The 57,671-nt window shown below is 39.3% G+C and carries 52 protein-coding genes and 1 pseudogene (2 of these 53 only partly in view); 39 read left to right on the top strand and 14 right to left on the bottom strand.

The annotated features are described in order from the left end of the window. Positions 1 to 158, bottom strand: partial view of a hypothetical protein gene (locus S4054249_RS12860; RefSeq protein ID WP_046357058.1) — the start only. The gene continues 358 nt to the left of window position 1, outside the view; 158 of the gene's 516 nt are visible here — the first part of the coding sequence; the start codon lies at positions 156 to 158; its stop codon lies off the left edge, out of view. Positions 159 to 384: 226 nt separating this feature from the next. Between S4054249_RS12860 and S4054249_RS12855 the strand changes: the two genes are divergently transcribed. The 5 genes from S4054249_RS12855 (at position 385) to S4054249_RS12835 (ending at position 5,205) form a co-directional block, all read left to right on the top strand. Continuing rightward, positions 385 to 1,383, top strand: coding sequence for a glycosyltransferase family 2 protein (locus S4054249_RS12855; protein ID WP_046357059.1), 999 nt, complete (start codon positions 385 to 387; stop codon positions 1,381 to 1,383). Continuing rightward, the gene (locus S4054249_RS12850; protein ID WP_046357060.1) at positions 1,376 to 2,809 is read left to right on the top strand and encodes an ArnT family glycosyltransferase; all 1,434 of its coding nucleotides are present in this window, start codon (positions 1,376 to 1,378) and stop codon (positions 2,807 to 2,809) included. The genes S4054249_RS12855 and S4054249_RS12850 overlap by 8 nt, the downstream gene beginning before the upstream one ends. Positions 2,810 to 2,818: 9 nt before the next feature. Beyond that, entirely contained in the window at positions 2,819 to 3,487 is a 669-nt protein-coding gene (locus S4054249_RS12845; RefSeq protein ID WP_046357061.1) for a response regulator transcription factor, read from the top strand. Next, the gene (locus tag S4054249_RS12840) at positions 3,484 to 4,719 is read left to right on the top strand and encodes a sensor histidine kinase (protein ID WP_046357062.1); all 1,236 of its coding nucleotides are present in this window, start codon (positions 3,484 to 3,486) and stop codon (positions 4,717 to 4,719) included. Before S4054249_RS12845 ends, S4054249_RS12840 begins: the two co-directional genes overlap by 4 nt. Before the next feature lie 90 nt (positions 4,720 to 4,809). Then, positions 4,810 to 5,205: a GtrA family protein gene (locus tag S4054249_RS12835; protein ID WP_052961037.1), complete on the top strand. Its 396-nt coding sequence runs from the start codon at positions 4,810 to 4,812 to the stop codon at positions 5,203 to 5,205. A 342-nt stretch (positions 5,206 to 5,547) separates the two neighbouring features. On the opposite strand, the gene S4054249_RS12830 is transcribed toward S4054249_RS12835, so the two are convergent. Continuing rightward, positions 5,548 to 6,759, bottom strand: coding sequence for a serine hydrolase domain-containing protein (locus S4054249_RS12830; RefSeq protein ID WP_046357063.1), 1,212 nt, complete (start codon positions 6,757 to 6,759; stop codon positions 5,548 to 5,550). Between the two features lie 286 nt (positions 6,760 to 7,045). On the opposite strand from S4054249_RS12830, the gene S4054249_RS12825 reads away from it, so the two are divergent. Then, a complete protein-coding gene (locus tag S4054249_RS12825; protein ID WP_046357064.1) occupies positions 7,046 to 7,450 on the top strand; it encodes a DUF1801 domain-containing protein in 405 nt (134 codons plus the stop codon). A gap of 199 nt (positions 7,451 to 7,649) precedes the next feature. On the opposite strand, the gene S4054249_RS12820 is transcribed toward S4054249_RS12825, so the two are convergent. Next, positions 7,650 to 8,378, bottom strand: a complete 729-nt coding sequence (locus S4054249_RS12820; protein WP_046357065.1) for a hypothetical protein — start codon at positions 8,376 to 8,378, stop codon at positions 7,650 to 7,652. Positions 8,379 to 8,771: 393 nt separating this feature from the next. Between S4054249_RS12820 and S4054249_RS12815 the strand changes: the two genes are divergently transcribed. From S4054249_RS12815 to S4054249_RS12795, 5 genes are all read left to right on the top strand, one after another. After that, a complete protein-coding gene (locus S4054249_RS12815; protein ID WP_046357066.1) occupies positions 8,772 to 9,248 on the top strand; it encodes an NUDIX hydrolase in 477 nt (158 codons plus the stop codon). 510 nt (positions 9,249 to 9,758) lie between these two features. Continuing rightward, on the top strand, positions 9,759 to 10,145 hold the full coding sequence (locus S4054249_RS12810) for a hypothetical protein (protein ID WP_046357067.1): 387 nt from the start codon (positions 9,759 to 9,761) through the stop codon (positions 10,143 to 10,145). 194 nt (positions 10,146 to 10,339) lie between these two features. Then, positions 10,340 to 10,804 (top strand): NADAR family protein, encoded by a 465-nt coding sequence (locus S4054249_RS12805; RefSeq protein ID WP_196764536.1) that lies wholly within the window; start codon positions 10,340 to 10,342, stop codon positions 10,802 to 10,804. A 109-nt stretch (positions 10,805 to 10,913) separates the two neighbouring features. Continuing rightward, on the top strand, positions 10,914 to 11,354 hold the full coding sequence (locus S4054249_RS12800) for a hypothetical protein (RefSeq protein WP_046357069.1): 441 nt from the start codon (positions 10,914 to 10,916) through the stop codon (positions 11,352 to 11,354). A gap of 79 nt (positions 11,355 to 11,433) precedes the next feature. Further along, the gene (locus S4054249_RS12795; protein ID WP_046357070.1) at positions 11,434 to 13,446 is read left to right on the top strand and encodes a serine hydrolase domain-containing protein; all 2,013 of its coding nucleotides are present in this window, start codon (positions 11,434 to 11,436) and stop codon (positions 13,444 to 13,446) included. A 136-nt stretch (positions 13,447 to 13,582) separates the two neighbouring features. Here S4054249_RS12795 and S4054249_RS12790 read toward each other — a convergent pair whose 3' ends face one another. Continuing rightward, positions 13,583 to 15,127, bottom strand: coding sequence for a serine hydrolase (locus S4054249_RS12790; protein WP_052961038.1), 1,545 nt, complete (start codon positions 15,125 to 15,127; stop codon positions 13,583 to 13,585). 75 nt (positions 15,128 to 15,202) lie between these two features. Here S4054249_RS12790 and S4054249_RS12785 point away from each other — a divergent pair, with 75 nt between their 5' ends. Then, on the top strand, positions 15,203 to 16,792 hold the full coding sequence (locus S4054249_RS12785) for a LytR/AlgR family response regulator transcription factor (protein WP_052961039.1): 1,590 nt from the start codon (positions 15,203 to 15,205) through the stop codon (positions 16,790 to 16,792). A gap of 188 nt (positions 16,793 to 16,980) precedes the next feature. Continuing rightward, positions 16,981 to 17,529 carry a hypothetical protein gene (locus S4054249_RS12780; RefSeq protein WP_046357071.1) on the top strand — a complete coding sequence of 183 codons (549 nt, stop codon included), beginning with the start codon at positions 16,981 to 16,983 and terminating at the stop codon, positions 17,527 to 17,529. A 109-nt stretch (positions 17,530 to 17,638) separates the two neighbouring features. On the opposite strand, the gene S4054249_RS12775 is transcribed toward S4054249_RS12780, so the two are convergent. Continuing rightward, a complete protein-coding gene (locus S4054249_RS12775; RefSeq protein WP_052961040.1) occupies positions 17,639 to 18,790 on the bottom strand; it encodes a tetratricopeptide repeat protein in 1,152 nt (383 codons plus the stop codon). Between the two features lie 383 nt (positions 18,791 to 19,173). Here S4054249_RS12775 and S4054249_RS12770 point away from each other — a divergent pair, with 383 nt between their 5' ends. Next, positions 19,174 to 19,671, top strand: a complete 498-nt coding sequence (locus S4054249_RS12770) for a GNAT family N-acetyltransferase (protein WP_080928398.1) — start codon at positions 19,174 to 19,176, stop codon at positions 19,669 to 19,671. Between the two features lie 303 nt (positions 19,672 to 19,974). Next, entirely contained in the window at positions 19,975 to 20,757 is a 783-nt protein-coding gene (locus S4054249_RS12765; protein ID WP_046357128.1) for an ion transporter, read from the top strand. 69 nt (positions 20,758 to 20,826) lie between these two features. Here S4054249_RS12765 and S4054249_RS12760 read toward each other — a convergent pair whose 3' ends face one another. Continuing rightward, positions 20,827 to 22,128 (bottom strand): amidohydrolase, encoded by a 1,302-nt coding sequence (locus S4054249_RS12760; RefSeq protein ID WP_419555203.1) that lies wholly within the window; start codon positions 22,126 to 22,128, stop codon positions 20,827 to 20,829. A gap of 948 nt (positions 22,129 to 23,076) precedes the next feature. Between S4054249_RS12760 and S4054249_RS12755 the strand changes: the two genes are divergently transcribed. From S4054249_RS12755 to S4054249_RS12735, 5 genes are all read left to right on the top strand, one after another. After that, a complete protein-coding gene (locus S4054249_RS12755; protein ID WP_046357073.1) occupies positions 23,077 to 23,934 on the top strand; it encodes a PD40 domain-containing protein in 858 nt (285 codons plus the stop codon). A 341-nt stretch (positions 23,935 to 24,275) separates the two neighbouring features. Continuing rightward, complete coding sequence (locus tag S4054249_RS12750) at positions 24,276 to 25,028, top strand: ribonuclease H family protein (RefSeq protein WP_046357074.1); 753 nt, start codon at positions 24,276 to 24,278, stop codon at positions 25,026 to 25,028. Between the two features lie 135 nt (positions 25,029 to 25,163). Continuing rightward, positions 25,164 to 25,817, top strand: a complete 654-nt coding sequence (locus S4054249_RS12745) for an AAA family ATPase (RefSeq protein ID WP_052961041.1) — start codon at positions 25,164 to 25,166, stop codon at positions 25,815 to 25,817. A gap of 431 nt (positions 25,818 to 26,248) precedes the next feature. Then, entirely contained in the window at positions 26,249 to 27,175 is a 927-nt protein-coding gene (locus S4054249_RS12740; RefSeq protein ID WP_046357075.1) for a PD40 domain-containing protein, read from the top strand. Positions 27,176 to 27,486: 311 nt separating this feature from the next. Continuing rightward, positions 27,487 to 28,698, top strand: coding sequence for an alpha/beta hydrolase-fold protein (locus tag S4054249_RS12735; RefSeq protein WP_167354841.1), 1,212 nt, complete (start codon positions 27,487 to 27,489; stop codon positions 28,696 to 28,698). 94 nt (positions 28,699 to 28,792) lie between these two features. Here S4054249_RS12735 and S4054249_RS12730 read toward each other — a convergent pair whose 3' ends face one another. Then, positions 28,793 to 29,269 carry a hypothetical protein gene (locus tag S4054249_RS12730; RefSeq protein ID WP_046357076.1) on the bottom strand — a complete coding sequence of 159 codons (477 nt, stop codon included), beginning with the start codon at positions 29,267 to 29,269 and terminating at the stop codon, positions 28,793 to 28,795. Positions 29,270 to 29,840: 571 nt separating this feature from the next. Between S4054249_RS12730 and S4054249_RS12725 the strand changes: the two genes are divergently transcribed. From S4054249_RS12725 to S4054249_RS27305, 9 genes and pseudogenes are all read left to right on the top strand, one after another. Beyond that, the gene (locus tag S4054249_RS12725) at positions 29,841 to 30,206 is read left to right on the top strand and encodes a hypothetical protein (RefSeq protein WP_046357077.1); all 366 of its coding nucleotides are present in this window, start codon (positions 29,841 to 29,843) and stop codon (positions 30,204 to 30,206) included. Positions 30,207 to 30,657: 451 nt separating this feature from the next. Further along, positions 30,658 to 30,828, top strand: a complete 171-nt coding sequence (locus S4054249_RS27240) for a hypothetical protein (protein ID WP_331245598.1) — start codon at positions 30,658 to 30,660, stop codon at positions 30,826 to 30,828. A gap of 162 nt (positions 30,829 to 30,990) precedes the next feature. After that, positions 30,991 to 31,443: a hypothetical protein gene (locus tag S4054249_RS27235; RefSeq protein ID WP_331245599.1), complete on the top strand. Its 453-nt coding sequence runs from the start codon at positions 30,991 to 30,993 to the stop codon at positions 31,441 to 31,443. A 68-nt stretch (positions 31,444 to 31,511) separates the two neighbouring features. Then, positions 31,512 to 31,922, top strand: a complete 411-nt coding sequence (locus S4054249_RS12715; RefSeq protein ID WP_046357078.1) for a DUF2809 domain-containing protein — start codon at positions 31,512 to 31,514, stop codon at positions 31,920 to 31,922. Positions 31,923 to 32,134: 212 nt separating this feature from the next. After that, on the top strand, positions 32,135 to 32,311 hold the full coding sequence (locus S4054249_RS26585; RefSeq protein ID WP_155401394.1) for a hypothetical protein: 177 nt from the start codon (positions 32,135 to 32,137) through the stop codon (positions 32,309 to 32,311). Between the two features lie 166 nt (positions 32,312 to 32,477). Then, a complete protein-coding gene (locus S4054249_RS12710; RefSeq protein ID WP_052961043.1) occupies positions 32,478 to 33,305 on the top strand; it encodes a MerR family transcriptional regulator in 828 nt (275 codons plus the stop codon). 262 nt (positions 33,306 to 33,567) lie between these two features. Then, positions 33,568 to 35,460, top strand: coding sequence for a S9 family peptidase (locus tag S4054249_RS12705; protein ID WP_046357079.1), 1,893 nt, complete (start codon positions 33,568 to 33,570; stop codon positions 35,458 to 35,460). A 101-nt stretch (positions 35,461 to 35,561) separates the two neighbouring features. Next, a complete protein-coding gene (locus S4054249_RS12700) occupies positions 35,562 to 36,023 on the top strand; it encodes a nuclear transport factor 2 family protein (protein WP_046357080.1) in 462 nt (153 codons plus the stop codon). Between the two features lie 413 nt (positions 36,024 to 36,436). Next, positions 36,437 to 37,020, top strand: a pseudogene (locus S4054249_RS27305) (alpha-amylase family glycosyl hydrolase); the annotation flags it as partial. 294 nt (positions 37,021 to 37,314) lie between these two features. On the opposite strand, the gene S4054249_RS12690 reads toward S4054249_RS27305, so the two are convergent. The 4 genes from S4054249_RS12690 to S4054249_RS12675 all read right to left on the bottom strand — a co-directional run bounded on the left by S4054249_RS12690 (position 37,315) and on the right by S4054249_RS12675 (position 42,053). After that, positions 37,315 to 37,845 carry a hypothetical protein gene (locus S4054249_RS12690; protein ID WP_052961045.1) on the bottom strand — a complete coding sequence of 177 codons (531 nt, stop codon included), beginning with the start codon at positions 37,843 to 37,845 and terminating at the stop codon, positions 37,315 to 37,317. Between the two features lie 92 nt (positions 37,846 to 37,937). Further along, the gene (locus tag S4054249_RS12685) at positions 37,938 to 38,117 is read right to left on the bottom strand and encodes a hypothetical protein (RefSeq protein WP_046357081.1); all 180 of its coding nucleotides are present in this window, start codon (positions 38,115 to 38,117) and stop codon (positions 37,938 to 37,940) included. Positions 38,118 to 38,133: 16 nt separating this feature from the next. Next, the gene (locus S4054249_RS12680; protein ID WP_046357082.1) at positions 38,134 to 39,234 is read right to left on the bottom strand and encodes a hypothetical protein; all 1,101 of its coding nucleotides are present in this window, start codon (positions 39,232 to 39,234) and stop codon (positions 38,134 to 38,136) included. A 722-nt stretch (positions 39,235 to 39,956) separates the two neighbouring features. Further along, a complete protein-coding gene (locus S4054249_RS12675; RefSeq protein ID WP_046357083.1) occupies positions 39,957 to 42,053 on the bottom strand; it encodes a winged helix-turn-helix domain-containing protein in 2,097 nt (698 codons plus the stop codon). A gap of 199 nt (positions 42,054 to 42,252) precedes the next feature. Here S4054249_RS12675 and S4054249_RS12670 point away from each other — a divergent pair, with 199 nt between their 5' ends. Continuing rightward, a complete protein-coding gene (locus S4054249_RS12670) occupies positions 42,253 to 43,818 on the top strand; it encodes a hypothetical protein (protein WP_046357084.1) in 1,566 nt (521 codons plus the stop codon). A gap of 349 nt (positions 43,819 to 44,167) precedes the next feature. Then, on the top strand, positions 44,168 to 44,659 hold the full coding sequence (gene merB / locus S4054249_RS12665) for an organomercurial lyase (RefSeq protein ID WP_196764538.1): 492 nt from the start codon (positions 44,168 to 44,170) through the stop codon (positions 44,657 to 44,659). A gap of 218 nt (positions 44,660 to 44,877) precedes the next feature. Here merB and S4054249_RS12660 read toward each other — a convergent pair whose 3' ends face one another. Further along, positions 44,878 to 46,080: an endonuclease/exonuclease/phosphatase family protein gene (locus S4054249_RS12660; RefSeq protein WP_052961046.1), complete on the bottom strand. Its 1,203-nt coding sequence runs from the start codon at positions 46,078 to 46,080 to the stop codon at positions 44,878 to 44,880. A 285-nt stretch (positions 46,081 to 46,365) separates the two neighbouring features. Here S4054249_RS12660 and S4054249_RS12655 point away from each other — a divergent pair, with 285 nt between their 5' ends. The 6 genes from S4054249_RS12655 (at position 46,366) to S4054249_RS12630 (ending at position 53,165) form a co-directional block, all read left to right on the top strand. Then, entirely contained in the window at positions 46,366 to 46,926 is a 561-nt protein-coding gene (locus tag S4054249_RS12655; protein WP_046357085.1) for a GNAT family N-acetyltransferase, read from the top strand. A 220-nt stretch (positions 46,927 to 47,146) separates the two neighbouring features. Further along, a complete protein-coding gene (locus S4054249_RS12650) occupies positions 47,147 to 47,551 on the top strand; it encodes a VOC family protein (protein ID WP_046357086.1) in 405 nt (134 codons plus the stop codon). A gap of 316 nt (positions 47,552 to 47,867) precedes the next feature. Further along, positions 47,868 to 49,835 (top strand): pyridoxal phosphate-dependent decarboxylase family protein, encoded by a 1,968-nt coding sequence (locus S4054249_RS12645; RefSeq protein ID WP_046357087.1) that lies wholly within the window; start codon positions 47,868 to 47,870, stop codon positions 49,833 to 49,835. A gap of 190 nt (positions 49,836 to 50,025) precedes the next feature. Beyond that, positions 50,026 to 51,294, top strand: a complete 1,269-nt coding sequence (locus tag S4054249_RS12640; RefSeq protein ID WP_046357088.1) for a hypothetical protein — start codon at positions 50,026 to 50,028, stop codon at positions 51,292 to 51,294. Positions 51,295 to 51,459: 165 nt separating this feature from the next. Next, a complete protein-coding gene (locus S4054249_RS12635) occupies positions 51,460 to 52,425 on the top strand; it encodes a hypothetical protein (protein WP_046357089.1) in 966 nt (321 codons plus the stop codon). A gap of 266 nt (positions 52,426 to 52,691) precedes the next feature. Next, on the top strand, positions 52,692 to 53,165 hold the full coding sequence (locus tag S4054249_RS12630) for a GNAT family N-acetyltransferase (protein ID WP_052961047.1): 474 nt from the start codon (positions 52,692 to 52,694) through the stop codon (positions 53,163 to 53,165). Positions 53,166 to 53,301: 136 nt separating this feature from the next. Here S4054249_RS12630 and S4054249_RS12625 read toward each other — a convergent pair whose 3' ends face one another. Continuing rightward, complete coding sequence (locus tag S4054249_RS12625) at positions 53,302 to 54,576, bottom strand: FG-GAP repeat protein (RefSeq protein WP_046357090.1); 1,275 nt, start codon at positions 54,574 to 54,576, stop codon at positions 53,302 to 53,304. Between the two features lie 287 nt (positions 54,577 to 54,863). Here S4054249_RS12625 and S4054249_RS12620 point away from each other — a divergent pair, with 287 nt between their 5' ends. Then, complete coding sequence (locus tag S4054249_RS12620) at positions 54,864 to 55,385, top strand: hypothetical protein (RefSeq protein ID WP_046357091.1); 522 nt, start codon at positions 54,864 to 54,866, stop codon at positions 55,383 to 55,385. A gap of 71 nt (positions 55,386 to 55,456) precedes the next feature. Here the strand turns inward: S4054249_RS12620 and S4054249_RS12615 are convergent, their stop codons facing one another. After that, positions 55,457 to 56,896 (bottom strand): M12 family metallo-peptidase, encoded by a 1,440-nt coding sequence (locus S4054249_RS12615; protein WP_080928401.1) that lies wholly within the window; start codon positions 56,894 to 56,896, stop codon positions 55,457 to 55,459. 537 nt (positions 56,897 to 57,433) lie between these two features. On the opposite strand from S4054249_RS12615, the gene S4054249_RS12610 reads away from it, so the two are divergent. After that, positions 57,434 to 57,671, top strand: partial view of a leucyl aminopeptidase gene (locus S4054249_RS12610; RefSeq protein WP_046357093.1) — the 5' end (the start) only. It continues 1,295 nt past the right edge of the window; only the first 238 of its 1,533 coding nucleotides appear in the window; the start codon lies at positions 57,434 to 57,436; its stop codon lies beyond the right edge, outside the window.

Raw genomic sequence — 57,671 nt, 5'->3', positions numbered from 1 at the left:
TTTTCCTCGTTGGCGGCGTGGATATATTTTAAGTAGTGCGCTCGGTTATCGATTTCAGGTGTGGGGCCGTGTTGCTGTGTTGAAGATCTCGGTGTTTGGTGTGCATGCAATGGCGCTTTGTTTACATTATTTATTCTAGTATCAGAATCTACATTCATAACAGCTTCCTTTTCTGTCGTGGTCGGCAGCCTTTTGCCACCTAATTACGTTGTTTATTTGATCAACATGTATCGCCTGTTTGGTTTTTAAATTAGAAGCAACTAATGAACCAAGTATATAATTAATGCCACACTTTGTGTTTGTTATATGCTCTGAATATTGAGGACATTTAATAGACATTAGCAGGTGTAACCTCACTGTAACTGATTACAGAAGGGTTAAAAAATGCAGCTCGTTTCAGACAAATTGTCCCAGCCGAAAGATATTTTATTGAGTGTAATAGTACCTGTTTATAACGAAGAGCAAGTCTTACCCATTTTTCATCACCGCCTTGATCAAGTATTAAGTGCTTTACCTAATGAAAGGCTTGAAGTTATTTATGTAAATGATGGCAGCTCCGATGATAGTTGGGAGGTGATGTTATCGCTTTCATCGTGCTGTGCCGCTCTTGAGTGTATTAATTTGAGCCGAAATTTTGGTAAAGAAGCTGCAATGACAGCAGGAATTGACCATTGTAAGGGCCAAGCTGTCATGTTACTTGACGCCGATCTTCAAGACCCTCCTGAATTGATCCCAGACATGCTTGCTGCATGGCAACAAGGGTTTGACGTGGTTAACATGAAGCGCACAGCTAGGCATGGAGAGTCTTGGTTTAAAAAGTGCTCTGCGGGCATTTATTATAAGCTGCTGGATCATCTGGCAGATGTTCCTGTGCAAAAGAATGTGGGGGATTTTCGTCTAATAAGCCGCCGAGTTATCGACGAAATTAAACAATTGTCAGAAAAGAATAGGTATATGAAGGGAATTTTGTCATGGCCTGGTTATAAACAAACAACGATAGAGTTCGACAGGCCTGCTCGAGAAGCAGGAAAAACCAAGTGGTCTTTTCCCCAGCTTGTTGGGCTTGCATTGTCTGGTATCACAGCATTTAGCGTCAAGCCGTTGAGGCTATCAGTTTGGGCTGGTGTGATTATTTCGCTTGCTGCATTCCTTCTTGCTTTTTGGGTGCTCATTAAAACAGCTTTGCTAGGTGAAGTGGTTCAGGGCTACCCGTCATTAATGTTGGTGCAATTGTTATTAGGAGGCGTGCAGTTAATCGCGATTGGTGTTTGTGGTGAGTACATTGGGCGCATTTATACCGAAGTCAAAGGTCGACCGTGTTATTTAGTTATGGAAATTGAGCACAAAGTGCGCATTGTGAAGGAGCAGAAAAAACATGCATAACTTGTTTAGGCAATACTTCAACTATACGCCAGATGTTACAAAGGTCTTATGCTTAGTGCTCATATCTCTATTTTCATTGAGGTTAGTGTCGTTGGGTATGTATCCGTTGTTTGATACCACAGAAGCGAGATACGGAGAAATTGCGCGGCTCATGTTAGAAACTCAAAACTGGGTGACACCGCAGTTCGACTATGGGGTGCCATTTTGGGGTAAGCCACCATTTCACACTTGGCTAAGTGCTGCAAGCTTCGCTACTTTCGGTGTAAGTGAGTTTTTTGCTAGGCTACCGCATTTATTAATAGGCCTGCTAACCACGTTTGTAATTTATCGTTTTGTCTCCAAAGTGGCAGAAGTTGGGCAAGCTATTGTTTCAGTATTTGTCTTGGCATCCACACTAGGCTTTATCTTAGCGATAGGCATGGTTATGACAGATAGTTCATTACTTTTGGCATATACGCTAGCGATGGTGAGCTTTTGGTTGAATTACAATGATGAGACATCATCATTGTACGGGTATTACTTTTTTGCCGCATTGGCATTAGGGATGTTGGTTAAGGGGCCTGTTGCGGTTGTGCTGGTGGTGATTGCGCTATTTATTTGGAGTCTGTGGAAAAAACAATTCGTAAAAGCTTTATTTTCATTGCCTTGGAAATCAGGATTTCCCCTCTTTTGGCTGTTGGCCGCACCTTGGTACGTATTGGCTGAAATGAGAACCCCAGGGTTTCTTGAGTATTTTATCATTGGCGAACACATTCAACGTTTTTTGGTCTCTGGATGGGAAGGTGATTTGTACGGAAGTGCACATGATAGAGCTCGAGGTATGATTTGGGTCTATTGGATAGTATGCGCATTCCCTTGGTCTTTTTTTATCATAAAAGCACTTTTTAGTAATTTAAAACAGCCTTATACCACCACTAAAGCTGACGTAAAAATTCAACCTTATCTACTTGCATGGATGTTTGCGCCCCTTGTGCTGTTTACCTTTGCAGGTAATATTTTACCGATTTATGTGATGCCAGGGTTTGGGGCGATGGCTGTATATGTGGCCATTGCGTTTTCATTATCTAAGCGACTAGTGTTGGCTGGGACTTTAACGCTGTGTGTACTCAGCGTATTAATTGGGTTGTTAACATTAGGGAAAGTCACTTTGCCAACAGCGCAAACACTGTTAGAGACTAAGAAAATAGATACCAAAAAAACACAGCTTTACTATTGGCATAAACGCCCGTTTAGTGCACAGTTTTATTCACAAGGTGATGCTAAATTGCTCAAAAGTAAAGTATTACTAAAATCACTATTGGATGAACGGGTAACTTTTTATCTAGTCATGAATGTCGCTCAATTGCGTTATGTGGGTGATACTATGAAAAGTCATTGTGAGGTAATTAATGTCGTTGACGAAAACTCATTGTATCAATGTAATTAGGATCCTTTCGTGCAAGTACTCTTAGTTGAAGACTCAAAAAATATCGCAGAAGTTATTTTTGATTACTTTGAAGGTTCAGAGATAATTTTAGATCATGCCGCAACAGGCATATTGGGTTTGGCCTTGGCTAAGTCCAATAACTATGACTGTATTGTATTAGATTTAATGCTTCCAGGGATAAATGGGCTGGATATATGCAGGTCATTGAGAGAAGCAGGTGTTAACACTCCCATTATCATGTTGACGGCGAGAGATACGGATAAGGACATGCTGCTTGGTTTTAAGCACGGTGCTGATGATTACCTAGTGAAACCGTTTAATATAGAGTTATTGGAAGCGAGGATATGTAGCCTTACAAGGCGTTACTCTGGGACTGGGTTTAAAACTGAGATCATTCAAGGCGCGCTTAAGCTAAATATTGCCACTCATCAAGTATGGCGCGACAGTGATGAAATAAAACTCTCCCCAGTAGGTTTTAAAATTTTAGTGCTATTAGCTGAGCGAAGCCCTGATGTTGTGACCCGCGAAGAAATTGAGCGGCGGCTTTGGGGGGATGATTTACCTGAGCAAGATATTCTACGAAAGCACATATATCAATTACGTAAAAAAATAGACAGTGTGTATGACACAGATCTGATAGAAACCATTCCCAAAATAGGCTACAAGCTGAATAAATGAAACTCGATAACTCTACTTCAGGTATTTTGATTCGAACGTATTTGTTCGGGGCAACGCTAATTGTTATTTTTTATGCAGTCATTTTTTATTTCGGCACGTCTTTAACCGAAGATAACAACAGTGTTAAACGGCTCGCGATCATTGGTGACTACTACCTTGAAAAGCATAAAGACATTGAGCTGAAGTCGATAAAAATAAACCCTTTGTTATACATTTACGCTGACTATTCAGCGCTGCCTGAGCCACTTCAAAACCATATATCAAGAGATTGGGTTGGCAGCGCGACTTTTCATTTAGAACAGTTAGATGTTGAGTTTAATGTGTTGGCAAAGGAGGTTAATAACGACAAAGGGAAACGTGTGATGTATGCAGTAGAGAACATTGATGCGATTGAGTTAAAGGAGGAAGAAGTTGTGATTCTGACGGTGACGGTTTTTGGTGGGGGGGTGTTACTGCTTATTTTGGCGTCTGCATATATCATTAACAGTGCTCGACGGATCAGCAAACCTATCTCAGAACTGGCAGAAAAATTAAGGGATAACGAAGATTTTGGGTTCATTAAAGTTGAGGGGAACCTGTCAGATGAAATGGTACAAATGGAAGAGGCTATGAATATATATCGGGCAAAAGTTGCAGCGGCATTTGACAGAGAAAAGTCATTCACCCGATATGCTAGCCATGAGCTACGTACGCCAATGATGGTGATTAAAGGCAGTACAAGCATACTCAACAAATCGACAGATAAAAAAGTATTGAAGCAGGTCGGTCTGCTGCGAGAGTCGATGGAAGACATGGAATCACTAGTGCAAACTTTTCTATTTTTGGCACGAGATCAAGTTGAGTCTGATACCGTTCTAGTCGATATCAAATTATTGGAAGGCATGGTTTATAAGCTAAATACGTTAAAAGAGAGCAATGCTGTAGAAGTTAATATAACTCTATTGGCACCATTTGAGCTCATTGCATCTCATCAACTGTTCACAGTCGCGCTTGGGAATTTAATAAAAAATGCAATAAATTGCACTGTCGGTGGAACTGTCAATATTTTCGTCTCAAACAAAGAAATTAAAGTGATAGATAATGGAGTTGGGTTAAGCGCAGACCCTAGGAGTAACGAAGGGTTTGGAGTAGGGCTTAAAATTGTTCATGACATCTGTAAAAAGTACCACTGGCAGTTTTCTTTGGTGAATAATGTTAACAAAGGCTGTACAGCTTCAATCCTATTTCGTTAACCGTGTACTCTAGATTTACATGAGACAATTTATAGACATTATGGGTGATATTGTCTCTGAGAGAAAAGATTGTAAATGTAAAGGTAGGAAGTGCAGTTTATTCGTTTTTGTTTTGTAGGCGGTTGTGTCTTTTGCATCGACTTTGTGTTGTTTAATTGGTTAGTTGAATCTTCTGTTAGTCCTTTTTTAGCTAGATGGAGTAGTTTTTGTGTCGCAATTTATTTTAGTTGGCTAGGAAATTCATACTTTACTTTCAAGCAAAAAAAGCAAGTTAATGAAGGTAAAATTTATAGTCTTTGTATGTTTTTTATCATGAGTCACAGCACCGGTATATTTAATTTAGCGGTGTATTCATATGCTGTGTATTTAGGCGTACCGCTTAATGTTAGCTTCCTTCTGGGTGTTAAGGCATCACTGTTTTTAAATTATTTCTTTTCAAGAAAAGTTATTTTTAGTGACGATATTTTAAAATACAAACGGCGGTAACTTGTACTGCAAGTAATCATGAATTTTGCTACCTATTTAGGTGTGTAAAGTATAGCTACTTAAGCCAGATTCAACAGTGGCACTAGGGTGTCCTTTTGAATATGTCAGGTGGTTTCGCATTGGATTATTCAGGATGTTGTACATTTAGGTTTAAAGATACTTTCCATGAGAGTTGGTATTTTGTTTCTGGCTGGGATGAAATATGTAACTTAGCTAAGTTCAGAACTGAGTTCGCATATTAACTAGGACACTTAACCAAAACAGTGAAGTTTGGGTTAAGTGAGAGCCCTATTTTTTGCTGAACGGTACTAAGCGATTTCTGTATTTTCTTAGTGCTGCCTTTTAGGTAAAGGCTGGCAGAATTTTCTCAGCAATGACTTGTTTGAAAGGAATGTTATTATCATTCGCAGTGTGCACAATTAATAGATCAAGTTCTTCAATGATCATGATGATTTGGCCATTACCACCTTGGGCTGAAGTACCTAAATAATGCTTATCTCCAACTTTCAAATCGACGCCCCACCATAAATACCCATAACCTTGATTAGATACATCTTGGCCACCCCAGTGCACCTCATCATCGCCGGTGATCACAAGTCTGCTAGTCCCATCGGCGATAAATTTCTCTGGGATAAGCTGCTCGCCTCGCCATTTTCCTTTGTTCATAGTAAGCATACCCCATTTTATCATATCTCTGGATGTCATACTGGTACGCCAGCCAGCCTCTGGTAAACCGGATGCTCCATTTGTTCTCCACTGGTAATTCTGGATCCCCATCTTGTCGAGTAATTCTTTTTTGATAAAGTTTTTTGCTGATCCTGGCACTACAGCCTCGAGTACGTGCATGACTAAAAGCGGACCATAACCGTATTTGAATGTTTGAGTCTCTGCTGTGACTGGAGGGCTGTGCTCGAGTATAGTTTTTATTTCTTTTTGTCCCATTAATTGATTTGGTAGTTTGTCAATTTTTGCTCTTTGCTCACTATTAGTTCGGATACCAGAAGTCATGGTCAATGCGTGACGTAAGGTGACTTTATCAGCACTTTGTTTTACCGATTCATCAAAATTTAACTCTTTAAGGAAGCTCGATATAGGCTTATCTAGGTCATCCATTGAAAGGTGACCTAGCTGAATTGCTCTACCTAGTGCTAAGCCTGTGTAGGTTTTTGTGACTGATGCTTGGTAGTGGGGTAAATTGACGCGACCTTTAGCATAATAGGATTCAAAAACGAGCTTGCCCTGATGCGCGATCAGCAAGCTGTCATAATGGCCATGTTTATAACTGCTAAGTTCTTTTGCAAATTGGGTGATCATATGTGTATTTCCACCATAGTGACCTAACTTCCCTACAGGGATCCCATCTTTTCTGTCTTTAGGGGACGTATCTATAAAAGCGGTTGTAAGATAAGGCACTTCGGTATAGGTGATATGAGCATCGGCTTTTGACACTTCTGGGGCGTGATGCGCTTTGGCGTTTGCCACCGCAGTTGCTGTGTTATAGCTTAAGAGAACTGCTATCGTGAGTACGCTTTTTACTGTGTATTTGAGAGTCATAGTTACTCCTATTATTTGTTTATAAAAATTATATAAATTGGAGATTGGCGAGAGGTGATTCAATGCTACTTTGTTGGGCTCCAACTCACCGGTTGCCTATTACAGTAAACAGATAAAAATAGGGTGCTTGAGCTTCTTCTGATTTTTTGGTTACAGTTTTATGATTTTAAAATATATTTAATTTTATCAATGGGTTATATTTTTTAGGGGTGTAATCTCTGGTTTAGCTTCTGATTGATGTTAAGCACTGTCATTTAGACACAGACTATGAATATAGAGAGGGAATATGGATGAGGTGTGCAAAGTTTGTTGGGGTGATTATCCGGAACTCGTCAGAGCTCGTCTTGAAGCATTACGAGGTTTAATCTTTGAGGTGGCGAGAGAGCTTGATTTGGGAGTTGTTGAAGAGTCTATCAAATGGGGTGAGCCAAGTTATAAAGTGAAACTTGGTAGTCCGATAAGAATAGATTGGAAACCCGCTACACCAAAAAAATATTGTATGTTTTTTCACTGCCAAACAAAGTTAGTTGATACTTATAAAGCGCTTTATGGTGAAGTCTTACAGTTTCAGGGGAATAGGGCTATTGTTTTGTCTTTATCGGAACCTTTGCCGAAAGTTATTATAAAGCATTGCTTAGAGCTAGCGCTCACCTATCAACAAAGAAAGCACTTACCACTTTTGGGCGCTTAAGTGTGTTTTTAGGCTTCTCTACGATATTGTTTTTAAGTGGGAGGTGCTTGCATCGGTTATTCAAAAAGTAAGTACCTCAAGTGGTAAGTAACCTAACCCTGCTAATTTTCAGTATTTACAGTGTGTAACCAAAGTTACTTATTGCCCACACCTTAACGGGGTTGCTTTATTTTAATGTAATTACAAGCCGGTTTTATGGCTATTCATTATGTGTATGCAATGAGGTATTTAACGGCAATAAAGCTGAATTTTTGACTTCAAATGCATAAAATTTTGGCGACTTACCTTTTTGAGAGATTAACACCTTATTATCGCTGATTAAACTAAAGTTGCCGACATCCTGCAATACAAGACTTAAGTCTTTGCCATCAAAAGTTGATGTAAATAGCTTGACTGAATCGTCTTGGTCCAGATAGCCGTTTTGATTGGTATCTTCATTGATAATCAGATAAAGATTCCTATCAAGTAAATAGCCAGCCTCGTTTGTTGCGAACTTTGCTTTTGAGATATCTAGTATCAATCCGTCTTTTTTCAATAACATGTGGCGTTCGCCATTTTCTCTCACAAACATCAAATTGACTGCGTTTTTGGATAAGTATGGCACGGTATATAAGTCGAGCGACACTTCTGATTTGGCGAACATTTCAACGATTTCGCCATCGTGGGTTTGACTAATATCAATCTCTTTGGAACTTAGTTCAAAAATGTATACGTCTTTTAATTTGTCGAAATACTCTATGGTGTACTGTGTTTTTTTGACCTGAGTTTGTTCGCCTTTGTTATCGACAAGTGCAATTTTGGGGGGCTCATATTTGTTGTCGAAAAAGTCAGTAATAAAGTCGATAGACACTACGATGATAAATAGTGTAACCGCGATAAAGAACAATACTTGGTTAGATTTTTTTATAAAGCTTAGCGTTTTACTCATATTGATTCTCAAAAGTGATGGTCATATTTGATTATACTGGGAACATTATTTTTTCAATGACCGAAAAATAGTCTAAGTACTTTATCAGTTTATAAATTAAATGTAAGTATATTTGAAAAGTGGCTTTCCCTTTGCTTTATCTTTTCGGTGGCTTAAGTCTAAATTTTGACGTTATACAATAAAAAATATCAGGCTAAAGCTAAACATAGCGTTATGCTTTGCGGCTAAGTCATGTTTTTAGTCACAATTTTAGTACTAGCTTTTTATGTTTGTGTATTTCAGTAAAATTACCTAAAAAGTGTAAAAGGGAGGCATATACGATTTTTGTCTCATTGAGCTTTGGACTAAATAATTAATTTACTCAACCTAATAGAAAGCGAAGAGGGGGAGAAGGTGCTGAAATTTGATAATGCAGATTCATGTTTTAATTTTCGCAGTGTCGCTGTGATTATTCATAATGGTCATATATTACTTCATCGAAATATTGAAGAGTCCTTTTGGGCTTTACCGGGCGGTAGAGTCGAATTTTTCGAAAATTCAGATGCGACAATAAGTAGAGAGTTACTCGAAGAATTAGATATAGATACGGTAGTAAAACGTCATATATGGTACGTTGAAAATTTCTTCGTATATGCAGGGAAAAAATATCATGAAATCTCAAATTACTTCTTAACAGAGTTAGTGGCACCAGAGAGGTTGCCAATAGGTAAAACGTTTCGAGGGATTGAATCTGATATAGAGCTTGAATTTAAATGGTATCCAATAGGCGACTTGTCTAATTTAAATTTGAAACCAGCGTTTTTGAAGAGTGAGTTGCAGGCGATACCAGAAGAAACTAAGTGTATAAAAGTAAACGATATCTCTAGCTAAGAGGTATATTTGTACTCTCGGTTGTTGGCCGCAAAAATTGGCAAAGCAGCGAGTATCATTACCGCAATGTATGGCTAAATTGCAGTTACAGATAAAGCATAGTGTGAGTTAATGACAATAGTCAGAAGTACTGAGTGACTTACTTTAGGCTGGTATCTAGTGGGCGGTTACACTTCATTGATTACTTATTGCAGAGTAAATGTGCTCTATATACTTTTTTTGTAAAAACAGAATATTGTGTATTTTAAATAGTCCCGATTGAAAGTAAAATGTACGTTGCGATGGCTGCCTTTGATTTCAGTCATTAGCATTAAAAATAGACGTTTATGATATATGAGCTTCAATTAAATCAAGTGCCTATCCAATACTAAGCCATTCGAATCTTAAAAAGTTATTTAGAGAACTCTAGTGAACAAAATTTTTATTTGTTTAGTTTTTGTCGTTTACAGTATGTCGGTGTTTGCTGAGTGCCCAACAACCTCCACTCGACACGTAAAAGGAGTCGAGCCGTTGGCTTCAGTATTATATGAAGCAGCAAAAAATGCTGAAATGGGGTCATGGCAGGATGGAACCTTTAACTGGGAAGTTTTTTCTTATTTAGGGAATTTGACTGACGAAAAGGGCCGAAAACTGCATGTCACGTACCTTGAAACAATATGGGGCGCTTCATCATGCAGAGGAAGCTATCGACTCATTCTTTTCGATGAAAAAATGGAGCAAGTTGGTCAATATAACAGCATCGAAAAACCAAAATTCATAGGGGCCAATAAGTTAGCATTTCCCTATGAAGATGAGCCCATTACAGAGTGGGAGTTTAAGGGTAAACTACCATCATGTTTGGAAGTTTCAGGTGATTGTTTTGAACTCAAAAACGGGAAAAGTGCGTTCGGGTATTGAAAAGCAGTCTTATGATTACAGAGTGAGTAAACGCACCGATTGAGTTAGCGACATGGGTGTTGATTGGTTTGAGTTATGCGCAAGGCGGCATGGAAATAAAATTAGAACAAGAGAAGAATTAGTCGAGCATTTAAAAGCGGGTAATCCAGTTAAACACCTCTTTTTTTTGGGGTCACCAAGAACGAAGTGGGCATGTGACAAAAAGTTGCTTCAGTCAGTGGTACGAAGCAAAGTTCGAAGAAAATGGGTACTTATTTGCCACAGCTGAGCATTACATGATGTACCACAAAGCAAAACTTTTCGATGATAACGAAGCATGCAAAAGGGTACTCAGTGCTAAAACGCCAGGGGCTGCAAAGGCAATAGGTCGCGAAGTACGTGGGTTTGAACAGAAAGTATGGGAAAGCAAGCGCTTCGGCATTGTTGTAAATGCTAATCTTGCAAAGTTTTCTCAAAACCCAGCACTTAGAGCATTTTTAATAAATACCAGAGATAGGATATTGGTTGAAGCAAGTCCTGTAGATAAAATATGGGGAGTAGGATTAGCACAAGATGACCCATGCATTGAAGATGTGTATAGCTGGCAGGGCCTCAATCTGCTTGGATTTGCGTTGATGGAAGTACGTGAACAACTGATAAGTGACATTGACGAAGAATAATGTGCTTAGGGGAGTTATTTGGACATACTATTAGGTCTGGCTCTGTTCCTGACGCTTAAGCCATTTTAGCGTAGCGACTGATTTAAACTTATATTGCTCGTGGGTAATTATGATTATAAAAATTAGTGCCTTTTTGTACATACTTTTACAGGCCAGTCTTGTAATGGCAGCGGACTACACAGTGCGGGGTGTAGTTGCGTCTATGACACTACCATCTCATCACACGTGTACTAAAAAGCATACGTTGATTGCCAATGAGTATACAACCAACCAAGCGACCAGTGATTTCTTAATTATTTCCGGTATTCACGGTAACCATGAGTTTTTCTTAAAAATGGTAGAAAATAGCTATGAGACAAGTTCGTTTAAGTACGCTAAAAGTATTGGTGCAAATTTTGTTGTAAGCCAACCTGTGACGATAAAAGCGAATGATGAAGTACCGGATGAATACAAGCATTTACTTTTTTCATTCGGCAGCAGTGATAGCATAATCCTTTTGCCTCCTATCTTTTTCGTATGTGATAAAGATGGCACCAAAAGCCCTCAATGAGCGAGCTTATATTTTGGGGCTATTGGTTTTTACTCCAGTTATATCGACATTTTTACAATAAGAAAAATAAGGTCGTGTTATGAAAGCAACAACAGGATTACGTTCAGCTATTGTGGCAGCTCTGTTTGTATTTTTGGTCGCTGGCCTTTTTATTTCCAAAAGTGTACATGCCAGCGCCATAGCTGAGCTAAATAGGGAAAACATGGCAGTACATGAATCAGCTTCACATGCTGAACTAAAAGGGCTAGAGCAGTATGTTGACTCATTGATTGAACGTGGGATGGCGCAACATACGATACCTGGCGTCACCATTTCTATTGTTAAAAATGATGAAATAGCGTTGCTTAAAGGGTATGGTTTAAGTGATGTGAGTAGCCAAAAAAAGGTGAATCCTCATGCTACTTTGTTTCGAATTGGCTCAATTACGAAAACAATGACAGCGATTGCTGTTATGCAGTTAGTAGAGCAGGGAAAACTTGCATTAGATGTTGATGTAAATGACTACCTTAGCGAATTTAAAATCCCCAATACCTTCGAAGGCCCAATCACTATTGCCGCTTTATTGAGCCACCGTTCAGGGTTTGAAGAAGCTGATGCTGGTAATTTATTAAGTGGCCAACCTGAAGAAGTGTTGAGTACATCGCAGTATTTGGCGACCTACATGCCTAGTAGAATTTGGCCCGTTGGTTACAATATGTCTTACTCAAATTATGGGTTTGGTTTATTGGGCTACTTGGTAGAGTTAAAGTCTGGATTGGATTTAGCCACATATATGGAGCAAAACATTTTTTCTCCGTTAGGTATGCAAAATACAACACTGCGAGAGCCGCTAGGGTCTGAGTTGACATCTATGCAGAGCGCTTTACAGGCACACTTAGCGACGGGGTATTTTAAAGGCGCGGCTGGACGAAACTTGGCGAAACCTTTTGAATTTATAGGGCATATTGGCGGTGCGGGCGCTGTGTCAGCCACTGCAGAGAACATGGCATTGTATATGCGCTCGTTAATGCGAGGTAGAAGCGGACTAATCTCATCGCATACCGACAGTAAAATGAAACAGAGACTGTATGACGATAGGGCGCTTGCTACAGGTGTTGTACATGGTATGTTTGAAGGCAGTATTAGGGGATATAAGTACTACCATCATTCGGGGGCAACGCTGACTTTCTCTGCTAACATGGTCATTTTTCCTGAAATACAGCTCGGTATTTTTATTGCTAGCAATATGGTTGGAGGAGCTGCTCAGTTAGCGGACTTCTTACCAAAAGCGATTCTTCATAAGTACTATAAAGACTTGCCCATGCAGTTAAACGAGCCGCCTCAATTAGGCGCATATAATCAATTTATGACTGTGCCTGTTGTAAAACGTAAACTAGAAGAGTACACAGGATCTTGGCTGAGTACACGTCGCTCATATACCCAATTGGAAAAAGTGTCTGCTTTGGATAGTTCAGTGATCATTTCACTTGATACACAAGGCAGATTAATTATGCGTCGTTTGGGCAGTAATGCTAAGTTTGCGCTTAAACGGCTCAAAGAAAACGTATTTCAAGCACAGTCAGATCAGGGCTCTATATTTTATTTCTACCCTGATAGCAAAGGACAGATAGCCAGGTTTTCTGCAAGTATGTGGTCTGGAGACTATGAGAAAGTTAGCTTGCCGCAAAGCCCTTTTTTCTTCTACTTTGTTTTGGTGTTAGCTTCGTTACTGTCATTGTCTACCTTGTTGCTAGCTAGTATTCGAAGAAGTCGTGTGAAATCTCACAATCTATTCGAAAAGGTGACATCCATTGTTGCCGGTATGTTATTGCTCGCTGTGACCGGCTTTATTTTCATGAATTCAGGCCTTGTTTTAGATGAGTACAACTTTTTGCTTAATTTCCCTACACTGGAAGTGAAACTGTTACTTTGCTTTGTGCTGGTTATTGCACTTATAACTTTGATTAAAGTGGTGGGTTTAGCATTTATTTGGCGTCAGAAAGAATTGGGGATGCTATACAAGTGCCACTATTCGATTTTTACTTTGAGTTGCTTGAGCTTCTTGTATGTATTTTGGGTGTGGAATGCAATAGGTTTTAACTATGTGAGTTAGAGCTATACTTTGCGTTCATATTGAAGGTGGCTGTAATTTCGACAAATTTACGTTTGTATACCCACTTAAGCAATACGATCCGCAAAGAGTAAGTGGGTATTTTTTATATGACTACGAAGGCAACAAAGTTACCTTGTTATTCGCTGACCTTTTTTAGGTTTAAATCATGAAAGTTATATGAAAAATCAGTACTACGACTTATCGCTTTCATTTTGAATCCCGTGATATTCCCTTCGAAATCAACGTCAAAGTTGACATAGGCATCGGCATTGAGTGTTCTGTCAGTCCATTTGGCGGCAAATCGATTACCTTGAAGATGAAGTAAAGTACCGTTCAGCGCTTTACTTCGAGAAAATTTAATGTGTAACTTTGCGTTTGAGATAGTGACTTTAACAGTACCATACCAGTCATCTCGGTAAGTGCCAGCGTATTGACTCAGCGCTAAAGGCGGCTTGGTTGAGCTAACTTCGAGTGGCTGCTCTGTCTTCTTTTGTTGTTTTAGGTACTCTTTGTAACGTTTATTTCCTTCTATATAGACATCAATGTAATCCGTTGGCTCTTGCTCAATATAGTGTTCTAGTATGGTTGCAGTAAGACCCTGCGCCGCGCGCGACCATTGATTAGTTAGGGCAATCACGGCGATGCCTTTTTCAGGTAGAAAAGCGATGTGGGAAGTCATGCCTTGCACCGCACCGCCATGCGATACATGTAAATGGCCATGAAAGTCTTTTAGTCGCCACCCCAGACCATATGCTTGAAAGTGAGTTTGTGCGTACTTTTGGTCAATGTAGGAGACTTTTTGCAATGTAACGGGTTTCCACATTTCTTGTTGTTGCTCCTCTGTGATTAACACCTGCCCATCAGGCAATTTACCTTTGGAGAGGAACATTTTCGCCCACTTGGCCATACCTGCAACGTCGCAATTGATGTGTTCATCGTCTTTGAAAAAGGTGGTTTTCAACTGCCCATTGACTTCCATATGAGGCATCGCGCGTTTATCTTTTTGCATGATTCGTTTAGGGCTGGCAACACAGCCATTCATCTTTAAAGGTGAAATCAACGCCTTCTCCACATATTGATCCCACGGCATTTTACTGACTACGCGAATGACTTCTTCCGCAACGGTATACATTAAGTTGTTATAGGAATACTCGGTTCTAAATGAGCTTGTTGGCTTTAGATACTTTAATGCTGCAATAACTTCGTCTGGTGTAGCATGTGCATCTGGCCATTGCAGCAGATCTCCTGCTCCAAGTGGTAAACCAGAGCGGTGAGTTAATAAGTCCCTAATGGTAAATTCTCGCGTGACCCAAGGGTCATACATTTGAAAGTGAGGAAGGTGGTCAATGACTTTGTCATCCCAGCTGAGTTTACCCTCGTCGACTAATAGCGCAAGTGCAGCGGTTCTAAATGATTTAGAAATAGAGGCAACTTGAAATAAAGTGTCTGTATCTACAGGTGTGTTTGTTTCAATTGACTGAACCCCATGTCCTTTGGCGTACAGGACCTTATTACTACTAACCACAGCTAAAGCCACGCCTGGAATATTGAGTTTATCCATTGCTTTTTCGACCAATGCATCAATTTGCTTGTGTTCTAGCGCTGAGCCAAAACAAAGTGGTGTAAAAAGTAATTGTGAAAAGATAATACCTGTAAAAATTGAGTTTTTGATATAGTTCATTAATATTCGCCCATAAAAGCAGTTTATTCATTAGTAAGGACATTAACAATTACTTCTTATTTTTCTAGTACTTATATGCAAGCGGTAGGGTATTTTCTGCAAGTGGCAGTGAGGTATTATAGATTTTTCTCAATCAGTGCAAAGCAGTGGTGGTTTTCAAACAATACGCTGAAAACAGTGCTATTTTTTGTCCTTGCTTTGCTTTTTATTTCTCATAAAGTCAATGCTGATAACTTTAATAAGTATTTTATTCAAAAGGTTACGGTTTGTTATGACGATATTGGCGAACTGACAGTTGCGAATTTTTTTGAGCAAAAGTGTGATCAAGTATCGCTAGATAAAGTCGAGCCTAGCAATAAACTCATTTGGATAGGTGCATCTTTTGAACTGGAATTACCAGAGCTTATCGACACACCGTTAGGGCTGTTTTTTTCTGCCAAAGCATCTGGGGAGTTTTATTTAAATGGGCAGTTAATCGGCCGTAATGGGCGTCCTGCAATTTCAAAAGAAGATGAAGTGCAAGGTGTGATGGATACAGTAGTCTACGTACCGAAAGAGCTGATTAAACCACGACAAAATGAGCTGGTGATCAAGCTTTCGGCACATAACAGCAGGTCTCAATTAAGCGACTTTATATCGTTTGCGATTATCACGCATTATGAGTCTCCTCAAGATATTGTGTTACGTAACTATTTGCCGTCCTTCATTCCTTTGGGGGTATTGGTGATTGGTTTTGCTTTTTCTTGCGCATTGGCAGTACTTCAATCTAAGGGGATGCGCAACGTTTTATTACCTATGTTTGCTTTGGTTGTTGCACTCCAATTGCTGATTGAAGTATCTAGAGGGCTGATATCTTACGAATATTCATATCAAGATATGAGGTTGTTGGCGATCTTATTGCTAAGCATGCTTAGTGGGCAGTGTTTATTGCTTTATACAATACGTAGTTTTGTGAAAAATAATCAATGGGTATGGTTTGCTATTTCAATGTCGATAACGCTGGCTATTGTTTATTTTGGTACGGCAATAGAAGATAAGACGGTACTGGCTTTTCAACTACCTGCAGCGATATGTTTATTAATTACGGTGTATGAAGCATATCAAAGACACCCATTTGCAATGAAGCATGCCATTGCTTTGTTTATTTTCTCTGCTGCCATTGTTGTAAAGCCAAATGCCTTTTTAGACATATATTATTATTACTTTGTGGCTGCGCTGATGGTGTTTTTCTTTATTCAACATGCTGTTGCTTATAAAACAGAGAAATCACTGAAGCTACAAGCACAGTCTAACGCACAGCGATTGCAGCATGCATTAGATGAATATAAAGAGCAGCAACAACCTTCAAAAATTAAATTAAATCTATCAGGCAAGATTGAGTGGGTATCCAGTGACGGTATATGCTTTGTAAAGGGGGCGCGAGATTATGTGGAGGTCATGCTTTCTGATGGGAGGTGTCTTCTTCACAATGAAGGGCTTGCGACAATGGAAAATAAACTATCGGCTACATTTTTGAGGGTTCATCGCTCATATATTGTTAATAAACGCTTTATTCAGTCACTAGAAAAGTTGCCGTCAGGTGGCGGTAACCTCATATTAACTACTGGTGACGCTTTACCTGTGAGCAGGCGAATTATGCCAAAGGTAAAGGAGCAGCTTAATTGAGTTATCAAACAAATGCTTTATATACCAAAGTATAAGAAACGGACTTTTTCAAAATAGAGTGACATCATCATATAAATATAACTCCATTATTTTAATTTGATTTAGCCCAAATGATTAATGTAGGATCCGTGCGCTCAAAATTTGGATTAAATTTTGGTTGTAGAACGGTGTTAATGTTGGAGTAGTATATGAAAATTAAAGTGTTATTTTTGCTTGCAAGCTTGTTTTTAACTGGATGTGTATCTGGCCCGAGTGAACTGGAGATTGAGCAAGCGGTAAATAATTTTGAATTGAAGCCAGTTTCTGAGGGGAAAGCGCGAGTCTATATATACTATAGAATGTCAGGTCTTCAGCTTGGGGACGTTGCTTTTAGCCTTTCAATGGATGGGGACTTAGTCGGTAAAGTTTTTTACGATGAACACACAACATTTGAAGTACCAGCAGGTGAAAACACCATTTATTATAGAGGTTTTGGCAAGTCTAATAAGGGCGTTCACCTTGACTCGGAAAAGTTTACCTTTGATGAAGGTAAGACTTATATTTTAAACGTAGTACATGGCACTATTTTTAATCAATATGCAGATGATGGCCAGAGCTTGATCAGTTCCTTAAACTTAAGAAAAAATCAAAATGCAGCAATCTACTACTTGGCCAAAACAAAAGAAGCATCAAGCAGTGAGACATGTTTAAGCGAGAAAAGTGTTAGTCTGTTTAAAGTTGTTTTTTGTGATGACTAAACTGAGTAATTTGACTTAATTTAATAGAAGTGTGCACGGTGGTTTTTAGTCCGTTGTGCACATTTGATGATGTTTGCCTCGTCAAAGCTTTCTAGATTATTTTTGGCTGTTATCTTTGGGTGATTGAATCTCTTTTGGCTTGGAACAAAGTGCGTTTTTCAGGGTCGGATGACTTTTCAGCCGCCTTAGCTAGAAACTGAACAGTTTTGTCTCTATCACCTTGTGTGTGGTAAAGCTTTGCTAATTCAAAGTAGGGCTCAGGGATATAGGGCGTTTCAGAAATGACCTCTTCTAACTGTTTGATTGCTTTTTTATATTGGCCTTTATCAACAGCTCTTCGCGCTAATTGAATTTTATCAAACGGTGTTGATACGTTGCTATCTAGCAGGCTTTCTAAGTGGCTTATTAGTGAAGTATCAGACTGATCTCTTGCGATTACTAGATAGTTTGATAGCAAGTTTTGGCTTGTAAGTTGATTTTCTAACGCATATTGATAAATAGCATTAGCTTGCTTGATTTGCCCATTTCTGCGATGCAATATAGCCGCAATATTAATGAGTTCAGGGTGATAAGGCCTATATTGTAAGGCTTTTTTAAGTAAGCTATAGCTTTGATTAAACTGCTGGCTAAGTAGAGCATCAACTGCTTTGTTCGCATAATATTTTGAAACTAGGTCTTGATAAGTAGCGTTATTTATAAAAAAGCTATCTTGGGCAGGGAAATAATCAACGACGGTGCCAGCTCGTAGGATGACAAATGCGTCTGGTTCTAAGGTCTTCTTTGGTGCTAATAGCTTGGTACGAAAGTGGTTGGAAATTAAGATAGTGTCTTGGTTTTTACGAAATACTGGCATAGTGCCCACTTCAATAAAGGTCGTGTCTACCTTAGCTAAGGAGGCATAGGCTTGCGTGAGTATTGCCAACGAAATGCAGTTGCCTTCATTTCTTTCTAAGGACTCTTGCGCTGTCAAAGTCTCACCATCAAAAGTAAAGTTATCTAAACGATTTTCAAGATATCTAAAGATGGCTTTGTCCGGTCTCACGCCTTGTTCTAACTCCTTATTGTAAAAAGCTAAGAATTTGTCTCTTTCGTATTGCGGTAGGTCAAAGATTTTCTGCTCTGTTATTGTAGGTAACTCTTCAAAAGCGTGACTGCTCATAAGTTCGGTGACGGGGGAGATTTTGGCAACAGGTGAAGTGTTAGTACTTGAGCAGGCCGTTAGCGATAATACTGAGATTAATAAAAGTATACGATTAATCACGACAACTCCTTTAAGATGAATCTAATTTTTAATATATGCCATGAACGAAATTTTTTATCAACTTATTATATCTAAATAAAATATATTCTGTCTTAAGTATAACCAGGTGTTAAATAAAGGTGTTTTTATATTTTTTATGTAAATAAAATATAATGGTCTTTATATTTGCAATGTGTAATTATGGGTTGATTGCATGTAAATATTTATGGTTTTGTTGATTATTTAAGCGAAGGTTTTTGCGTGTAATTTATCTTGTTTATCCTTGACTATTGAAGACCTTGTAAAAAGATGATTGAATTGTAGTCAAAATAATATAAGGGCTTCAATTAGCTTTTTGGCAATATAGCTGATGATAATGCTAAGGATATCTAGGTGCATAAATTATGGCAGTAAGAGTTCAAAAAATTTGCCATGACTCTGGAGGGAAGCACTCCGGTGTGGTGAGTATAGATGAGTATGAGCTGGTCATAGGCACTGGCCGTGAGTTGATTGAACACGCATGTAATATACGTTATGAGGTGTTTACTAAAGAACAGCATATTGCGACAGAGCTAGACCATGATGGTTTAGATGATGAATCTCTTCATGTACTTGTCAGCACTAAAGGGAAAGCTGTTGCTACAGCACGTTTGACATTGGGGGCTAACCAACAGTCTTCTATGACCAGAGTTGCAGTATTAAAGGCTCATCGCTCTCAAGGTATTGCGACGACGGTAGTAAGCGCATTAATTGAACACGCGAAGACGCTGAATATAGCCTCAATTAAGATTCAAGCGCATAGCTATTTGAGGCAATTTTATGAAAAGTTAGGATTTAAGTTTATTAAAGAAGTGGAAGCTGTATGTGGACATCAGCTTATTGAAATGCAGCTTACGCTTTGAATTGAATGTTAAACTCACATAGTGAAAAGTAAAAGTGAACGCTGTCACTTTCAGCTGATTTCGGGTTTTCGAACAGATATTGTTGAGTTTTTTCGATAAAGCTTTGAAGTCTGATTTGGTATTTTATATTACATATACATTTAAGTTAGGTCTTTTTCTGTATGAATTTTGGCCCTTTCATTTCAGACGGGCTACAAGCATTTGTTTTCCCCACTTTGTTCTTGACAAATAAACCGTTTAATTAAAAGATTGAGTTTTATTCATATCATTAAAACTATAATTGTGACACCTTCAAATAATTTTATGTCAAAACTGACATCTTTAGTAGAAGCTAAGTTATTTCAAAACTTTCTAATAGCAGTGATTTTGTTCAATGCCGTAACACTTGGTCTTGAGACAACTCAGTTTGGCAAAGACAATGCATCATTGTTGCATAAAATAGATACGGTTATCTTACTGATTTTTACTACCGAGTTATTACTTAAACTGATTGTTTATCGACTTAAGTTTTTTAAATCTGGTTGGAATTGTTTCGATTTTATTATCGTTGCGATCTCTTGGATCCCTGCGGGCGGAGCGCTTTCCGTTTTACGTGCATTCAGGATCCTCAGAGTGTTGAGGTTGTTCTCAATTGTGCCACAGATGCGAAGAGTGATAGGGGCTTTGGGTCATTCATTACCAGGAATGGCATCTGTTATTGGTGTACTTGGTATTGTTTTTTATGTTTCAGCGGTTTTAACCACGAAGCTGTTCGGTCAGCATCCAGACCCAAATATGCAAGAGTGGTTTGGTAGTCTTGGCGCATCAGCGTATACACTTTTCCAAGTTATGACGTTGGAAAGTTGGTCCATGGGAATAGTGAGGCCCACGATGGAGCTATTTCCTGAATCTTGGCTGTTTTTTGTGCCATTTATCATTATTACTAGCTTCGCAGTGTTAAATCTTTTTATTGGTATTATTGTCGACGCGATGCAGGTGATGCACGAAGAAGAAGTAAAAACAGAGAAATTGTCTGCGACCAAAGAAGATATTGTTCGCCTTGAGGCAAAGCTGGATGAGCTTTTGAAGCAAAGTAAAAACGACTAATGTATTTAAGTGAGTTGATACGCTTACTGCGCTCAACTCACTTAATATCTGGCATTGGAGATAGCGGGGTTATTGACTTGATTGAGCCATGTAGTCCAATGTAAATTCAGTTAAAGCGCGAGTGCCCAACTTAAATGCAGATTCGTCTGCAAAGAAGTAGGGTGAGTGATTACTCGCGGCGTCCTTTGGGTGAGTCCCTTTAGGGGTTCCCCCTAAAAATACAAATAAGCCAGGTACCTCCATCGCATAAAAAGAAAAGTCTTCTGCACCTGTGACTTTTGGCATTTCAATGAGTCCATGTCTACCAACCACTTTTGCAAGTGAAGGAAGCATTTTATCTGTTAAGGCGGGGTCATTGACTGTAACGGGATAACCTTCTTTTATAACGACTTCCGCTTTATTTCCCGAGGCTTGGGCAATATGCTCCGCTGTGTGTTTTATTCTTTCGAAGATTTGCTGTCTGTTATCCATATCGAAGTTACGGATCGTGCCTACCATATTAACTTCTTCTGGAATAATATTATTTCGAACGCCACCAGAGATTTTACCAAACGAAACGATTGCAGGCTCTTTTGTGATATTAATTTGACGACTCACGATATGATTGACCCCTGAAACAACTTGCGCAGCCGCTGCGATAGGGTCTGCACCAGCCCAAGGAGTTGAACCATGAGTTTGCTCGCCCTTGACCGTGATTTCGAACCTATCTGCACTGGCCATTGTCGGTCCACTACGATAGCCGATTTGGCCAACATTGAGTTTAGAAGTGATATGTAGTCCAAAGGCGACGTCAGGTTGATGCCTTTTAAAGATCCCTTCTTTTAACATCAACTCAGCACCCCCTTCTTCGCCTTCTGGTGCACCTTCTTCAGCAGGTTGAAAAACAAACATGACATTACCCGCAAGCTCATTTTGCATGTTTGCAAGTACTTCTGCAGCACCCATCAGCATTGCGACATGTGTATCGTGACCACAAGCGTGCATGATACCCACATCTACGCCGCGATAATTTGTGGTTTTGGTTGAACTAAACGGGAGATTTGTTTTTTCAGTAACGGGTAATGCATCCATATCTGCTCGTAACATAATAGTCGGGCCAGGTTTTGCGCCCTTGAGAAAGCCAACTACACCTGTGTGAGCTACTTGTGTTTCGACTTGCATACCTAACTTTTTTAGGTGGTCTGCCACTTTGGCTGCTGTGCGTACTTCTCTATTACCAAGTTCTGGGTTTTGGTGAATATCTCTACGCCAGTCGATAACTTTAGGCTCCACTGCTTTTAATAATTTAATATGGTCAGACGAAGCAATTGCGTTGTTAGTTAAGCCTGTGAGTAATACTGACAACCCGATAGTCTTTGTTATTTTATTCATTTCCTTTCTCATTCTTTAGTTGTTGCTGTCTCCCATAGATAACATAAAAAATACTTAGGTATTAAGAAGTGCGATGAGTGATATATGATGGTTTTTACAGCAAATTGGTTAGGGACTGTGTGCCAGTGTTTTGTTTTTTCAATGTAGTTGGTAAGTATAATTAGACAACAATAGCGTGTGAAAGCATTTTATATTGTAGCGCCAGAATGGGGCGGTTTGTAGGTCTTGTGCGTAAGTAGAACTTAGTGTTGTTTCATTATTATAATCATTACCTTGAATCACAATGAAGCTGGTTGTGATTTATGGCTTTGAACAGGATACCCATGGCGTTTACGGAGTGTTAAAAAATGCTGGGGTTGTTTAAGGTAAACAGCCTCATAGCTTTGGAAAAGGCTAGATATGAGTCTAGCAAATTACCCATGACTTATATTTTATGCAGTGTTTATGGTTAGCATTCAGTGCGATGCGGCACAAAGTCATATCAATTCAAAATAAAGCTTGTTTTTAATATTAACCCCTCAAAATGGTGACCAAATTATTTGTTCTAAAGGTTGTCTCTGTCGAGGGGAGTTTGAAACTGGCACATTCACACTAAGTATGGGCGCATTTTATTTTAATTGAAAACATGTTCAGTATAAAAGCGCAAATAATACGCTTCCAACTATGAGGGTAAAAGTGTGAGAAGCGGATATGAAATGGTCACAGTTTTTAGTAGTTCACGCTAGGTTTTTTCATGCGACTCATAAGTTAAAGTAGATTAAGATTATGAATTAAAAGCTTATTTTTAACTTTCTATTATGTGTTTAATGTCAGTTGATTTCAGAAAAAATCACTTAGAAGTCATGTGCAGGTAAGGTATTCAATGGTCGAATTCGTTAGTTTGGTAGTGAGTTTAATCGAGATAAACGCCAATTAGATAGTTTATCGAGCCTACAGTAAGGAAAAATAATGAAGCTAGTTTATCATTCAATCCCTTTGGTACTTTTAGCTGTCGCTTTCAGTAATGCAGTATATTCTAAAAACAAATTACCTTCGATCGAAGGTCCTTATTTTGGGCAAACGCCTCCGGGGATGACTCCAGAAGTATTTGCGCCGGATATTGTATCTAAAGAACATCGAGATTGGACCGGCTGGTTTACACCTGATATGAAAGAATATTATTTTACGAGAAATAATCGTAAAGCGAGAACCAGCACAAAAATGATGCTTAAACTCGTTGATGGGCAATGGCATGAACAGGTACTTGATTCCGGTATTGGGGGTTCTATATCACCGGATGGGAAAACAATGCACTCTGGTAATACCTACAGAGTGCGCACAGACAAAGGCTGGTCAGAGCCAAAAAGTCTAGGTGCGGCGTTTAAAGATATTCCAATCATGGTATTGAGTGTCTCTTCTAATGGTACTTACATATTTGATGAGCGTGAAGTGACGGGGACGATCCGTTATTCAAGGTTAATTAATGGCAAGCGTGAGACGCCAAAAGCTTTTGGTAAACAGATTAACTCTGGTAAGTGGACTGCTCACCCATTTGTTGCCCCAGATGAAAGCTACATAATTTGGGATAGTGAGCGGGAAGGTGGATATGGAAAAACAGATCTATATATCAGTTTTCAAATTAAAGATGGTGTGTGGAGTGAAGCTATTAACTTAGGAGATAAAATTAATACACCGGGACCAGATACTGGGGCAGTGGTTTCTCCTGATGGGAAGTATTTATTCTTTAATCGGAAGTTCAGTGAAGATGATTCAGATATCATGTGGATAGATGCTAAGGTTATTGAGCAGTTGAGGCCTAAAATGTAATGTTGTAAGCATTGTTATTTCTTAACGAGGTTAAAGCTTGATGATTGGCAGGTTTTAATCTTGTTGTTTACCTGTTGCTGGGCTCTGAGAAGCTTTTAAGTGTCGATATTGGTTAGATAAGTGCCACTACGTATCGAAAGTTGAAACCATGTCTCATTTACATACGTCTTAGCTTTAAATTTGCACTAAGTGCTGGGTAAAGCACGTATTGGTTCCGTATTTAGACGTATTCGGAGACTTACCTTTGACGTATTTTTACCGTACACTGCCATTCTTAATTACTTATTTTTACGTTCGCTGTTAGGCACGGCGCTATAAGTTGAAGGCGTTAGGAGAATAGCTTGGCTAAAAAATATTATGTTGTTTGGAAAGGTCGGGAAAAAGGGATCTTTGATACGTGGTCAAAGTGTCAGGCTTTAGTTGATGGTTTTGCAGGGGCCAAGTTTAAATCGTTTTCAAGCTTAGCTGAGGCCGAAGCTGCATTTGGCGGAAAGGCTGAGTTTAAAGAGAAAATCAATAAATCCAATAAGACATCTAAGTCTAGCCCGTTGTCACAAGCCCAAATTAACTCGTTGCCGTATGATATAAAAATCTTCACTGATGGTGCGTGTGATCCTAATCCCGGCGAGGCTGGAACGGGTATTGCCATATATCAAGATAACGCTTTAAGCGAGCTTTGGTATGGGTTGTATGAGCCCGTTGGGACAAATAATACCGCAGAGTTACGCGGTTTAAATCAAGCGTTGCACATAGCCAAGAGCAAGCTGGAAAACGGTCAGTCGGTAGGCATTTTTTGTGACTCAAAGTACTCGATAGATTGTATCACTAAATGGGCGAGCGGCTGGCAAAAGAAAGGCTGGGTTAAATCAGGTGGTGAAATAAAAAACTTAGACATTATTCAACCCGCCTTTGCGATATACCAAGAAATTGCCTCAACCGTTAATGTACATCATGTAAATGGACATGTCGGAATTGAAGGTAACGAGTTGGCGGATAGAATGTCAATTGTTGCAATTGAGACCCAAAATGAAAGCTTAAACCAGTTTGAAGACACGGATGACATCGCATCTATTTTGGCATTGCGTGCGGGTTAATAATGTATAGCTTGGCCTTTTATAGCGTTGTGTAATAGGCGTACTTTGAAGATAGGAAAATCACAACTCCTATCTTGTACCATGAGGATATGTGGAAGTAAGTAGGGGAAAAATACATGCGCAGTGAATTTGTAAATGAGTAAGAAAAATTTTGTGATCACGTTGGAAGGAGTCCCAGCAGTTGGAAAAAGCACGGTGGCTAGCATACTTGAACAAGAACATGGATATTGTCGAATCCCTGAAGTGAACGAATTATTTCCAGAGCGCCCATCTCCAGAGCCAGCCCATTGGTATGCATTAAAGCAGTTAGAAAGAAGCCATATCGCAACACAGAATGAATACAGCCTATTGGATGGAGATATTTTTCAAGTGATATGGCTTAGCTGGATTTATCCTGACAGAGGTTTTATCGAGCATCAAAAGGCGGCGGATTTATTCATTGATAATGCTGAGTCACTGAGGTTGCCTTCTTTGTTTGTCTATTTATATATAGATGAGGATATTCGCTATCAACGGGAACTTGAGAGAGAAATGAAACGGGGGCACGACTACCAGCAGTTCATCAAAAAGTATCAAAGATATAAATCAATGAATGTGCCTCAACAAGCGCTCTTTGAAGCAATCGATAAACAGTATCCAGGGTGGGTGTTATTTCTCGACAATAATGACTCTCACGCTTGTGCGAAGAAAATTGCACAGAGATGCCATACTGCACGCATGCCATCACCAAAAGAGTTTGTTGTTTGGTTGCGAGGTTGGTTATTGCAACATAACCCGATAACCCGATAACCCGATAACCCGATAACCCGATAACCCGATAACCCGATAACCCGATAACCCGATAACTTTTACTGACAATATATACCTGAGGGCAGCTTGGATATTGAATGGCTGTTTTTACATTTCTTTATGTAAACTTTTAGCAGTATTGCAGAGCAATAACCTGCTTTTGTGCTCATTTCGCATCTTTTTTTAAGTATAAGCTGTTCGCGGAACTTCAAGACGAGCTTAACGTTTTACATTAGTTTACACCCACTTTTTCCGTAGGTTGTTACATTGACCCCAGTCGCCTAAATGGCATGTTTAGCATATGTAATTACCAAGTGGGATTGGTTATCGCTTTGCGACATCAGTAAAGATGCTAAACAACTCATTATTACAATCATAATAAATTGGATAAACCAGCACGGTTTTTCGTTTATAAAATAAAGGATCTCGTCATGAATAAAATAAAATCGCTTATCAACGCAGTCTGTTTAGCAATGACTATGGCGGGTGGGGCTAACGCTACTGAAGCTTTCCCTGTATTAAAAGGTGATTGGTTTGGACAGCAAGTACCAGGTTTGACACCTGAGCTATTTGCGCCAGGGATGGTGTCAATGGCAGGTCGTTATGAGTTTGGGATATCTTTTTCTCCAGATTTAAAAGAAATGTATTTTACCGCATTGGACGAAATCGAAGGTGTAGATACCAGTCCAAAAATCATGCATTCAAAAGTTGAAAATGGGCGATGGACAAACCCTGTGGAAGCTCGTTTTACCAAGGGGAAGATGCAGTATGAGTTGGTCCCCTATGCAAGCATTAATGAACCGAGAGTCTATTTTACAGGGCGCACATCTGGCTCAAAAGAGTCTGGCATTTGGTATGTTTCTCGTGAAGATGGAGGCTTGAGTGAGGCAAAAAGATTCGAATCGCCATTAAATACAGGGCGCCTCTCAGATTTTAATCAAGGTATTGATGGTGACATGATTTTTACCAATATGTCAGAGCGGAAAATGTATACGGCGCAAAAGGTCAATGGCCGATTTTTAGATGCCAAGCCGATGGATATTGAGTTTGGGATCCATGGCTTCATATCGCCAAATGAAGATTATTTATTGGTAAATGCTCGAAATCGAGATGATAAGGAGAGAAAAGACAGTGATCTATTTGTTTATTTCAAAGAGCAGGATGGCGGCTGGTCTAAGCCTATAAATCTAGGGCCTACTGTTAATTCGAATTACTCAGAAACCGTGGCAAGGGTATCGCCAGATGGTAAGTATTTGTTCTTTGCTCGTTACAATGAACCAAATGGCCTTTCAAATCTTTACTGGGTCAGTACTGACGTCATCACGCAACTAAAGGATGCGCATTTTGGCGCAAATTAGTGCGGAATATATTTGGGGTAAGTGCATTGACTGTGCCCCTAGCACTTTGGTAAATGTTTTTAGAAAATGTACAAATTGACTTGCGTTTATCTTGTTGCGCAGTTCTATGTATTGCCAGTGAAGAATGGTTTGCTGAGAGAAAAGTCATTTAACTTCGTGTTATGAATGAAATTAAAATGAACCTTATCATAAAGTTAATATCTAAACTCCCTGAGGTACGCTGTGTTTTGGAAAATAAGCGTATTTTGAAAACTTTCCGCTCACTGTTTTACATTACATTTAATCTGCGCCAAGTTGAGTGCAGAGTTTTAATGGATCGGAGCAGTGACTGGTTAGAGTGGTTTTTACAGAAAAAGATAAGAACAAATAAAGGATATATGGTGTATAAAGTCGTACTTATATTAATACTGCTGTTTCAATTCAATGTACACGCAGGGTCTGATGTTAGCATAGCAAAAAGTTTTGAATTTAAGTCAAAGTCACTGAGTGAAAACAGAACCATCGTGGTTTCCCTGCCTGATGGATATGAATCTTCAAATGCGCGCTATCCTGTGCTTTACCTTTTAGACGGTGTTCAAAATCTAAAACATGTTGTGGGTAGTGTGGATGTGTTGACCCGTGTTGGTAGTATTCCGCCAATGATCATAGTAGGTATTAAAAGCAAAAATCGAATGAAGGACTTCACGCCAACAAAGATGGATGGAATCGAAGAAAGTGGTGAGGGTAAAGCATTTCTTAATTTCTTGGGGGATGAGCTTATCCCATATATCGATAATAAATATAGAACCAATAAATTTCGAGTATTAGAAGGGCACTCAGTTGCGGGTCTATTTACTGCATACACGTCTATGGAATCACCTGACTTATTTGATGCTTATATCGTAATGGGCCCCGCGTTTTGGTGGAACAAAGAAGAGCCTGTAAGAGAAGTAAAGTCATTTTTGAGTACAAAACCAAAATTTAATAAAAGAATCTATTTTGGCGTTGGCAAAGAGGATGGGAATAGACACTCATTAAAGCGCTTCGTAGAAGAAATTAAAGCTGCTGCACCAAGTCAATTAGTTTGGAAGCATGAAGAGTTTGAAGATGAAGGGCATATGTCGGCGCCTTTGTTAAACAATTATTTCGCGCTTAAATTTATATTTTCAGATATGGAGTTGCCCCAAGAGGTGAGAGATAACTTTACGAGCAAAAAGTTTTTAGAACATGAATTCGGTATTATGAAAAAATATGGAAGTGCAGCAAGGCAGCCTCAAGAAATTTATGTACCCTTGGCTATGGAGTTGATGAAACGTAAAGATTATGCTGGCGCAGTGACTGTATTTAGACGTAATGCAGATGCATATGAGATGAACAAATACCCGCAAAATTATGTATGGTTAGCAGAAGCATTAGAGAAAAACAAAGAACCAGAAGAGGCGCTTAAAGTATATAAGCAAGCCTATAAACTTTCTAAAGAAACTGGCTATGGGGAGCTTGAAAGACTTACTAAAAAAGTGGCAGAGTTAAAAGCACAGCTATAGAAAAGAGCCTCGCTTTATGTGACTGGGCAGCTCAAGGAAAGAAAGCATTTTTCCTTGAGTGCCTTTGTTGTGCAACAGGGCTTATCCTATATGATTAGCGTTTTCTGATACCAGGTACACAGCGGTAGAAGTTAGTTCTAGGCATACCAAACCAGCCCATCGCTTTAGAATCTTGAACTGCATATAGTTCATATTCAGCGCCAGGCTCTAAAGTAATAGCAATAGAAGTCATACCTTTGAAACCTGCATGCTCAGGCTCTTTACTCAAGTTACATTCAAGATTAAGAACAACTTCACCTGACATGACTTCGCGCGGTTGGCTACCTTCACCTGTGTAGTATATAAAGCCGTGCTCATCATATTGTACACCTGGAATTTGTTGTGCGTTATTGTTCTCAAAATCGAAGTCAGAGACCGCTACAATTTTTACTACATCGACATGTGCGTAAATAGTTGGATCTGCAACGACAGGAGCATTCAATACTTGGTCATATGAATATATGGTTGCTGTTGTTGCCATTGCAGAAGTAGAAAGGGCCGTTAAAGCAAGTGCTGTAAGTAGTTTTTTCATTTTTTATCCTTATAAAGTTAATTTTACTTATCGAAGCGCCTGTTGACGGAAAAATAATACCCATGTTTTATTTTAATTTGGTTTATTATTTGTTAAGTAAATATTAATTTAAGGGTGTGTTTTTATTTTTGAAATTTAAAAGCTATAAATTTAATATTCTAAAATTATTGTGGCCAATAATGACATTGGTTTGGTTATGGGCTTAAAAACGCACTTTCTACTTGGTAATGGATGTGAATAAATTAAGTGTGTGTAATGGTGATGGACACTAAATTAGACAAATCGCTTTAATAGCCGCCACTGAGCAAATTACAAGTGCGCAAAATAGCCTCGATTTAATCACCCCATTAAGTGATATTCAGCGACATGCTTTTCTACTAGATATCCTTCTGATTGTCGCAAACGATACTGTCCTTTTTCAACAGTCTAAAGCTGTGTTGTCAGTGCTATCGAATGCGTGGAATTATTAATTTGCAAGCTTAACAAGCTCATTGAACAACGTTAATATAGCGAAAATTTAAATATTGCGGCCTCATAGCGAAGTTAAGGCTGGCAGAGTAATGAGTAGCTTATGCGTAAATCAGATAAAAAACTAGAGAAAGCAATTGTTGCAGCATTGACCGAGGCATGCGAAGACGCCTTGAAAATATATGAAGGCTTTGAATGGTTAACCCATGTCGTTAACTATCAAACATTTCCAGAGAGTTTTACCATAGTGTGTGTTTTTGACAATCAAGAAAGCTTATTACTGGCTTACGGTGAAGCGAAAGGAGAGTCACTTAAAGCGGCAATTGAGAGCAAGTTACTTACGCATAATATAAAAATAAAAGGGATTAAAAAACGGATTTTGTTTGATACGGAGGAAGCATGTACCTTAGAGTCTGGTGGCAATTGGAAGAAAAGGCTTGAAGGTATTCATCTCGCTCGTCATGTTTAATTATTTTTGTACTTGAACTTAAATGTACAATCGTATCTTAACGCTTTGGCATTTATGTAAGTGATAGTGACCATCACGATGTTTGAATATAATGTTTTGATATTTATATTCTTTTATTCAATTTTGCTTTATCGTCCGTTGATATGTATGTGTTGGCTTAATTTGGCAGAAGGTTACGGGCGGGCCAACGTTATCAGTATGAGTGTTCTGTTAGGTGCACTTTTTCATTGATATCTGCAATAGGTGTTGACCTTTTGTTTAAGTAATAACTCTAATCAGGTGAACTACTGTTGGTAACTGGTTATACCAGTTGTAAGCTATCCTTACATTGTCATCAGGTTGTTTACACTTATGTCGTATATTGCTTGTCAAGACATCACCATTCACTGTGAAGATACATACCCGCTTTCTGCAACGGTGTTTTTACCCAAAGGAGCTGTAAAAGGAGCTGTTGTCATTGGTCCTGCGACGGGGATCAAACGCCAAATTTTATACTGCATTTTCTGAGTTTTTAGCTGACAGTGGATATGGTGTGCTTACCTATGACAATAGAGGAATAGACCAATCTTTATATGGTGAGGTAGATAAGCACTCTGCGACGTTACAAAGTTGGGGGCAATAGGATTTACCAGCTGCCATCTCTACATTAAAGCGTGAGTTTCCGAACGCTAAATATCATTTTGTCGGACACAGTGCTGGTGGCCAGCTCACTGGGTTGGCACCCAATGCGATAGAGTTATCATCTATGTTCAATTTTGCCAGTTCTTCGGGACGGTTGTTGAATATGAAAGTGCAAGATCAGTTCAAGTCCCATTTCTTTATGAACGTATTTATTCCCTTTTCAAATTTAATCTTTGGTCATACTAAATCGCAGTGGTTTGGTATGGGGGAGAAATTACCAAAAGCGGTAGCTGCTCAGTGGCGTACTTGGTGTAATGGCTGTGGATATGTAAAAACTGCGTTTGGAAAAACCATAGATAAACACTATTTTAACGACCTCACTTTCCCAAGTATGTGGGTAAATGCAGTAGATGACTTTATCGCTAATAATAAAAATGTGAAAGATATGATGGCAGTTAGTCCGAACTCAGCGGCTGAAACAATAACGTTAATACCAAAAGAGTATGGTTTGAAAGAAATTGGCCAGATGAAATTCTTCAGTCGCAAATCGAGTATACTATGGCCAATCTGTTTAGATTGGCTTGATACTCATTCTAAAGATAAATCCGTAAACTAAAATAGAAGTGATATGTGTATAATCAGAAAATAACTGATACTTGGTGTAATACATGGTTTACCTCTTTTATGAATAAAATCAAAGCTACTTTAACGTATAGTTTTTTTTCGCTAATAACGATGGGCCTTGGTCTGTTTTCTAGGGCTGATATCATTGAATTTCCGGTGTGGGTTAGCCTTTATTTAGGCGACTTTTTATGGGCGTTAATGGTGTTTTGGTTAATGTGTGCGCTCAAACCAAGTATGAGCAACCGGTGTGCGTTAGTTATTGCATGTTTGTTTTGTTTCTCAATCGAACTTTCCCAACTGTATCAAGGCAGTTGGCTTAATTCTATTAGGCAAACTTGGCTAGGTGGACTGGTACTCGGTTTTGGTTTTAAATTCAGTGACCTAATGGCTTATTCATTGGGTATCGTATTTGGTGTGTATGTAAAGCATATACTTCGAGATACAATCAAAATTAATACTGTTCTAAAATAGTATTTTAATGCAAATTTGACTTAGTTTTTTGAAACAATAACAGTTTATTAATTGGTGATTTGATGCTCTATTTTAATTTTCTATAACCGTTTTTTGTATTTAAAAAATACGTGTTAGCTTTTATACGCAAGCTATAAAGTGCAGCAAGAAATTTTAAATATGTACTTTTTGACGTAAAACGATTCGTTAAATTTTATAGTTAGGAGTGATCCGTGGACTTAACACATACAATGGATGGGGTGATACTGCTTATTAGTGGGTTTGTCATTTTATTATTTGCTTTTGGCAAGCTATTTCCTGATTTAAACGAAAAAGTACATGGGTTGGACATGCCACTGCGTATTTTGGGTGGGAGCATGATTCTTATCGGTGTTTTTTCTTTATTTTAAATGGTTCGTCAAGTCTCTGTTATTTATAATTTTTTAAGGTTATTGCGAATCTAAAACGATGAATTAGATGCCTAAATTAAAAAATAATAGTCAATCTCCTTGACTCTTACGTTGCGTGATAGTTGACGATGTATTTGTCTTTTTGCAGTTACTATTGGATTACGAGTTGAAAAAAGAAAAACGTTACAGTGTTAGTCAATTGAGTAAATTAGCAGGGGTAAGTGTTCGAACCCTTCACCATTATGACAAAGTGGGCTTATTAAAGCCTTACAGAAATAACAATGGTTATCGAGAATACACCTCAACGCACTTAATTCTCTTACAACAAATTATAGTGTACAGAGAGCTTGAGTTCAGTCTTGAAGATATACTCAAAATCTTAACTTCAGCGGATTTTAACTTATTGCAAGCACTCAAAGATCAGAAAAGTATGCTGTTGAAAAGGCAAGAAAAAACACAGTTAATTATTAATAGCCTGGAGAATTCAATGAGCATATTAAATGGCCAAACTAATTTGGATATTTTATTTAAAGATTTACCGGCAGAGAAAGTAGAACGTTGGAAAGATATGATGGCTCAAAGCGCAAAGGCGGGGTCTTTGGATGAATACTATTTATCTTTACAGCATTTAAGTAACGAAGATGCAGAGCTTGAACAGCGCGATTTTGAACAGTGGGCATCTAAATATACATCGTCACTTAATTTGCCAATTGACAGTACAGTTGTACAAGCCCTAGTTGAGCAACATTATGTCATAACCAATCGCATTATGAATAAAACACAAGCGACAGATGTTGAGTTTGACGGTGTGGGTTATGAAGGGTATTTAAAGTTTACTGACTCTGTATTATCTGACCCAATTTGCTTGGACATGTATGAACATTATGGTCAAGGGATGGCAAATCACCTTCACAACGCCATGCTTTACTTTGCTGAAAATACGTTAAAAGATAATGTTGATAAATATAAAAAGCTCGGACTTGAACGTGATTAGCAAGAGCGGGTGTATATCATAAATTAGTACGTTGGGGTTATTTATTAGCCCCTTTTTCCTGATAAAAATACTGACCTCACCTTTTTGTGCAATTTACATTGGCACTGCAACTTGCTCTTCATTAATGCATCATATCGCTGCACAGATAACGACTGTAATCTATTTGAAACATAGGTGTGACCAGTTAATCACCTTGATTTCTTTTAAGTTATGACCGTTTTATGTAGTCTAGACAGGTTTTTATTTTTGGAGGCATTTCGCTATGTTGCGAATTCTTATTTCTGCAAGCTTAGGCCTTGCAGTAAGTGCAGGTGCGTCAGCGCAAGATGTGATGACCCCTGAGAAATTGTGGGAAGTTAAACGTGTTACTGCTCTTGGGTTAAATAAAGATAAAACCCATGTCATTTATAGCGTAACGACCCCGAGTGTGGCAAATAATGATTTTGCTAGCAAGGTATATCAGGTACCTGTTAAAGGCGGGAATGCTCAGCTATTAGAAGCCTATCAAGGTTTATTAGTTGATAGCAATATTTCTCCAGATGGCAGTAAAAAGCTATTCCATGAAAAGGTGAATATTGAATCAGTATTAGCTAGCCACAGGCATAAAGACCTCTCTAAAGCGAATGCATACGTATTTGATGATTTGAACTATCGTCATTGGGACACGTGGAATGATGGTGGCTTTAAGCACGTATTCTATCAAGATTTAGCGACTGAAAAGAAAGTCGACATCATGGAAGGCAAGCCTTACTCAAGCCCAACGTCTCCGTTTGGAGGCTCAAGTGATTACATTTGGGGCCCTAAAGGCGAGAACATTTACTATGTGAGTAAAAAGCTGACGGGTACTGAATATGTTACCAGTACTAACACAGACATTTATCGTTATAACCTAGCGAGTAAAAAAACCACCAATATCACCGAAAGCAACCTAGGTTATGATAAGAGCCCTGCGTTTTCTTCGAAAGGAAATCTGGCGTGGCTTCAAATGGATAAGCCAGGTTATGAAGCGGATAAAAACGACATCATCGTGCGCATCAAAAACAAAGAAGTTAATTTGACTGAGCACTGGGATGGCACGGTAAATAGCTTCAAATGGAGCCCTGATGGAAAGCGCATTTACTTTGTTGCGCCAACCGATGGCACAATCCAATTATTCCAAGTATCAGTCAGTACTAAGCCAAAGATCAAACAACTTACAAAAGGCCAGTTTGATGTGAATGGTATTGTCGCGGCAATGGATAAGCATCTCGTAGTGACGCGCAGCAGTATGAACCGCGCATCAGAAATTTTCCGTTTCGACCTGCGTAAGAAAAACCTAACAGCACTGACCAAAGTAAATGATGCATTTTATGCGGGCCTTGACTTACCAACCGTTAAGAAGCGTATGGTGACGACAAAAGATGGTCAGGAAATGCTAACTTGGGTGATTTATCCACCTAATTTTGATGAAAGTAAAAAGTACCCAACACTGCTTTATTTACAAGGCGGTCCACAGTCTGCACTTTCACAGTTTTATTCGTTCCGTTGGAACTTCCAAGTGATGGCATCACAAGGTTATATTGTTGTAGCACCAAATCGCCGAGGTATGCCGGGTCATGGTGTTAAGTGGAATGAAGACATTACGCAAGATTGGGGTGGTAAAGCGATGCAAGACTACCTTGATGCCATTGACGATGTGTCTAAAGCCTCTTACGTTGATAAAAAGCGTATTGGCGCAATTGGTGCAAGCTTTGGTGGTTACTCTGCTTTTTATTTAGCGGGCAACCATGATGGTCGCTTTAAAACCTTCATCTCACATTGTGGTATCTTCGATTTACGCAGCATGTACGGTACAACTGAAGAGCTATTCTTCGTAAACCATGAATTTGGTGGTCCATACTGGGAGCAAGACAATGCGTCTATCAACCAAACATATAATGAGTTCAACCCAGTTAATTATGTAGATAAGTGGGATGCACCTATGTTTGTGATCCATGGTGGCAAAGACTACCGCGTACCATTAGGCCAAGGTATTCAGGCGTTCCAAGCTGCAAAATTACGTGGTTTAGAGAGCCGTTTCTTATACTTCCCGGAAGAAAACCACTGGGTCCTGACGCCGCAAAACGGCATCGTATGGCAACGTGAATTCTTCAAATGGTTAGAAGACACACTATAAACTAGCTACAAGTTAGTTTGTGTTAAATGTTTTAATGCCTGAGTACAAGCCTGTGCTCAGGCATTTTTAATTAAATCTTATTTATGCAAGGAAAGATTTATATGAAGTTATTATCATTTGTCTCGGTGCTTCTATTATCTGCATGTAGCACGGTCAAAATCGATAAAAGTGAACCTATTACCGTGGGTGCAGAACAGGAAAATTTCAAAACGACTAATGTTGAGGCCCATCAGGTAATTGATGATCATTTAGTGGCGTACAACAGCAATGATTATGCATCGTTTAAAGCGCTATTTCATGAAGAGATAGAGGTTTACGACTTTCCCAACAATTTATCTTTTAAAGGGATGAAGGCGCTAGATAAAGTATATAAATCATTAGTTGAAGATTTAGATAAAAAAGCTTTTATTAGTGAAAGGATTATTGATGGTAATTTTGTGGTCGATAAAGAGGCCGTTAAGTTCCATATGACCGGTCGGGGTGAGCAATCATTAGAAGTACTCGTGATTTATCAATTAAAGGACGATCTGATTTATCGAGTTATGTTTTTACGAGATGAATAAAAGTGCCTTTGGAAGATGGTAGAAAACTCATACTTTTAAAATGGCGATTTTTTACCATTTTCGGGGATAAGCATTAATAAACCGAGCTCTAGTGCAACCTGATTCAGCTCGATAAGCTTATCTAATAACACGTACTCACCTTTTATGTCTGATATTTTCCATGCGAAGTGCTTAAGCTTTTTTTATCTTGATGAGTATGCCGTTCAAGCCATACTCGAAATCTAAGCGCTTTTATCAACCGCAAGTTACTACTATAGAGTAAATACGGCGCAATTAAATGTGGACAAGGGCTATGCGTTATTAGCCTCTTTTGGTTGATTGGCTGAGTAACAAAAAACTGCGATGCCGTCACTTCACCAAGTGTTTTTGGGGGCATTAGATTATGAAATCGGATAAAGATGGTTATCCAGTGCTGGTTTATGAAAAACCTTAATGAATACATTGCAAAAGAAGCAAACAAGGAAGATAACTGCACGGGTAAATACTGGTAAGGGCGATATAAGTCTCAAGCCTTACTTGACGAAACAGCGCTGCTCAGTTGTATGGCTTATGTAGATTTAAACCCAATTCGAGCGAACGTGGCAAACAAGCTAGAGGATAGTGACTTTACATCGATTCAAGAGCGCATAAAGCATCTCCAAAAGACTAAAGAAAAAGCAAAAAAAACAATCAAGATAATGAGGCTGCATACCAAACAAAACAGCCCAAATCATTAAAGCGGTTTGGTTCGGGGGAGCATGAAAACACATTACCTTTCTCTTTGCTTGATTATATTGAACTGGTTGATTGGACGGGTCGCCATGTTCACCCTAAAAAGAAAGGGTTCATACCGAAGAATGTGCCAGATATACTTGTATCACTGATAATTGAAGAAGCAACTTGGCTGGATAGGGTACAAATTTTTGAAAGCCACTACGGTAACTTTGTAGGTTCGCAAACAGCATTAAGAGTACATGCAGCTAAAAATGATGTGAGTTGGCATAAGGGGGTTGGTTAGTAAAGAATATTAGTAGCCTTACTTATAAATTTATACTTTTATTGTTTATTTAAATGAAAATATTCCTATTTTAATTTTAAATCTAATATAAGTTGCTCTTTGAGACTTTTTAGTGAAAAAATCCATTCTTTTTAAAGCCCCTCGAAATTCGCTTAATTTTTAAAATGTGTCTGTCCATTTTTATTTTTTTATTATTCTAACTAGTGGAATAGCCTCATATATCAAAACAGGCAACTCATGTGCTTACTATTATTCGGGTAACTAAAATTGAAGAAGGCTCCAGTGGAGCCTCTTTTATTGCGCAAAATATGCGTCTGCATAAGGTTTTTTGATATTGGCTATAAGTCTATCTAAGGCCATTAGGTTCATTTCATTTGGTTTAGAGTGTTTGTGCCTGGCAAGTAAATTCCGGTTGCGAAGCAGTTGAAGATTATCTCCCTCAAGAAAAGCGACTGTCGCCTGGACATACTCTTTCCAGAGGAACGTCGGTTGGCTCGGGGAAGCTTTTGCCACAATCTCATGACCTAGTTTAATTGCCTGCGGGGTGTTTCCAGCCATGGCATGCATCTGAAGTAGGTGCCATTGTAGAGAACTGCTGTCAGTTTTTGTATGTTCAATATATAGATCAATTAGAATAGCAGCCTCATCGTAGCACTTTTGCCCAGCAAGTGCTCGCCAGCCCCTGTTTGCCGTTTGGTCGAATTCTGTGAGATCTATGTGAAGTTGTGACTCTAGGCTTGAAAATAGTTGACCACAATTAGCAAAGGTAGCTGAAGAGAAGAGCAGTACGCCGTATAAGGCTATAAGATTGCGTAAGTTGCCCATAGTGTTGTACTCCTAAAGAAGGAAGTAACTAATAGTTACTTCCGGTTGTTTAGTATGATTAAGTCAGATAGTAAATAACTCTGACATACTGACTATGGTATAGGATCACAGTCACCCCAAGGTCCATTGAAGCTTGAATCCGTATAGGATTTAGAGGCCATCAATTCATTTTTTGATGCGCCGCTAGCTCGCTTTAATGCATCACCGGTTAACTCTTTAGCAACTAGTCTTCCCAAAGATCTTGATGATAACTTTTTATTATCCAGTTTCATTTTATTTTCCTTAAAATTATATTACTTGTATATGCTCTTTGAGGTCTTCTTTTAAGATCGACTCAAAGTCATTTCTGCCGAAAATATCATTGGCAGAAATCTCTTCCTCATTTATTGTGTGTAGGCCATTGGATGACATCTCTACAATAAATTTACAAAATGGCCCAAGGACCTTTATGTCTGAATTCTCTAACTCTAACCAAATGAATTGACCTGATTCATTGACTTCAAGGAAGATGTACTCACCATCTATACTCTTTATCATATCAATTGAGCCAGTAACTAAATTCAAACTTTTCATGAATTTTTCAAGCATAATACAAACTTCATTAGGGAGAGTATAAGGGTGGATCTTTAACCCTGTTTTTACAGCCGCTCTCCAATCATGCTTTCCCTCACCATCTTTATCAGCTTCAATTTTGGCACAAATAAACCTTCCATTAAGGTAGAGTATTCTAAGCTCATATTCTTTTTCTATGTATTCTTGGAATATGCCGCTAGACAGTTTTAACATTTCATCTTCAGGTAAATCTTTCAAAGTAATTGTTGTCGCATGCTGTCGAAATATTTTTCTTTCTTCTTCCCAATCATGAATGCCGCTAAAAGTTTTATATATTGTTTTTTTAGAGTTACTTTCGATAAACTCTCTTATTTTTTCTGGATCGTTACTTGATATTGTTTTTGGTATCTTCAAGCCAGACAGTAATGCTACGCTTAACTGTTTAAGCTTGCAGTCAGCTTTTTTAGAGTCAATGTAGTGATTTGCCCAGCGCGCATCTTTAGGTATAAGTTCCCAAATGTTTCTATGAAAGAGGTTATTCTCACGACAAATCTGTTCATAATCTGGATGGTTTTTATCAAGGTCAACAACGATAGAGCCTGGTCTTCGATACCAGACTAAGTCGATGTCTGATAGGTTAAAACTCTGATTTTTAGCTGAAATTGAAAAGTTCGTAGAGAGGCTGTCGGCATTAAAAGTCTGCACCTGAATAGATGGGTAATCACAGCAAAACCATCTTATAACATTCACTTTATCACTATACTTTTTAAGTGCGTATTCAACAGCAATAGCGTGTACATCATACATGCTTGTTGGTATTAGTACGTTCTTTTTCATTTTATTTATCTTCCTTAAAAATATTATTTATTATTAAGTTTTATTTTTTGAATTGTCAATGCTGTTTTTAAAGTGATTGCGCTTTGTCTTTTATATTTTGTTTTTTAATGTTTGTTAATTGGGGTTTTAAGATTAAATTGTGTGGTGGTGTTTATAATTAATGTGAGTGATGGGTGTGCTTTTTCTAAGTTGTTTTATTGTTCGGTTATTGGCATTAATGAAATTTTAGTGGTTTAATAAAGTCGAGCGCATTTATAATCGAAATTGATGTCATGCATCGAGATGTTAATGATAAGTCATTATTCAACCTCTAATTAGGTATCGAATTTACTGTGTCACTATATTTTTAATTGCATAGTTGGCCCTGCTAATTTTTTGGTTTTTTATTTTTTTTAGTTATAAAAATACCAAGCCTACATCAAAGCCTTAATGTTTTCCCTGGTTATTTTTTAATTCTGTTTTTATAATAGATTAAGGAAGGCGTTTTATAAAATCGACTAGGAGGTCGGATGAATTTTATAATTTTAACTTTATCCCGAATTCAACTCCGAAGTGCGACACTCTTTAATCTCAAGCAGCCGTACCTTGTTCTTTAAAAATAATGGCAAGTTGCTTGTGAGTACCAAAAATGGATCCAATAAAAAGCAATGCGATTGCCACAACAAAGCAGGTGCTTTGGAAAGTGGGGAGTCTTTAGTAACACACAAAAATGTCACACTAACTTATAAGCTGAGCTCCACAACATCTTGATTCAGCTCGATAAGCTGTTCCAATAACACGTTCTCGCCTTTTATATCTGATATTTTCCATGCGAAGGGCTTCAGTGGTTTCAATTTTTTAATGAGTACACCGTTTAAGTCGTATTGCGATAAGTAACCTGATTTCATGTCATAACTATAAAAATGCTTTTTGTATAACACCAAACTGTGTCCATTCAGGGTCGGCATTCGTTTATATTCAGTGGTCTCAGAGTTAAGCATTCGCTTAAATACTTGCCCATCAAAGTCACTGATATAGAGGGCGTGATCAGTGAGCCAGACAGACTGAACATCGTCAACTGAGTGAGGCTTAAAAATTTGGTCGTTTAAGTTCAGTTGCCAAAGTGTATGGGCAGAGGGTTGTGACGCAGTGACAAAAATCCCTGATTGAGGGTGCCAGTTTAGTACTTCCACTAATGGAGCTGGCGCTTCAATGATGTGAGTTTCTCCATTCAAATTAACGATGTGGAGCTGGGTTTTATGAATGACCGCCAAGCTTTGGCCATCTGGAGACCAGCTAAATTGCTCAATTTTACTCGGCTTTGAAAAGTTACTCAGTTGTTTTGCTTGATTGCCGTCCCAGAGCCATATCTGATCTTCTCCACTGCGAGCAGAGATGAAGGCAATCAGCTCACCATTTGGTTTAAATTGCGCATACTTTTCTCGGCTTTTAGAGCGTGCAAAGCTTGGATATGGTTGCACGCTTTGGTTCATGACTTGTTCTGTTTTGACGTCTAGCTCACCACTTAAAGGGATGAGTGCAATATCGGTATCTTTATTGCCTTTGATGGCGATGATGTTCGAAGTTAAAGGGTGAGATTGCGCGCTTATAATATCATTGAGTGCACTTTGGTACGCGGTCACTTTGCCATCCAGTGTTAGGCGATAAAGCTTACCATGTGAGACTGCCAGCAATGCATTGCCATGATCCGAAAAACGGATAGATAACTGGCTTACTAGCAGCTGTTGATTGTTTGTATTTACCGTGTGTTGTTGCAGTAGTTCGCCGCGATTATCGAGTATGCTCAGCATATGCTGGTTTTCTTGATTAAAGGAAAGTACGGCATACTGAGCATGTATTGGGTCATAATCATACGTATAAACTGAATGACCTGCCAAGTTAAATAGGGTACTTGTGTGTTGTTCTAGTGCATTGAACTTAACTAAGGTCTGCTTGTTACCTTGACGGCTTAAAAATGCATATTGGTGATTTGGCAGCGCCACAGGTCGTGTTATGGAGTTGGCTTGGCACTGATAGGGTACCGTCGCAACTTGTGGTGTATTCAAGGCGGTAGCAAAATTCAGCATATTGATTTGCCAGCAATTAGCCTGCATCGGTTCATGTTGCGTGTGGCTACTTTGATCACAGTGGCGTTGCTTTGTATAAAGTATGTTACGGCCATCCGGTGTGAAACGTGCATCGCGGTAAAAGCCGGGCTCTATACTTAGTTGTTTTTCAATACCTGTTTGTAGGTTTTTAGCCCAGATATGGCTTTGGCATGAGTGTGTATGGCGATTAAATACAATGTATTGTCCATCGGGGCTATAGGTTACTTCACTTTCAAAGGCATCTGTATAAGTGAGCTGTTTTAAAGTACTCACGTTTAATGCTTCAGGTTGTGTCTGTAACCATGCCACTAAGCCGAGTATAATAATCAAAAAACACGGTAGCCCAAAATATAGAGCCTGTTTGAGACTCTGCGAGCTTTGCATGGTGGTTATTTTGGGTTTATTTTCGGGCAGCCATTGTACTTCTACCATCAGCCGGTAGCCTATTTTGGGATGTGTCGCAATTATCTTAGGAGATTTAGCATTGTCACCAAGTACTTTTCTAAGCCGAGCAATGCATCGTTGTAGAGCATTTGGAACCACTTCGCTGCCTTGCCATACTTCATCCATGATCTGCTGATGACTTACCACTTCTTGTGCATTTTGAGCCAGCAAGAGTAACACTTGTAAAACTTTAGGTTCGACCTTTGTACTTTGCTGCGCAAAAGTGACCTCAGAACGAGATAAATCAATAAGGTGTTCTTCAATATAAAAACGCTGAGTGGCTGACATAAATCTTGGTTTACGGCTTTAAGTAAGCACGAGTATATGAAGTTCGCATGGTGCTGTCGAGCATCAAATTAATTTGTAACTCTTTGTAAATTATAGATATCAGCTATTCATCATGATTTCCTCAGCCTGCCATTGTTGTGCTTTTGGTGCCTTAAAGCAAAGTAACGATTTTAAAGTGTTCAAGTTAAGGCGTTTTTCTATGTGTGTTTATTTTTTTAAAAAAGTACTGAGGGAAAAGTTTGTAAAGCGATGCTTAATAAGCGGGATCGCTGCGTGTCAAAGCCATTTTGTTGTTGCTGATACTGTGGCAAGTGACATTATTGAGCAGGCCGTTTCAGCATATGGTGCTCAAGCCTTGAGTTCATTAAAACAGTTAAAAGTGGAAGAAGAACTTTACCGATATATGCAAGGCCAAAGCGGTCATGCCGAAGAAGGTCCACATGGCTTAGTCATGCATAAATACAAACAACAGCTCGATATCGATTTTACTCTACAAGCCAAAGCGTTTAAGCGCAGCGATCAAAATTTGATTGGTAATTATGGCTACCATTCATTGGTAACCGTGGACAGACGCTTCAAAGAGGGAAAAGGGGTGAGTATTGATCATTGTATGCAAACCTATCAACCCAGTGTTCGAGTTGACTGGGATTCTGTGGCGCTTGGTATGGAGCAGGGGATAGATACTTTGACGATTAAAGAGCTCAGTGACAATAGCAAGCGGATAAACAGTGTGGGGAGTGCATATATTCAAGGGGATCCACACAGTGTTTTGCAGTGGAAGAAAAGTAAGGTACAAAAAACCGCTTATATTGATAAAGCAACAGGCCTATTATCGCGTTTACTCATTGACAGTGATGGAAAAGTAACCCGTTATGACTTCTTAGCACATGAGCAAAATACACAAGGCCTCAAGTGGGCGAGTGAAACAATTGTAAGTCGTAAGCAAACTGTTGTGAGGCATGTTACCGACAGACATATTTCATTGAAGACACCTGATGGCTCGATTTTTCATAAACCCAAGCATTATCAACCTAGTATTAAAGATACGTTTTTAGATTTTGCGCAGCCGAGCGTCAATGAAATTGTTAAAGGTGCTTTTTTGGTGGGACAAGGCTGGGGGTTTACGTTGTTTGTCGATATTGGTGCATCGTATATTTCAATGGGCTCATGGCAAATGCCTGATGATACATTTACGTGGAAACAAAGGCTTGCAATGCTGCACCAGTTTACTGGCAACACTAAGCCGGTGTCTCAATTTATCGTGACTCATCATCATGATGACCATCTAATGGGACTAAATGAAGTAATGGAACATGGCGCGCAGTTATTGTTGTTGGCAAAACATCAGCAAGCGGTAGAGGCAAGTCTAGGGTTGCCTCTAACCCCGAATCAGGCCGGGCTGTTATCTCATGGGCTTAAGTTTGCAGATAATAAGGTGCAGGTTTTTGATGTACCAAGCAGTCATGCAGATCATAACCTTGTCGTATACCTCCCTGAGCAGCAGATTTTATTTGCAGAAGATATGTTTGGGAGCAGTTTAAAACAAGGGTTTCATTCACCAAATAGTTGGCCAAGTCGAGATGTTTATTATCGAGCAGAGGTGCTCAATAAACATATTAAAAAGGCAGGGGTTCGTGTTCAGCACTATGTTTCATCTCATCACGGTAGAGTGTTCTCAGATACTGAGTTTATGCAGTTTTTACGTTTAACATGTCCAGATAATACAAATTTGCTAGCACGTTTATATGCAAACGAATCGCAGTAGCGATATGCTAATTTTCCCAGCCTTTTTAAAGGTTGTAGGCGGATTTAGTACATTGGCAGGTTACTGCAAGACGCAGCTGATGAGGTTATGAAAAAATTGAATGAAAATGAACTAAACACTGTCATTGATGAGATCTTAGTTGGATTTATTTGGACTGAATGCAAGGTAGCGTGTAAGAGCAATAGGTGAATTGGGCAGGGTTCCCGTTAGCACGCCAAGGTGGGAGTATTACAGGGAAATCACTACTAGGTGTTTTAATCAAAGCTTAAAATTCGACTGAGTCATAGTTTTGCAATTCTAAGAGATGGCCACTAGATTTTACACAACCACTTAATATGTTGAGGTACTCATGGAATTAACTCATGCCAGCCTTCATTTCCAGATCATGAAGCACTTCATTGAGTATGCAAAAGCCCCCAGTGTTAGCAAGCTAAGTGATATATTTGGCATTCAAGTGGCCAGTGTTGTGGAGGCGTTAAAAGCATTACAAGAATACCATGGTGTCGTGCTACAACCAGTGTCGCACGAAGTATGGGTCGCACATCCTTTTTCTGCTGCACCAACAAACTTTTGGATCCAGTCAGGAGATATGGGCTGGTGGGGTAATTGTGCTTGGTGTGCATTGGGAGCGGCTGCATTACTTGCTCGAGACTTGACCATTACTACCACGCTGGGCAGTGAATCAAAACAGATTGTGATTGAAATTATAAATGGAAAAATTCAGAACAAGCATTTGTTTGTTCATTTTCCTATTCCTATGGAGAAAGCGTGGGATAATGTAGTTTACACTTGTAGTACCATGCTGATGTTTGAGTCTGAATCAGACATCAGCATGGTGTGAAAGACACAATGTGTGTAAGGGGGATATTCAGCCAATTGAGCATATTTGGGCATTTTCAAAAGTCTGGTACGGACGCCATTTGAGCCCTGATTGGGAAAAATGGACAGTAAAAGAAGCCTCAGAGATATTTGAGCGCTTTGGGCTTACCCATTCGATTTGGAAACTGCCGGTGGAGCAAGGCAGGTTCTGAGCAGACTAAATAGTCTGCTCATATGCCTTTACTTGGCACAATTGCTTGGCAATAAAATATCTACCCATACTAACCTGTGATCAGAAGAGGCGGCTCTATTTGCAACTAACTCAGCGCCAGATTCATGCTGCGCTGGCCAAAACACACCGCTATCAATGATGTTGAGGTCACTCGATGGCAGCACGTAATCAGCGCGCATCCCCCAATGTGCGGTATGTGCCACTGCATTTGCATTTTGCGGTTTGTTTGATCTTCCACCTTCTGATTTAGGTGTGGCTAAGTTGTTTACTCGACTGTGTGTGAGGAGCTGCTTGATGGCATTAGGGTGCCCATCACCATCGACGTCACTGGCATTTAAATCACCGACAATCACAAAAGATGAACCGCTGAAACCGCCTTTCACACCTGTGTCATCGTAAATGTAGCTGTGACCAGTTGCAGAAATATAGTCTTTCCAAAGCCTTAGTTCATCATGGTTTCTTTTACCATTTCTGTCTTCAGGCCCATCAAAAACAGGTGGCGTCGGGTGGCTAGCAAGCACGTTTAGTTGCTGGTTGCAGACCTGAACTGGAATATCCCAATGAGATTTTGAAGAAAGGCGCATGATGTCACGTTCAGGTTGTGCATACCAGCTCTTACCCTCTTCGGTGGTTGGCATCATGTTGTTTGGCATATCTTTCCATAAAAAGTGTTGAAAAGTACGCACTTGATCAGCGTCTATTGGGAACTTTGATAGCAGCACCATGCCGTATTGGCCCGGATATTTGCCAAATCCATAATGAGTGAGTTTGTTGTCTTTGCCAGTCAAATGCGTTTTAACGCCCGTATTGACAGGTGCTAAATATACATGAGGATAAGAAATTGGCTCAAAGCCATTTTGAGACACCTCTAAGTACTTACTTTTAAATAAGTTAATACCTTGCTCTGGGTCGGCAATATAGTCAAATTCATTTAAAAGGATAATGTCTGGGCGTGTACGTTGAATGATTTCGGCAATATTATTGATTTGCTTTATTTCACCGCTTTTTAACGCCTTAGTTAATACATTACCAGACACATCTAGCGCTTTATCAGACTGGTAATTGGTAGCCTCCATACTCACATTGAACGTTGCAACACGTATCGTGGTGTCGTTAATCGTGGTTGTGTCAGTTGTTTGAGTCGATGTTTGTTGGCAGCCAGTGCCTAGCAAAGTTGCCGCTAAGGCAATTGATACTAATGATGGTTTCATTATTAACCTAATACAAAATGCAATTGTCGATAGTCTACCTGTTTGTTGTTCAAAGAGGGTTTAAAAGTATGTTAATTATTTGGTTTTTTAATTTGTATGGAATAATTGCTTAAGGGCTTCACAAAGAGAGGATAACTTGATAGGTTCTTAATATAGGTACTAACGTGTCGATTGAAATAAGTCAGGTTTGCGCTTTTTTGTTTGAATAATGGCGCGTAGTGGAGTCGACATTTGTAGCCGTTCAAAGTAAACCTTTGTGTAGAGTCTTTAGAGTAGGAGCAGAACTTGGAAAAATTAGCAGTAAGTGATGAAATCTGTTTGAAGTTATTGGCTTTGTCTGATGCCCCTGCTTTATTTACACTCGTTGACGACAATCGGCAATACCTAAAACAGTGGCTCCCTTGGCTTGATTTTACCCAGTCAGTGAAAGACTCCGCAGAGTTCATTAAAACAACCCATCAGCAATTGCATGATGGACTTGGTTTGATGGGCGGAATATATGTGAAACATACTTTGGTAGGCATGTGCGGATATCACCCCATAGATATAATCAATGGCAGCGCATCGATTGGTTACTGGCTTGCAAAGCAGTATCAAGGGCAGGGAATTGCAACCCAATGCGTGAGTAGATTAATTGACTATGCATTTGAAACATTGGCACTAAACAAAGTTTCCCTTTCGATTGCTGAACACAATTATAAAAGTCAGGACATTGCACTTCGATTAGGTTTTGTGAGCAAAGAATTCAAACCAGATGCAGAGTTTTTATATGATCATAGAGTTAATCATATCCGCTACTGGGTTTCACGCGAAGAGTGGTTAGCGCATAAGGCGCATATTGTTTAACTACTCTAAATGAATTCAAAGGAGTTATCTCGCGATTGCTAAAGTAAACTCCGCTTGCTTTAATTTAAATAACCTTATTCGGTTTTAGGTAGGTATTTAGAACAGATATTGTTCATCAATTATGAACCCGTCCCGAAAGGCGTTACGCCTCTTATCTTGAACTACTTTATTGCCTTTGATTTTTTTAGTATAAACTGGGCTTTTTATCGTGGACAAGAATATGACCCAAGCAATACAACAACAAATTGGTAACATCGCATTGGTGGTTGAAAATTACGATGAGGCCATTGAATTTTATACGCAGAAGCTACAATTTACCCTAGTAGAAGATACTGATTTGGGTGCTGGAAAACGCTGGGTTCAGGTTGCTCCGCCTAATTCAAACGGCACCAATTTACTTTTAGCACAAGCCAGTAATACAGCGCAAAAGCAGGCTGTCGGTAATCAAAGTGGTGGAAGAGTGTTTTTATTCCTGCAAACCAATGACTTTTGGCGCGATTATAATTTGATGAAAGACAATGGCGTGGTTTTTCATGAAGAGCCACGAGTTGAACAGTACGCAACTGTGGTTGTTTTTGAAGATCTGTACGGTAATAAATGGGACTTACTTGAATTAAAGAAATAACCTCACGTTCGAAGAAGGAACTTCATGAGATGGTTTTATTGCGAGAGCCCTAGCCGACTTCAAAAATACATACCAATATACTCGATTAAATTTGTTCTACCTCAAGTCATTGTTTAATAAATACGCTTTGATTAAATTTTTTATTAATTACTGAGTCTATGAGACGTACTCTTGGTGCGTTTATATATTGTTCATCTATATCTATATCTATATAGGAAAACGAGCAATATACAGTGCACAGGGTAGCAGCATGTGGGCGCATTATTGCGACGGCATGGTGAATGATTGTTTTAATATAAAGACTGAGTAAATTGACATGGATATACGCCTTTTTTCCCCTTACTTTCTTGGCTCTTATGGTGAAAATAACCACGAGTTTGAAGATATCTTTTTAGAGTTCTTTCGGGACCACGTTTATTGGCGGCGTAGTTTTCACCCAGAAGATTTGCCCCCAGTCTCTATCATTGAAAAGCAGTCTTCGCATTATCTAGAAACGATGGCCAAAACCAAGCAAGAGTTACATAAACTGAGCGCTGATTTAAAGCAATCCGTGCCGTTTTATAACCCTCGCTATATCGGCCATATGGCTTCAGATTTACTGTTACCTGGGATGTTAGCGCAATTCATTACCGCGCTATATAACCCCAATAACGTGACAGAAGAAGCCGCGCCAGTCACTGTAAAAATGGAGCTAGAGGTTGGCAATAAGTTGGCAGAAATGTTTGGTTATAACCTGAATGCAGACAAGGGCCCAGTGGCATGGGGGCATTTAACCTCTGGTGGCACTGTGGCAAATTACCAAAGCTTATGGATGTTTCGCTCTGTGAAGTATTACCCACTGGCAGTAAAACGATGTGGTGAGTTGGCAGACATTGACTTTGTTGATGGTAATGGGCGTTCATTACACAGTATGTCAACTTGGGAGTTAATGAATCTCTCAATTGATGAAGTGGTGCAAGTACGTGTTAATTGCTTGAATAAACTCAAGGCCATGGGTGATGAGAAATATGATGAGCTGATCGAATTACTGAGAGAGCAGCGGATTGAACACCAAGGCCATATTGACTTTTTCGACCAGCATAAAGATTTAAAACAGCCAGTGGTGTTTGTACCAGCCACTGCACATTATTCATGGATAAAAGCCATGAAGATTTTGGGCATAGGCAGTAAAAACCTATGGCAAGTCCCCACAGATGAAAAAATGCGCTTAGACCCAGCTGCACTTAAGCAGCTATTGCTTAAAGCGAAATCTGAAAACCGTACCGTACTTGCTGTTATCGGTGTTTTGGGGACTACCGAGTTTGGTACTGTTGACCCTATCTCTGATATCGTGTCGTTACGTGATGAAATGATTCAAGACGAAGGGCTGAACTACTATATTCATGTGGATGCCGCGTGGGGTGGTTATTTGTCTTCTGTATTCAGAGATGAAAATAACCAAATGCGCGAACATGAAGCGGTGAAAGCGGGGTTTGAATATTTCCCATCAGCCAAAGTCTACAATGCATTTGCAGCGTTGTGTGAGACAGATTCCATCACGGTTGACCCACATAAGCTAGGTTATATGCCCTTTGGCAGCGGTGCATTTATCGCTAGGAATAAGAATATGTGTGGGTTTGTGGTGCAAGAAGCTGCCTATGTATTTGATAAAAAGAACCGATTTGTTGAGCCTGAACCAAAGTTAAATCAGCTAGGGCAATATATCATGGAGGGCTCAAAGCCGGGGGCAGCTGCGGCAGCAAGCTATGTGGCACAAAATGTATTGCCACTCAATGCTGAGCATTTTGGTAAATTACCTGCCAGCACGATTCGCACCACAGAAGTGTTTTACCATAAGATTTCAGCATTGAGTGAAAAGCTTGCAGGTAAAGCAACCTTGATAGCGCCAATAGAGCCTGACACAAACTTGATTTGCTTGGCCATTAACCCCGCGGGTAACACCAGTACACGAGTGTTAAATGACTTTACTCGCAAAGTGTTTGAGCACATTAAAATTGAGAAGTCGACACCTATGTTTAGCAAGGAGTTTATCGGCTCTTATACCTCTATTTTTAGAAAAAACATCAATGATGAAGTAGCGCACAACTTATGTATTAAGCTTGGCCTTGATCCACATTCGTTTGTGAGAGATGTTGAACAGGTTGAGTGCCAAGATAACGCACTGTTTGTCTTACGACATACTTTAATGAATCCATGGTTATCAGATGATAAAAACGGCGTCACTTATATGGATATGTATTTAAACTACCTTGAGGAGATCATCTTAAAGGTTGTCGATCAATAGGTTTGACCTTTTAAAAGGCGTTAAGTTTTGGCCTGACAGTGATGTTGGGGCTTAACTTGGCAGATTTAGAGGTGAATATTTAAGTTAAATTAGGCAACTGGGTTATCCGCTTTTAATTTGGAGGTTATTTTTGCCTGAACTACAAAGCGTATAGTAGTACCAGAATCATTATTTTTCATAAGGGACAAAAATGAAAAGATTATGTTTTGGAATCGTTTTACTACTTTTATCTGTATCTGTGTTGGCACACCATGATGGAGACTTATGCTGGGGGTGGGATGATATAAATCCACCCGAACTTAAAGAAGAGGCGCTAAGAAGCTTTTTGGCCGATAGCCGCATAAGTAATATTTATATCTGCGGACAACCCATATTAATTACTAAACCTTTGATAATTGATAGACCTATCCGATTTGAAGGGATAGGGCATACCGCTCAGATTATTGCTAAAAATAAGTTTGCCAATTCTGCTGCTATGCTCAAGTTTACCGAAAATGCCAGTGGGAGCCAGATCAGGCAAGTTATGATTGATGGGGACTTTTTAGCAACAAAAGGTGTAGAAGTACAAGGTGTGGATGGCATTGATATTTCTTACTCGGTATTCAGTCGTTTTTTAGGGACTGATTTTAAAACTGGCACCATAACGCGTTACTCAGAAATTTATCCAGCTCGGGCGATTCAGATCACAAACAGTCGTAATATTCATATTTTCAATAATTTCATAGATAGAGTTGGAGGGCATGACGCCAGTTCTGATAGGTATTTTAATGGTGTAGATCTTGTACGGGAAGGGCGTTTGGCGCACCGGGGAATATCTATAGTCGGGTCAGTATCTGGTCAGGTAGAAGTATCTAAAAATACCATTCGTGACGTTTATGGTTATTTAGATTCAAGCGCAATTTACGTGCAAAGTATGGACTGTGTGGATCGTTGTTATTATGGAGTTATATCAGATAATGAAATTAATGCTTTTGGTAATAATGGCATTAAGCTTTTAGCAAGTAATTTCAATGTTCACTACAATCGCCTCTTTTCAAATGGTCAAAGTAACAATGTTGATCGTCAAACAATAGGCACTACCTCATCCGCTATATTGTCACTTTGTCATTTGACGCCATGCTCAGAAAATATAATTTCAAGCAATGTCATAGAGTTGCAAAGAGCTTACAGAGGGATCCAAGCTATCGGTGAGCATTATATTGGTGGTAATCAAGTGACGATTCATAGCCCACACATAACAGCCAGAGGTATGCTTACTTATGAATTTTCACTTCAGGTTAGTTCAGGGTTGAGCCATTTCAGTGGTAATCGTATTCATGGGAAGGCTAAAAACCCGCATTTAGGCGAGACAAACTACGCGGATGGATACTGCATTAATAGTGTTTCACGCACTTATAGCAGTGAAGTTTATCATGACTGTGATCCGGTATTGCCTAGTACTGTTATGCTAAGGCAATAAGGCCTAAATTCACTTGCCCATTTATGTATCCATTGTGGGCAATTGATACATGCTGAAACAACGCCCCACATAGCGCTTGCTTCTTGTTTTATGATTAGAAAATTCTGCTTAATTTATAGACTTTTTTGCCGATAACCAAATTACATGGATGGGCTTGGAGGAGCTATGAAAATTGAAAGTGCACAAATTGAGATGCGTAACAAGCATGAAAGTCAGTTTCACGTCAGCGAGCAGCGCACAGAAGTCATGATACCTGATGAGGAGCAAAGCGCCTTGCCAATGGCTGACGCTGAAGTTGCTAAGGCAGAGCAAACCGCAAGTGACATGGAGATGGGCAACGATGCAAAGCTGTATATTCTTAAGCTACTGGTACAGAAACTCACTGGAAAAGAAGTGAGTTGGTATGATGATACCATAGGTAAGGATGTGGCAGAAGCTGAAGCAGCGGCTGAACTTGCTGCTGCAGATGCCGAGCAGCTTGAGCCGACCCATGTCATTATTGAGCGTTTGAGTCATGAGCAGCAGTCCAATGTATTTAAAGCAGGTGGGCAAATTACACTACAAAATGGCGAGCAAATTGCCTTTGCGTTTAAGTCTGTATTTGAGCAGTCTCACACCAGTTACGAGCGTACGATTGAAGATATTAATATGAAAGATCCACTTATTATCAGTTTTACCAATAAGGCAGTTGAACTGGACAGTGAGCAGATGCAGTTTGATATTGATGCCGATGGCAAAGCAGATACATTCTCACATCTTAAAAAAGGCTATGGTTTTTTGGCTTTGGATCTAAACAATAATTCACGCATTGATGATGGTACTGAGCTATTCGGGGCGTTAAGTGGTAATGGTTTTGCTGATTTAGCCCAATACGATCAGGATGGTAACGGCTTTATTGACGAAAATGACGAGGTGTTTGACAGCCTTAGAGTGTGGATAAAAAATAAAGATGAAGACAAATTGGTGACATTGTCAGAGGCCAATATTGGTGCGATAGGGCTGCAAAATGCAGAAACGCCGCTGAATATTCGCGAGCAAGGCGAGCTTAAAGGCGCAATCAGAAAGTCAGGCTTTTATCTTGACGAGCAGGGCAAGCCGAGTTTAGTACAGCAGATTGATTATGTGGTTTAGTAACGAATCATAAAGAATAATGTCTAGAAACAAATTACAGCTGCTAGATTTTAAATGTAGCTTTGCGTTCGTGGCGAAAATTGCTTTAACGTACAGTTTTCAGTTACACTTTAGGTGTGGGATTTCACCAACGAATAAACTTAACTGGTAATTTTTTGAATATCATTGTGACAAATCACTAGCACCATCCGGTCGCTAGTTTCTATTTCCTCGAAAACATCATGTTTTTGAGCGGTTTTCTATTATCTAATTATGAGTAATTGAAATTGAAAAGTAATCTATTTATTCGTGAAATGGCCCCGTCTGATTTATCAGCAGCAAAACTGATCATTGAAGATAACCAGATGTTCCCATCTGAGTTTTTGGACGAAATGAGTGAGCCTTTTTTCTCTCAGACATCAGAGGAAAAATGGTTCATTGTCGAAAGTCCTGATAAGCAAATTTTAGCGATAGCTTATTGCTCTCCAGAGAGAATGACAGAGGGAACTTGGAACTTACTATTAATAGCTGTATTAAAGTCACATCAAGGTCATGGCGTCGGCAGAACGCTAATTGCGCATGTAGAGTCGGTGCTTATTCAGAAGCAGGCTCGAATTATGTTGGTTGAAACTTCTGGGCTGCCAGAGTATGAACTAACCCGTAAATTTTATCCTCAATGTGGTTATATCTCCGTTGCTGTTATTCCAGAGTATTACGATAAAGATGATGACAAAATTGTGTTTTGGAAATCATTAAGGTAATTCATTTAAAAAAAGGTACTGTCAAAGTACCTTTAATTTCTCAGTTGTCACTAGTATAAAAAAATAACAAGGTTTGTATAAAAAATATTAAAAAGTACATTTTTAATAGTTGTACTTTTTTTACACCATATTTTATTTAGTTCAATTTAGCATTATTATCTGTATCTTTATTGGAGTTGGTGGCTGTTTGGCTTTCCAAATCCAACATATAGACCGCGCCTGACGATTTGCCGTTATCATCACGGTGGGGGGCGGCAACAATGGCATGTTGATTTGATAGCGATAGATTCCAGCCAAATTTGTCATCGGCTTTCCCGTCTTTGGCGACAATTTTTGAGGTGTATTGCCACTGACCATCGTGTTTTTTATACACATAAACAGCACCTGCGTTGCTGCTATTGACGTCATGGTGCATGGCGCTGATTAATGCGGTGTCTTTAGAGAGTGTTACGCCACGTGCAAACCGGTCATCTGCATAGGCATCGGGCGCAGTCAGCTTTTGTATTTGTACCCATTTTCCTTCAGTTCGCTCAAAAATATATGCAGAACCCGCATCCACCCCCACGCCTGCAATATCGTCTCTTCTGGCAGAGATCAGAGCGGTATTGCCCTGTAACGCAACTCTTACACCAAAGATATCTGTGTCGCCGCCATCTTTTGCCAACAATTTAGCTTGTTGTAGCCATTGCTTGCCATCAAATTCATAAGCATAAACAGCACCGGCTTCTGGTGCAATTTCATCATGCAAGTCTGCACCGACAAGAATGGTATTGCCATCAATCGCAACACTGATCCCAAACAAGTCGTCTGCTGCACCGTCTTTGGCGGTTAGCTTGGTTTGAAAATGCCATGCATCGTTTTTGCGGGTATAGACATAAGCTGAGCCAGAGTCCTTATGTGGCGCGTCACTGTGGGGAGCGCCAATGACTAAAAAACGCTCTGTGAGCGCAATGCTTTGCCCAAATACATCGCCTGCTTTTCCATCCATCGCAGTTAATATTTGCTTTTGCGTCCAAGTATCATCTTGTTTTTCAAAAGTAATCACTGCACCGGCATCTTTGCCATGGCTGTCTCTTCTTGATACACCTAACATGGCCATGTTGTTTTTGAGTGCGACATTGCCTCCAAGGGTGTCCTCTTTAAAAGCCGGCTCAGCGACCAACTTGGCTTCTTGGATCCAGCCATTCTTACTAAGGGTGAAGATATAAGCTGCTCCAGCATTTTCAACTGTTTTAAGATCTGCTTTAAACGCACCTACTAAAGCGGTTGTGCCGTCTACTGCAACACTAAAGCCGAAGCTGTCTTCTGTTTTACCATCATGAGGTAATAGTTTTTGTTGATTAGCTCCACTTTGGCAAGCGACAAGAAAGGTCAAACAAGACATCAGTTTGAGGAATGCACCCGATTTCATCAATATTATCCTTGGGTTAGATATTTTAATGGGAACAATATATGCAACTTATAATATTTTAACAAGGTCCTTAGAGAGACGATTAAAGTATTATGATAATTATAAAGAGGTTTTGTGTAATTAATGATTTTTTACATAAATTAAATGGTTTTTTATGAGTTATATCTGAGTGGATAGTGCGTTAGACGATATATAAAGCAAGCCGTCATCAAGTAATAGAGTGTAATCGACTTTTTCTTTGTTATTACTTAATTTTAGTGTTTTCAATTTAGTTAAAAGGATTTTAAGTGATTCAATATTTAAAAGTGATTTTATGTTCAGCCCTATTTTTTAGTTTATCCGCATGTGCAGCCAATAGCGGGCAAGAAAGTAATATTAAACATGGACTAAAAGCCCGCCTCAATACCGCCATGATTTACTTGGCGGCATCACAATTTGAGAATGACTGTTACAAGAAAGAATATGAACGTATGGTTCACTATGCGGCGTTAGACTTGTCACTTGATGAGCTACGTAGTGCATTGAGGAGAGTATCTGTTCTTATTGAAAATGCGTCGTTTAAAAATCCACGCCAGTTGGTGTTATGCACAGAATCAGAGTTCAAAAATGGGACATGCTTTGCGCCGAGTTGTTCACCCTGTTTACTTGATAACCCTGGGCCCTTAGGAACTGGATTACTGTGTCGTAAAGGATGGACGATGAATAATAAGCAACCTTGTTGTCAAGAAGGGGGAAGTGCACCTTGTTCATTGATTAAAGGTGATATAAATGTGTCGAATAGCATATTATTTGGCCTAGATAAGTCGTAGGCACTCACTCTATGAGTATAGTTATTTCATAAAAAAGAGCACAGAGGGTCCTCGGTGCTCTTTTTATGCGGTTATTTACAGTTTGTTAGCTGTTGCCAGACTTCTTTCCACTCGCTTTTACTGCTTGTTTCACTTGGTAAATCATTGTGGCTCCACCAGTTTGCACGATATAAATGACCATCATGACTTACTTCACTTCCTTTAACATATGAAGTATTTGAAAGCCACGCGTCAAATTGTGAGCAGTCTGCACCATGAGAAAACCCAGTGATTAAGGGGCCCCACTCGTTGTGCTGTCTTGTGTTATTGTGCTCTTCGAACGTCCCGATAGGCTTGCCGTCAAATTCTTTCTTTGGGTTTGAAAAGTAATTAATGACGGGGCACTCTTTTGGTGCGGCAGCAGAATAGACACAGCTGTAGGTCATGATAGTTCTGAATGACCAATCTTCGGCATCATAGTAGCCATGGGCATAACGAGACACATAAGGCACTTCGAGCGTAGCCTCCCAGTTGTGTTCAGCGCCAAACAAGTGGCCGATTTCATGCTCAAAGGTGACATTATCCAAACATCGCATATTGGTAACCGCAGCGGACTCGCTGCGATCTAAAGCGCCGATGGTGAGTGCTGCACCGCAGTATCCTTGTTCATGGCTGGTGATCAGCATATCCATATCAGAGCCATACTTTTCGCTTTGCTTTAAATCTTTGTCAAACCCATCATCTGGCCAGATAAAGTCTACATCTGGGTATGACACTTTGAGTTTATTGATGTTTTCTCCTTTTTTTAAGAAAAAGTCGAGAGAAGAAATCTGGTAGTGGAATTCATCATAGTTTGCATGATGGATGTTGGCGATTTCTAACGTGACGTTAATACCACTATTTTTATAAGCTTGGTTTGAACGCTCTATCACAAAGTCGATCGCTTGTTTGATATTTAACCCCATTTCTTGATAAGCACGAGCGACATTATTGGTGTAATAAATAGATATTCTAACTAGATTATCTTGCTTAGGTGTTGCGCCATGTTGAGACATATTAGTCGGGAGGGTTGATAAACCATGGTGGTGTTTATTAGTAGACATTACATCATGCTCTAGATCCATGCATAAGGTCTCAGGGATATGAGATTGTATTGTTAGTAAATTGTCTAGTGCGCTGATAAGTTTAAATTTTCCGTTAGATGTTGAAACCTCACCTTGAATAGTCCCGTCGCGCGACACGCTTATCATTCCGTGGGGTATGCTCTGGGTGTCGTGTAAATAGATAGTGCCTGTCTTTTCATCGACTCTCTTCGCATCAAACTCGAGAGCATAGTGTGTACCATTTGGTAATTTTCCTCGATAGGACAATGACTGAGCTGTAAGCGAATTAACAGGAGATTTAGAGATAATATAATCTAAGGTTTGGCCATTGGAAAAAGTGTTAACTATCTGCTCTAAATTGGCCGAAAAGCTTGGCACTGACATGCATGAGAATGTAATTGATATCAGGGCGGTATTCCGTTTATTCATTTTCCTTTCCTTTATTTTTGATTGTTTTTTGTTCTTTTTTAGATAATCAAAGTAAATGTTTAAAAACAATTCTTAAAGGAATGAAGTGGAGTTATATTATGATTTTTATATTTTTACACTGGCTTTATTTTTTTTATTCTATTTTCAATGGGGTTTTAGCTCTAGTTTGTCTGTATTTTTGTTGGTTTTTTTGGGGGGATAATCAATTTTTATATTAAAGTTTCAAAATGAAATTTTCTTCAAAGCTTGATAGGTAGGTCATTGAAAATGCTATTTGTCAAAGATAGTTGTGTATACTGGCGTCGTGTCTAATTTACGGGCAAGCATGTATGCAAATACGGCCTTGCGTTCAGTTTCAAAGGCTTCCTTCAGTACATAGCAAAATTGTGCATATTCATCGATAACAAATGGTTACATCTACTCAGACAAGGTAGAGTTCATACTGCTCAAACCTTGACTATACTCAGCTCTGTTTAAGGTTTTGGCTCTCAACACGACACTTTTGGTGTTACAGGTTTAATTAAGCGGATTAATAGCATGATCAAATTCACACTTGCTGTGCTGGCTATGTTGGTAACAAGCATGGCGCAAGCGCTCCCTAATATTCAATTCTCTAAACTCGATTTAACGCAAAAAAAGCGTTTAATTATTTTTGTCGATAACGCCAGTTCGTTAAGCGGGCTTGCGGCGCAAGTAAACACAAAAACAAACGGTCAATTGCAGGGCGCGATTGAAAGTGCGGGCTTTAAAAGTGGATTTGGAAAAACGCAAACAT

It is taken from the genome of Pseudoalteromonas luteoviolacea (assembly GCF_001750165.1).
Taxonomy (GTDB): domain Bacteria; phylum Pseudomonadota; class Gammaproteobacteria; order Enterobacterales; family Alteromonadaceae; genus Pseudoalteromonas; species Pseudoalteromonas luteoviolacea_G.
Note: the sequence above shows the minus strand (reverse complement) of the source record. Positions and strands in the feature narration are given on the sequence as shown.

What these genes read in the sequence shown, in the direction of transcription:
- S4054249_RS12850 (WP_046357060.1), top strand. Translation starts at nt 1,376, where the DNA reads ATGCATAACTTGTTTAGGCAATACTTCAACTATACGCCAGATGTTACA.
- S4054249_RS12760 (WP_419555203.1), bottom strand. Translation starts at nt 22,128, where the DNA reads ATGAATAAAATAACAAAGACTATCGGGTTGTCAGTATTACTCACAGGC.
- S4054249_RS12790 (WP_052961038.1), bottom strand. Translation starts at nt 15,127, where the DNA reads ATGAACTATATCAAAAACTCAATTTTTACAGGTATTATCTTTTCACAA.
- S4054249_RS12685 (WP_046357081.1), bottom strand. Translation starts at nt 38,117, where the DNA reads ATGAAACTGGATAATAAAAAGTTATCATCAAGATCTTTGGGAAGACTA.
- S4054249_RS12825 (WP_046357064.1), top strand. Translation starts at nt 7,046, where the DNA reads ATGGATGAGGTGTGCAAAGTTTGTTGGGGTGATTATCCGGAACTCGTC.
- S4054249_RS12715 (WP_046357078.1), top strand. Translation starts at nt 31,512, where the DNA reads ATGAATAAAATCAAAGCTACTTTAACGTATAGTTTTTTTTCGCTAATA.
- S4054249_RS12765 (WP_046357128.1), top strand. Translation starts at nt 19,975, where the DNA reads ATGTCAAAACTGACATCTTTAGTAGAAGCTAAGTTATTTCAAAACTTT.
- S4054249_RS12730 (WP_046357076.1), bottom strand. Translation starts at nt 29,269, where the DNA reads ATGAAAAAACTACTTACAGCACTTGCTTTAACGGCCCTTTCTACTTCT.
- S4054249_RS12735 (WP_167354841.1), top strand. Translation starts at nt 27,487, where the DNA reads ATGGATCGGAGCAGTGACTGGTTAGAGTGGTTTTTACAGAAAAAGATA.
- S4054249_RS12640 (WP_046357088.1), top strand. Translation starts at nt 50,026, where the DNA reads ATGAAAAGATTATGTTTTGGAATCGTTTTACTACTTTTATCTGTATCT.
- S4054249_RS12840 (WP_046357062.1), top strand. Translation starts at nt 3,484, where the DNA reads ATGAAACTCGATAACTCTACTTCAGGTATTTTGATTCGAACGTATTTG.
- S4054249_RS12820 (WP_046357065.1), bottom strand. Translation starts at nt 8,378, where the DNA reads ATGAGTAAAACGCTAAGCTTTATAAAAAAATCTAACCAAGTATTGTTC.
- S4054249_RS12680 (WP_046357082.1), bottom strand. Translation starts at nt 39,234, where the DNA reads ATGAAAAAGAACGTACTAATACCAACAAGCATGTATGATGTACACGCT.
- S4054249_RS12785 (WP_052961039.1), top strand. Translation starts at nt 15,203, where the DNA reads ATGCAAGCGGTAGGGTATTTTCTGCAAGTGGCAGTGAGGTATTATAGA.
- S4054249_RS12670 (WP_046357084.1), top strand. Translation starts at nt 42,253, where the DNA reads ATGTGTGTTTATTTTTTTAAAAAAGTACTGAGGGAAAAGTTTGTAAAG.
- S4054249_RS12830 (WP_046357063.1), bottom strand. Translation starts at nt 6,759, where the DNA reads ATGACTCTCAAATACACAGTAAAAAGCGTACTCACGATAGCAGTTCTC.
- S4054249_RS12740 (WP_046357075.1), top strand. Translation starts at nt 26,249, where the DNA reads ATGAATAAAATAAAATCGCTTATCAACGCAGTCTGTTTAGCAATGACT.
- S4054249_RS12625 (WP_046357090.1), bottom strand. Translation starts at nt 54,576, where the DNA reads ATGAAATCGGGTGCATTCCTCAAACTGATGTCTTGTTTGACCTTTCTT.
- S4054249_RS12650 (WP_046357086.1), top strand. Translation starts at nt 47,147, where the DNA reads ATGACCCAAGCAATACAACAACAAATTGGTAACATCGCATTGGTGGTT.
- S4054249_RS12725 (WP_046357077.1), top strand. Translation starts at nt 29,841, where the DNA reads ATGCGTAAATCAGATAAAAAACTAGAGAAAGCAATTGTTGCAGCATTG.
- S4054249_RS12745 (WP_052961041.1), top strand. Translation starts at nt 25,164, where the DNA reads ATGAGTAAGAAAAATTTTGTGATCACGTTGGAAGGAGTCCCAGCAGTT.
- S4054249_RS12780 (WP_046357071.1), top strand. Translation starts at nt 16,981, where the DNA reads ATGAAAATTAAAGTGTTATTTTTGCTTGCAAGCTTGTTTTTAACTGGA.
- S4054249_RS12635 (WP_046357089.1), top strand. Translation starts at nt 51,460, where the DNA reads ATGAAAATTGAAAGTGCACAAATTGAGATGCGTAACAAGCATGAAAGT.
- S4054249_RS12675 (WP_046357083.1), bottom strand. Translation starts at nt 42,053, where the DNA reads ATGTCAGCCACTCAGCGTTTTTATATTGAAGAACACCTTATTGATTTA.
- S4054249_RS12755 (WP_046357073.1), top strand. Translation starts at nt 23,077, where the DNA reads ATGAAGCTAGTTTATCATTCAATCCCTTTGGTACTTTTAGCTGTCGCT.
- S4054249_RS12615 (WP_080928401.1), bottom strand. Translation starts at nt 56,896, where the DNA reads ATGAATAAACGGAATACCGCCCTGATATCAATTACATTCTCATGCATG.
- S4054249_RS12795 (WP_046357070.1), top strand. Translation starts at nt 11,434, where the DNA reads ATGAAAGCAACAACAGGATTACGTTCAGCTATTGTGGCAGCTCTGTTT.
- S4054249_RS27235 (WP_331245599.1), top strand. Translation starts at nt 30,991, where the DNA reads ATGAAAGTGCAAGATCAGTTCAAGTCCCATTTCTTTATGAACGTATTT.
- S4054249_RS12700 (WP_046357080.1), top strand. Translation starts at nt 35,562, where the DNA reads ATGAAGTTATTATCATTTGTCTCGGTGCTTCTATTATCTGCATGTAGC.
- S4054249_RS12660 (WP_052961046.1), bottom strand. Translation starts at nt 46,080, where the DNA reads ATGAAACCATCATTAGTATCAATTGCCTTAGCGGCAACTTTGCTAGGC.
- S4054249_RS12800 (WP_046357069.1), top strand. Translation starts at nt 10,914, where the DNA reads ATGATTATAAAAATTAGTGCCTTTTTGTACATACTTTTACAGGCCAGT.
- S4054249_RS12690 (WP_052961045.1), bottom strand. Translation starts at nt 37,845, where the DNA reads ATGGGCAACTTACGCAATCTTATAGCCTTATACGGCGTACTGCTCTTC.
- S4054249_RS12645 (WP_046357087.1), top strand. Translation starts at nt 47,868, where the DNA reads ATGGATATACGCCTTTTTTCCCCTTACTTTCTTGGCTCTTATGGTGAA.
- S4054249_RS12855 (WP_046357059.1), top strand. Translation starts at nt 385, where the DNA reads ATGCAGCTCGTTTCAGACAAATTGTCCCAGCCGAAAGATATTTTATTG.
- merB (WP_196764538.1), top strand. Translation starts at nt 44,168, where the DNA reads ATGGAATTAACTCATGCCAGCCTTCATTTCCAGATCATGAAGCACTTC.
- S4054249_RS12770 (WP_080928398.1), top strand. Translation starts at nt 19,174, where the DNA reads ATGGCAGTAAGAGTTCAAAAAATTTGCCATGACTCTGGAGGGAAGCAC.
- S4054249_RS12705 (WP_046357079.1), top strand. Translation starts at nt 33,568, where the DNA reads ATGTTGCGAATTCTTATTTCTGCAAGCTTAGGCCTTGCAGTAAGTGCA.